At 73.2% G+C, this 55,394-nt stretch carries 52 protein-coding genes; 23 read left to right on the top strand and 29 right to left on the bottom strand.

Features of this window, described 5'->3' with window-relative positions; all coding sequences use genetic code 11:
• The first annotated feature begins 48 nt into the window (after window positions 1-48).
• From Msi02_RS09805 to Msi02_RS09755, 11 genes are all read left to right on the top strand, one after another.
• On the top strand, window positions 49-807 hold the full coding sequence (locus Msi02_RS09805; RefSeq protein WP_204048051.1) for an SDR family NAD(P)-dependent oxidoreductase: 759 nt from the start codon (window positions 49-51) through the stop codon (window positions 805-807).
• 2 nt (window positions 808-809) lie between these two features.
• Window positions 810-2,180, top strand: coding sequence for a lyase family protein (locus Msi02_RS09800; protein WP_204048050.1), 1,371 nt, complete (start codon window positions 810-812; stop codon window positions 2,178-2,180).
• Window positions 2,177-3,124 (top strand): thiamine pyrophosphate-dependent dehydrogenase E1 component subunit alpha, encoded by a 948-nt coding sequence (locus Msi02_RS09795; RefSeq protein ID WP_204048049.1) that lies wholly within the window; start codon window positions 2,177-2,179, stop codon window positions 3,122-3,124. The genes Msi02_RS09800 and Msi02_RS09795 overlap by 4 nt, the downstream gene beginning before the upstream one ends.
• Complete coding sequence (locus Msi02_RS09790) at window positions 3,117-4,100, top strand: alpha-ketoacid dehydrogenase subunit beta (RefSeq protein WP_204048048.1); 984 nt, start codon at window positions 3,117-3,119, stop codon at window positions 4,098-4,100. The genes Msi02_RS09795 and Msi02_RS09790 overlap by 8 nt, the downstream gene beginning before the upstream one ends.
• Before the next feature lie 79 nt (window positions 4,101-4,179).
• On the top strand, window positions 4,180-5,163 hold the full coding sequence (locus Msi02_RS09785) for a sugar ABC transporter substrate-binding protein (RefSeq protein ID WP_204048047.1): 984 nt from the start codon (window positions 4,180-4,182) through the stop codon (window positions 5,161-5,163).
• Window positions 5,157-6,668, top strand: coding sequence for a sugar ABC transporter ATP-binding protein (locus tag Msi02_RS09780; protein WP_204048046.1), 1,512 nt, complete (start codon window positions 5,157-5,159; stop codon window positions 6,666-6,668). The genes Msi02_RS09785 and Msi02_RS09780 overlap by 7 nt, the downstream gene beginning before the upstream one ends.
• Window positions 6,658-7,932 carry an ABC transporter permease gene (locus Msi02_RS09775; protein WP_079319217.1) on the top strand — a complete coding sequence of 425 codons (1,275 nt, stop codon included), beginning with the start codon at window positions 6,658-6,660 and terminating at the stop codon, window positions 7,930-7,932. Before Msi02_RS09780 ends, Msi02_RS09775 begins: the two co-directional genes overlap by 11 nt.
• Window positions 7,929-8,396, top strand: a complete 468-nt coding sequence (locus tag Msi02_RS09770) for a VOC family protein (protein WP_204048045.1) — start codon at window positions 7,929-7,931, stop codon at window positions 8,394-8,396. The genes Msi02_RS09775 and Msi02_RS09770 overlap by 4 nt, the downstream gene beginning before the upstream one ends.
• A 61-nt stretch (window positions 8,397-8,457) precedes the next feature.
• A complete protein-coding gene (locus Msi02_RS09765; RefSeq protein ID WP_204048044.1) occupies window positions 8,458-9,300 on the top strand; it encodes an amidohydrolase family protein in 843 nt (280 codons plus the stop codon).
• A 1-nt stretch (window position 9,301) separates the two neighbouring features.
• Complete coding sequence (locus tag Msi02_RS09760; protein WP_204048043.1) at window positions 9,302-10,387, top strand: Gfo/Idh/MocA family protein; 1,086 nt, start codon at window positions 9,302-9,304, stop codon at window positions 10,385-10,387.
• On the top strand, window positions 10,384-11,403 hold the full coding sequence (locus Msi02_RS09755) for a LacI family DNA-binding transcriptional regulator (protein ID WP_204048042.1): 1,020 nt from the start codon (window positions 10,384-10,386) through the stop codon (window positions 11,401-11,403). The genes Msi02_RS09760 and Msi02_RS09755 overlap by 4 nt, the downstream gene beginning before the upstream one ends.
• On the opposite strand, the gene Msi02_RS09750 is transcribed toward Msi02_RS09755, so the two are convergent.
• Together Msi02_RS09750 and Msi02_RS09745 are read right to left on the bottom strand one after the other, a co-directional pair.
• On the bottom strand, window positions 11,381-12,736 hold the full coding sequence (locus Msi02_RS09750) for a sensor histidine kinase (RefSeq protein ID WP_204048041.1): 1,356 nt from the start codon (window positions 12,734-12,736) through the stop codon (window positions 11,381-11,383). The genes Msi02_RS09755 and Msi02_RS09750 overlap by 23 nt on opposite strands.
• Window positions 12,736-13,410, bottom strand: a complete 675-nt coding sequence (locus Msi02_RS09745; RefSeq protein ID WP_204048040.1) for a response regulator transcription factor — start codon at window positions 13,408-13,410, stop codon at window positions 12,736-12,738. Before Msi02_RS09745 ends, Msi02_RS09750 begins: the two co-directional genes overlap by 1 nt.
• A 134-nt stretch (window positions 13,411-13,544) precedes the next feature.
• Here Msi02_RS09745 and Msi02_RS09740 point away from each other — a divergent pair, with 134 nt between their 5' ends.
• Window positions 13,545-14,057 (top strand): hypothetical protein, encoded by a 513-nt coding sequence (locus Msi02_RS09740; RefSeq protein WP_204048039.1) that lies wholly within the window; start codon window positions 13,545-13,547, stop codon window positions 14,055-14,057.
• Between the two features lie 56 nt (window positions 14,058-14,113).
• Here Msi02_RS09740 and rnhB read toward each other — a convergent pair whose 3' ends face one another.
• From rnhB to Msi02_RS09690, 10 genes are all read right to left on the bottom strand, one after another.
• Entirely contained in the window at window positions 14,114-14,887 is a 774-nt protein-coding gene (gene rnhB, locus Msi02_RS09735; protein ID WP_204048038.1) for a ribonuclease HII, read from the bottom strand.
• 39 nt (window positions 14,888-14,926) lie between these two features.
• Entirely contained in the window at window positions 14,927-15,241 is a 315-nt protein-coding gene (locus tag Msi02_RS09730; protein WP_204048037.1) for a hypothetical protein, read from the bottom strand.
• 73 nt (window positions 15,242-15,314) lie between these two features.
• Complete coding sequence (locus Msi02_RS09725; RefSeq protein ID WP_204048036.1) at window positions 15,315-16,793, bottom strand: cellulose binding domain-containing protein; 1,479 nt, start codon at window positions 16,791-16,793, stop codon at window positions 15,315-15,317.
• Between the two features lie 95 nt (window positions 16,794-16,888).
• The gene (locus Msi02_RS09720; protein ID WP_204048035.1) at window positions 16,889-19,621 is read right to left on the bottom strand and encodes a glycoside hydrolase family 9 protein; all 2,733 of its coding nucleotides are present in this window, start codon (window positions 19,619-19,621) and stop codon (window positions 16,889-16,891) included.
• A 13-nt stretch (window positions 19,622-19,634) separates the two neighbouring features.
• Window positions 19,635-22,109 (bottom strand): glycoside hydrolase family 9 protein, encoded by a 2,475-nt coding sequence (locus Msi02_RS09715; RefSeq protein ID WP_204048034.1) that lies wholly within the window; start codon window positions 22,107-22,109, stop codon window positions 19,635-19,637.
• Between the two features lie 346 nt (window positions 22,110-22,455).
• Complete coding sequence (locus Msi02_RS09710; protein WP_204048033.1) at window positions 22,456-22,944, bottom strand: hypothetical protein; 489 nt, start codon at window positions 22,942-22,944, stop codon at window positions 22,456-22,458.
• Window positions 22,941-23,477, bottom strand: coding sequence for an RNA polymerase sigma factor (locus Msi02_RS09705; RefSeq protein ID WP_204048032.1), 537 nt, complete (start codon window positions 23,475-23,477; stop codon window positions 22,941-22,943). The genes Msi02_RS09710 and Msi02_RS09705 overlap by 4 nt, the downstream gene beginning before the upstream one ends.
• Before the next feature lie 171 nt (window positions 23,478-23,648).
• On the bottom strand, window positions 23,649-24,092 hold the full coding sequence (locus Msi02_RS09700) for a DoxX family protein (protein ID WP_275414110.1): 444 nt from the start codon (window positions 24,090-24,092) through the stop codon (window positions 23,649-23,651).
• A gap of 557 nt (window positions 24,093-24,649) precedes the next feature.
• Complete coding sequence (locus Msi02_RS09695; RefSeq protein ID WP_204048030.1) at window positions 24,650-25,546, bottom strand: LysR family transcriptional regulator; 897 nt, start codon at window positions 25,544-25,546, stop codon at window positions 24,650-24,652.
• A 17-nt stretch (window positions 25,547-25,563) separates the two neighbouring features.
• The gene (locus Msi02_RS09690; protein ID WP_204048029.1) at window positions 25,564-25,998 is read right to left on the bottom strand and encodes an ester cyclase; all 435 of its coding nucleotides are present in this window, start codon (window positions 25,996-25,998) and stop codon (window positions 25,564-25,566) included.
• Between the two features lie 125 nt (window positions 25,999-26,123).
• Between Msi02_RS09690 and Msi02_RS09685 the strand changes: the two genes are divergently transcribed.
• Together Msi02_RS09685 and Msi02_RS09680 are read left to right on the top strand one after the other, a co-directional pair.
• On the top strand, window positions 26,124-27,029 hold the full coding sequence (locus tag Msi02_RS09685; protein WP_204048028.1) for a helix-turn-helix domain-containing protein: 906 nt from the start codon (window positions 26,124-26,126) through the stop codon (window positions 27,027-27,029).
• Between the two features lie 74 nt (window positions 27,030-27,103).
• Window positions 27,104-28,519 carry an MFS transporter gene (locus Msi02_RS09680; RefSeq protein WP_239108261.1) on the top strand — a complete coding sequence of 472 codons (1,416 nt, stop codon included), beginning with the start codon at window positions 27,104-27,106 and terminating at the stop codon, window positions 28,517-28,519.
• An 11-nt stretch (window positions 28,520-28,530) separates the two neighbouring features.
• Here the strand turns inward: Msi02_RS09680 and Msi02_RS09675 are convergent, their stop codons facing one another.
• Window positions 28,531-28,959 (bottom strand): MerR family transcriptional regulator, encoded by a 429-nt coding sequence (locus Msi02_RS09675; protein ID WP_204048027.1) that lies wholly within the window; start codon window positions 28,957-28,959, stop codon window positions 28,531-28,533.
• Between the two features lie 28 nt (window positions 28,960-28,987).
• On the opposite strand from Msi02_RS09675, the gene Msi02_RS09670 reads away from it, so the two are divergent.
• Window positions 28,988-29,728, top strand: a complete 741-nt coding sequence (locus Msi02_RS09670) for a methyltransferase domain-containing protein (RefSeq protein WP_204048026.1) — start codon at window positions 28,988-28,990, stop codon at window positions 29,726-29,728.
• 81 nt (window positions 29,729-29,809) lie between these two features.
• Here Msi02_RS09670 and Msi02_RS09665 read toward each other — a convergent pair whose 3' ends face one another.
• Window positions 29,810-30,634: an SDR family NAD(P)-dependent oxidoreductase gene (locus tag Msi02_RS09665; protein ID WP_079319819.1), complete on the bottom strand. Its 825-nt coding sequence runs from the start codon at window positions 30,632-30,634 to the stop codon at window positions 29,810-29,812.
• Between the two features lie 160 nt (window positions 30,635-30,794).
• Between Msi02_RS09665 and Msi02_RS09660 the strand changes: the two genes are divergently transcribed.
• On the top strand, window positions 30,795-31,136 hold the full coding sequence (locus Msi02_RS09660; RefSeq protein WP_079319808.1) for an MmcQ/YjbR family DNA-binding protein: 342 nt from the start codon (window positions 30,795-30,797) through the stop codon (window positions 31,134-31,136).
• A 6-nt stretch (window positions 31,137-31,142) separates the two neighbouring features.
• Here Msi02_RS09660 and Msi02_RS09655 read toward each other — a convergent pair whose 3' ends face one another.
• Window positions 31,143-31,952: an SDR family NAD(P)-dependent oxidoreductase gene (locus tag Msi02_RS09655; RefSeq protein ID WP_204048025.1), complete on the bottom strand. Its 810-nt coding sequence runs from the start codon at window positions 31,950-31,952 to the stop codon at window positions 31,143-31,145.
• A gap of 85 nt (window positions 31,953-32,037) precedes the next feature.
• Here Msi02_RS09655 and Msi02_RS09650 point away from each other — a divergent pair, with 85 nt between their 5' ends.
• Window positions 32,038-32,889 carry a helix-turn-helix transcriptional regulator gene (locus Msi02_RS09650; RefSeq protein ID WP_204048024.1) on the top strand — a complete coding sequence of 284 codons (852 nt, stop codon included), beginning with the start codon at window positions 32,038-32,040 and terminating at the stop codon, window positions 32,887-32,889.
• A 48-nt stretch (window positions 32,890-32,937) separates the two neighbouring features.
• On the opposite strand, the gene Msi02_RS09645 is transcribed toward Msi02_RS09650, so the two are convergent.
• Window positions 32,938-33,423, bottom strand: coding sequence for a hypothetical protein (locus Msi02_RS09645; RefSeq protein WP_204048023.1), 486 nt, complete (start codon window positions 33,421-33,423; stop codon window positions 32,938-32,940).
• 289 nt (window positions 33,424-33,712) lie between these two features.
• Here Msi02_RS09645 and metE point away from each other — a divergent pair, with 289 nt between their 5' ends.
• A complete protein-coding gene (gene metE, locus Msi02_RS09640; protein WP_204048022.1) occupies window positions 33,713-35,938 on the top strand; it encodes a 5-methyltetrahydropteroyltriglutamate--homocysteine S-methyltransferase in 2,226 nt (741 codons plus the stop codon).
• Here the strand turns inward: metE and Msi02_RS09635 are convergent.
• The 3 genes from Msi02_RS09635 to Msi02_RS09625 are packed head-to-tail and all read right to left on the bottom strand — an operon-like array spanning window position 35,935 to window position 39,592.
• Window positions 35,935-37,587 carry a TolB-like translocation protein gene (locus tag Msi02_RS09635; protein WP_204048021.1) on the bottom strand — a complete coding sequence of 551 codons (1,653 nt, stop codon included), beginning with the start codon at window positions 37,585-37,587 and terminating at the stop codon, window positions 35,935-35,937. The genes metE and Msi02_RS09635 overlap by 4 nt on opposite strands.
• A gap of 56 nt (window positions 37,588-37,643) precedes the next feature.
• Entirely contained in the window at window positions 37,644-38,318 is a 675-nt protein-coding gene (locus Msi02_RS09630; protein WP_204048020.1) for a response regulator, read from the bottom strand.
• Entirely contained in the window at window positions 38,315-39,592 is a 1,278-nt protein-coding gene (locus tag Msi02_RS09625; protein ID WP_204048019.1) for a sensor histidine kinase, read from the bottom strand. Before Msi02_RS09625 ends, Msi02_RS09630 begins: the two co-directional genes overlap by 4 nt.
• 22 nt (window positions 39,593-39,614) lie before the next feature.
• On the opposite strand from Msi02_RS09625, the gene Msi02_RS09620 reads away from it, so the two are divergent.
• Entirely contained in the window at window positions 39,615-40,793 is a 1,179-nt protein-coding gene (locus Msi02_RS09620; RefSeq protein ID WP_239108260.1) for a carboxymuconolactone decarboxylase family protein, read from the top strand.
• Between the two features lie 21 nt (window positions 40,794-40,814).
• Here Msi02_RS09620 and Msi02_RS09615 read toward each other — a convergent pair whose 3' ends face one another.
• The 3 genes from Msi02_RS09615 to Msi02_RS09605 all read right to left on the bottom strand — a co-directional run bounded on the left by Msi02_RS09615 (window position 40,815) and on the right by Msi02_RS09605 (window position 43,577).
• Window positions 40,815-41,597, bottom strand: a complete 783-nt coding sequence (locus Msi02_RS09615) for a PhzF family phenazine biosynthesis protein (RefSeq protein ID WP_204048018.1) — start codon at window positions 41,595-41,597, stop codon at window positions 40,815-40,817.
• A gap of 11 nt (window positions 41,598-41,608) precedes the next feature.
• A complete protein-coding gene (locus Msi02_RS09610; protein WP_204048017.1) occupies window positions 41,609-42,727 on the bottom strand; it encodes an acetate/propionate family kinase in 1,119 nt (372 codons plus the stop codon).
• Window positions 42,728-42,812: 85 nt separating this feature from the next.
• Window positions 42,813-43,577: a class I SAM-dependent methyltransferase gene (locus Msi02_RS09605; protein ID WP_204048016.1), complete on the bottom strand. Its 765-nt coding sequence runs from the start codon at window positions 43,575-43,577 to the stop codon at window positions 42,813-42,815.
• Window positions 43,578-43,675: 98 nt separating this feature from the next.
• On the opposite strand from Msi02_RS09605, the gene Msi02_RS09600 reads away from it, so the two are divergent.
• Complete coding sequence (locus Msi02_RS09600) at window positions 43,676-44,218, top strand: CGNR zinc finger domain-containing protein (RefSeq protein WP_308441792.1); 543 nt, start codon at window positions 43,676-43,678, stop codon at window positions 44,216-44,218.
• Window positions 44,219-44,327: 109 nt separating this feature from the next.
• On the top strand, window positions 44,328-45,077 hold the full coding sequence (locus tag Msi02_RS09595; RefSeq protein ID WP_204048014.1) for an SDR family NAD(P)-dependent oxidoreductase: 750 nt from the start codon (window positions 44,328-44,330) through the stop codon (window positions 45,075-45,077).
• A 140-nt stretch (window positions 45,078-45,217) separates the two neighbouring features.
• Here the strand turns inward: Msi02_RS09595 and Msi02_RS09590 are convergent, their stop codons facing one another.
• A complete protein-coding gene (locus Msi02_RS09590) occupies window positions 45,218-45,952 on the bottom strand; it encodes a PP2C family protein-serine/threonine phosphatase (protein WP_204048013.1) in 735 nt (244 codons plus the stop codon).
• A 58-nt stretch (window positions 45,953-46,010) separates the two neighbouring features.
• Between Msi02_RS09590 and Msi02_RS09585 the strand changes: the two genes are divergently transcribed.
• Both Msi02_RS09585 and Msi02_RS09580 read left to right on the top strand, forming a co-directional pair.
• Window positions 46,011-48,101, top strand: a complete 2,091-nt coding sequence (locus Msi02_RS09585; protein WP_204048012.1) for an HsdM family class I SAM-dependent methyltransferase — start codon at window positions 46,011-46,013, stop codon at window positions 48,099-48,101.
• Window positions 48,102-48,211: 110 nt separating this feature from the next.
• Complete coding sequence (locus tag Msi02_RS09580) at window positions 48,212-49,114, top strand: serine/threonine-protein kinase (protein WP_079319816.1); 903 nt, start codon at window positions 48,212-48,214, stop codon at window positions 49,112-49,114.
• 18 nt (window positions 49,115-49,132) lie between these two features.
• Here Msi02_RS09580 and Msi02_RS09575 read toward each other — a convergent pair whose 3' ends face one another.
• The 6 genes from Msi02_RS09575 to Msi02_RS09550 all read right to left on the bottom strand — a co-directional run.
• On the bottom strand, window positions 49,133-50,176 hold the full coding sequence (locus Msi02_RS09575; RefSeq protein ID WP_204048011.1) for a DUF2293 domain-containing protein: 1,044 nt from the start codon (window positions 50,174-50,176) through the stop codon (window positions 49,133-49,135).
• A 15-nt stretch (window positions 50,177-50,191) separates the two neighbouring features.
• The gene (rodA, locus tag Msi02_RS09570; protein ID WP_204048010.1) at window positions 50,192-51,361 is read right to left on the bottom strand and encodes a rod shape-determining protein RodA; all 1,170 of its coding nucleotides are present in this window, start codon (window positions 51,359-51,361) and stop codon (window positions 50,192-50,194) included.
• Window positions 51,358-53,370 carry a penicillin-binding protein 2 gene (mrdA, locus tag Msi02_RS09565; protein ID WP_204048009.1) on the bottom strand — a complete coding sequence of 671 codons (2,013 nt, stop codon included), beginning with the start codon at window positions 53,368-53,370 and terminating at the stop codon, window positions 51,358-51,360. The genes rodA and mrdA overlap by 4 nt, the downstream gene beginning before the upstream one ends.
• Window positions 53,363-53,899: a rod shape-determining protein MreD gene (gene mreD / locus Msi02_RS09560; RefSeq protein WP_204048008.1), complete on the bottom strand. Its 537-nt coding sequence runs from the start codon at window positions 53,897-53,899 to the stop codon at window positions 53,363-53,365. The genes mrdA and mreD overlap by 8 nt, the downstream gene beginning before the upstream one ends.
• A complete protein-coding gene (gene mreC / locus Msi02_RS09555; RefSeq protein ID WP_204048007.1) occupies window positions 53,899-54,747 on the bottom strand; it encodes a rod shape-determining protein MreC in 849 nt (282 codons plus the stop codon). The genes mreD and mreC overlap by 1 nt, the downstream gene beginning before the upstream one ends.
• The coding region (locus Msi02_RS09550) for a rod shape-determining protein (RefSeq protein WP_204048006.1) at window positions 54,744-55,394 on the bottom strand (651 nt) is incomplete at its 5' end. The genes mreC and Msi02_RS09550, both read right to left, overlap by 4 nt.

Below are 55,394 nucleotides of genomic sequence, written 5' to 3'. Positions count from 1 at the left end.
GGCCACCGGGACGCGACCGGGACACAGAACCAAGGGAGACCATCGGGGATGGCAGTCACTATCGACCTGAGCGGGCGCACGGCGCTCGTGACCGGGGGAGCGGGAGGGCTCGGCGTCGCGTGCGCCAGGGCGCTCGCGGACGCCGGCGCGAGCGTGGTGCTGTCCGACCTGGAGGGGCCGCGGCTGGCCGAGGCCGCGGCCGCCGTCGGGGCGGAGGCCCGCGCGGCCGACATCACCGACCCCGGCCAGGCCAGGGCGCTGGTGGACGGCCTCGACCGCGTCGACGTCCTGGTGAACTGCGCCGGCATCATGCGGACGACCCCGCTGCTCGAGGTCGAGGCGGACGAGTGGCGCAGGATCGTCGACGTGAACCTGAACGGCACGTTCTGGCTCACCCAGGCGGCCGGGCGGCGCATGGTGGAGCAGGGGAGCGGGTCGATCGTCACCCTGGCCTCGGTCGCCGCCCGGTCGGGACGGCCGAACGCGGCGCACTACTCGGCCACCAAGACGGCCCTGCTGTCGCTGACGAAGTCGGCGGCGCTCGCGCTCGCCCCGGTGCGCGTCAACGCGGTCTGCCCCGGGGTCATCCTCACCCGCATGTGGGACGAGATCATGGCCGACCGCGACGAGCACTTCGGCCCCGACGCCGGCGCCCGGTATCTCCAGGAGGTGAGCGACCGGTCGCCGCTGCGGCGGCCCGGCCGGCCCGAGGAGATCGCCGCGGCGGTGCTGTTCCTGGCCAGCGACCTCGCCTCGTTCGTCACCGGCCAGGCGCTCAACGTCGACGGCGGACTGGAGATGGACTGACCATGCAGACCTTCAAGCTCCTGCCGGAGCTGTTCGGCGACGCCGGGATGGCGACGATCTTCTCGGCCGAGCGGACCGTGCTCGCCTGGCTGCGGGTCGAGGCCGCCCTGGCGCAGGCGCAGGCCGACGCCGGTGTGATCACCGCCGCCGACGCCGACGCCATCACCGGCGCCTGCGTGCTGGACAACGTCGACGTCGAGCGCCTGTGGCGGGAGGCGGTGAACGTCGGCTACCCGATCCTGCCGCTGGTCCGCATGATCGCCGCGGCGCTGCCCGAGGGGCCGAACGGCCGCGTCCACTACGGCGCGACCACCCAGGACATCATGGACAGCGGCGTGGCTCTGCAGATGGGCGAGGCCCTGGACCGGCTCGCCGCGCTGCTCGGCGCGTTCGGGGACACTCTCGCCCGGCTGGTCGAGGAGCACGCGGCGACCGTGATCGCCGCCCGCACCCACGCCCAGCAGGCCGTGCCCACGACGTTCGGGGCGAAGCTCGCGGTGCTGCTGGCGGAGCTCACCCGTCAGCGCGATCGGGTCAGGGCGGCCGCGCGCCGGGTCCGCGTCGTCTCGCTCTTCGGCGCCGGAGGCACCTCCGCCGCCATGGGCGAGCAGGCGGCCCAGGTCAGGAAGGGCATGGCCGTACGGCTCGGCCTCGCGGCCGCCGCCGTGCCCTGGCACGTGGCCCGTGACGGCATCGCCGAGTTCGGCGTCACCTGCGCGAGCGTCGCGGCCACCGCCGCCCGGTTCGCCCGCGAGGTGGTGGACCTGTCCCGCACCGAGGTCGGCGAGGTGCGCGAGGCGGGCGGGCACCACCGCGGCGCTTCGTCGACGATGCCGCAGAAGGCCAACCCGATCGGCTGCGAGGCCGTCATCGGCATGTCGGGCACGGCCGGAGCGCTCAGCTCGGCCCTGTTCCGGGCGATGGAGGCCGGCCACGAGCGGGCCGCGGGCGAGTGGCAGATCGAGTGGTACGCCGTCCCGCTGCTGGCCGAGCTGGCCGCCGGTGCGCTCGCCACGGCCGCCGAGGTGGCCGAGGGGCTGCGCGTCTTCCCCGACGCCATGCGGGCCAACCTCGACGCGGAGGGCGGGCTCATCATGGCGGAGGCGTACATGATGCGCCTGGCCCCGGCGCTCGGCCGGGAGCGGGCGCACGACCTCGTCTACCAGGCGGCGCAGGAGGCGCGGGCCCGGCGCGGCGCGCTGGTCGACACGCTGCGCGAGGTGGCGGGTCCCGACGACCTGGCCACGCTCGGCGCGCTGCCGCTGCCCCCCGAGTCGTACGTCGGCGACGCCGAGGCGGTCTGCGTGGCCGCGCTCGCGGGATGGCGCGGCGAGGCAACCATGGACCACGACAACGAGGAGTCCGGCGAATGAGCGAGCGACGGCTTGCGGATCTGCTGGCGATGTGGCGCGTGCGCGCCTTCGAGGAGAAGGTGCGGGAGCTGCGCCTCGCGGGTCCGATCGTCGGGTCCGTCCACCTGTGCATCGGGCAGGAGGCGATCCCGGTCGGCGCCTGCGACGTGCTGGAGCCCGAGGACGCGCTGTTCGCGACCTACCGGGGACACGGCTGGGCCCTCGCCAGGGGCGTCCCCGCCGAGCGGATGTTCGCCGAGTTGCTCGGCCGGGAGACCGGCGTCAACGGCGGCAGGGGAGGATCGGCCTACTTCACCGCCGCGGAGTACGGCTTCCACGGGGAGAACTCGATCGTCGGCGCGGGCGCCCCGATCGCCTGCGGCGCGGCGCTGGCCGGCCGCTACGACGGCTCCAACCGGGCCGCGGTCACCGTGTTCGGCGACGGCGCGATGAACCAGGGCGCGGTGCACGAGGCGATGAACTTCGCCGCCGCCTTCTCCCTGCCCGTGGTCTTCGTCTGCGAGAACAACCGCTACTCCGAGCTGACCCCGATCGCCGACATGGTCCGCACGAGCAGGCTCGCCGACCGCGCGGCGGCGTACGGCATGCCGGGCTACCGCATCGACGGCAACGACGTGGAGGCCGTCCGCTTCCACGTGCGCGACGCGCTGGAGGTCGCCAAGGAGAACGGCGGCCCGACGCTGCTGGAGTGCATGACCGAGCGCATCGTCGGTCACTACATCGGTGACGCGGAGAACTATCGCAAGCCGGGCGAGATGGACCGGATCAGGGCGCGGGAGCCGATCGCCCGGCTGCGCGCGGGCCTGCTCGCCGACGGGGTGCCGGCCGACGAGGTCGACGCGGTCGAGGCCCGCGCGAGAGCCGAGATGGAGACCGCCGCCGCGGCGGCGCTGGCCGCGCCGTTCGCCGACCCCGCGACCGCGAGGGAGCACCTCTATGCCTGAGACCCGCAAGCTCAACTACGGCGAGGCCGTCAACGCCGCGCTGCACCGCCTCATGGCGGAGCTGCCCGAGACCCTCGTGTACGGCGAGGACGTCGGCCTCCCCGGAGGCGTGTTCGGCGTCACCCGCGGGCTGCGCAAGCAGTTCGGCGACCGGGCCTTCGACACGCCGATCAGCGAGTCGGCCATCCTGGGCAGCGCCGTGGGCGCGGCGATGATGGGCCGCCGCCCGATCGTCGAGATCATGTGGGCCGACTTCTCGCTGGTGGCGCTCGACCAGATCGTGAACCAGGCGGCCAACGTCCGCTACGTCTCCGGCGGCCGGCTGACGGCGCCGATGACGATCCGCACCCAGCAGGGCAACGCCCCGGGCGCGTGCGCCCAGCACTCGCAGTGCCTGGAGGCGCTGTTCCTGCACGTCCCCGGGCTGCGGGTGTGCATGCCGTCCACGCCGCAGGACGCCTACGACCTGCTCGTGACCGCGGTGCACTGCGACGACCCGGTCCTCGTCATCGAGAACAGGACCCTCTACTTCGGCGCCAAGGAGGAGGTGACGGTCGGCGGCCCGGTCCAGCCCATGGGCGGGGCGCGGGTGCGCCGTCACGGCTCCGACGTCACGGTGGTCGCCTGGGGCGCGATGACCGCGCGGGTGCTCGACGCGGCCGAGGCGCTGGCCGCCGACGGCATCGAGGTGGAGGTGCTGGAGACGCCCTGGCTCAACCCGTTCGACACCGAGGCCGTGCTCGCGAGCGCCGGCCGTACGGGCAGGCTCGCGGTGGTCCACGAGGCCAACGTGACCGGCGGGTTCGGGGCCGAGGTCGTGGCGCGGGTCGCCGGGGCGGGCGTCCCGCTGCTGGCGCCGCCCATCCGGGTGGGGGCGCCCGATGTCCGGATGCCGGCCGCGCCGATCCTGGCGCAGGCGCTGCTGCCGGACGCCGATCGCATCGCGGGGGAGGTGCGAGCGCTCGTCAAGGGCTGAGCGGCCTTGAGCGAGCACGTCATGAAATGTCACTACCTGATTTGAGCAAACGATTGACTTCCCCTGAGCAGGAGAAACAATGAAGAAGGCACTCCTCGTCGTGGCCGCCCTGGCGGTCGGCGCGACGGCCTGCGGCGGCTCCGGCGGCGACGGCGCCACCCAGGCCGCCTCGGAGAAGAAGGAATACACGATCGGCGTCTCCAACCTCGGCCTGAGCTTCCCGTTCCCCTCCGCCATCAGCAAGGGCATCAAGGACGAGGCCGCCAAGCTCGGCGTGAAGATCACCGAGCTGGACGCCCAGGGCAAGGCCGACAAGCAGAGCAACGACGTGCAGGACCTCATCGCGCAGCAGCCGGACGGCGTGCTGCTGCTGCCCGTGGACTCCGGCGTCGCCCAGGGCCTCGCCGACAAGCTCAAGGCGTCGAACATTCCGACCGTGGCCGTCGCGTCCCAGGTCGGCGATCCCAAGACCCGTCAGCTCAAGGACGTCTACCCCGGCCTGGTCGCGCTCGTCACGCAGGACGAGCCCGCAGCCGGGGGCAAGGCCGGCGAGATCGCGGCGCAGATCCTCCCCGAGGGCGGCAAGATGGCCGTGGTCGAGGGCGCGGCGGGCTTCGCCGAGGTCGTGCTGCGTTACCAGGACTTCCCGAAGGCCGCCGAGGCGAAGGGCGCGAAGTTCGAGGTCGTGGCCCGCCAGCCCGGCGACTGGGTGCAGGACAAGGCCCAGTCGGCCTGCCAGAACATGCTCGCCTCCAACCCCGACGTCAAGCTCTTCTACGCCGAGTCCGACGACATGGCGGTCGGCTGCGCCAAGGCCGTGAAGTCGGCCAACTCCACGGCGAAGATCGTGGGCATCGGCGGCAGCAAGCTCGGCGTCGACGCCGTCACCTCCGGCGACATCGCCGGCACCGTCTGCTTCAAGCCCGAGGATCTCGGCAAGCTCGCCCTCGACACGCTGTACAAGCACCTGACCGGCGAGCAGAAGCAGGACGCCGCCTTCGTGACGTACGACACCCCGGCCATCACGAAGGACAACGTCGCCGACTGCACGCCGCAATGGTAGACACCCCGCTGCTGTCCCTCGAGGGCGTCGGCAAGTCGTTCCCCAACGGCACCGTCGCCCTCCGGGGGGCGCGGCTCACGGTCCTCCCCGGCAGCGTGCACGGCCTGGTCGGGGCCAACGGCGCGGGCAAGTCCACGATGATCAAGATCATCGCCGGGGCGCACGCGCCGACGTCGGGCACGGTGCGCTGGAAGGGCGAGGAGGTCGTCTGGCGCGACCCCGGCGCGGCCAGGAAGGCGGGCGTCGCCACGATCATGCAGCACGTCCCGCTCGCGCCCACGCTGACCGTGCTGGAGAACGTCTTCCTCGGCGCCCCCGGGCCCTGGCGGTTGCCGCGCGCCCGCCGCCGGGAGTTCGACCGGCTGCTGAGGCGGGTGCACTACGAGATCGACCCGGACGCCGAGGTGGCCGATCTGGCCATCGGCGAGCGGCAGATGGTCGCCATCCTGCAGGCGCTCGCCATCGGCGCGAACCTCGTCGTCATGGACGAGCCCACCGCCTCGCTGGCCGAGGGCGAGCGCCAGGTGGTGTTCGACGTGGTGCGCAGGCTCTCGGCGCAGGGCACCGCCTTCCTCTACGTGTCGCACTTCCTCGACGAGGTGCTGTCGCTCACCGACCGGGTGACCGTGCTGCGGGACGGCACGGTGGTGGAGGAGGGCCCGACCGCCGCCTACGACGAGGACCGGCTGGTGCAGGCCATCGTCGGGCGGGACCTGCTCGCGGCCGAGCGCCGCGCCCCTGCTCCCGTCGCCGCCGACGCCCCGGTGGCCCTCGCCGTACGGAACCTCAGCTCGCCGGCCGGGGTGCGCGACGTGTCGTTCGAGGTGCGCCGCGGCGAGGTCGTCGGCATCGCGGGCCTGCTCGGCTCCGGCCGGTCGGAGATCCTGCACGCGGTCTATGGCGCGGACTCCCGCGCCCGCGGCGAGGTGCTGGTGGACGGCCGTCCCGTGCGGCGCGGCCCCCGGGCGGCGGTCGCCGCCGGGATGGCCCTCGTCCCCGAGGACCGCAACGCGCAGGGGATCGTGGGCGCGTTCCCCATCTGGAAGAACATCTCCCTGCCCGACCTCGCGTCGCTGTCGTCGGCGCGGGCGCTGCCCCGGGAGGCGGCCGAGGCCGAGCGCGCCGAGCGGGCCATCCGCGACCTCGGCATCGTCTGCCCCGGCCCCGAGGCGCTGGTCACCGAGCTGTCCGGTGGCAACGCGCAGAAGGTCGTGTTCGGCAAGTGGCTGTACGGCGGGGCCCGCGTGTTCATGCTCGACGAGCCCACGGCCGGGGTCGACGTCGGGGCGAAGGCCGACATCCTCGACCTGGTCCGCAGGTTCGCCGCCGAGGGCGGCGCCGTGCTCGTGGTGAGCAGCGAGTTCGAGGAGATCCTCGCGGTGGCGACGCGCGTGCTCGTCGTCCGCGAAGGCCGGATCGTCGCGGAGCGACCGGCGCACGAGACATCCGAGGAGGAGTTGCTGATGCTGGCCAACGGATTCGGGGGTGCGCACGATGCCGCCTGAGAGCGCGCGGTCCGGCGCCCGGCACAAGGTGGCGGGCGGGAAGACGTTCGGTGCCCGTGCCGCCGCCGCGCTGCGCCCCGGCAACGCGGGCGTCGTCTACGCCCTCGTGCTGATCGTGGCCGTGCTGACGCTGCTGTCGAGCCAGATGGGGCGGCCGAGCTACCTGTCGCCGACCAACGTCATCAACATCCTGGACCAGTCGTCGCTGGTCGCGATCCTCGCCGTGTTCACCACCGTGGTGCTGATCAGCGGCAACTTCGACCTGTCCATCGCGTCGGTGTCCGCCTTCGGCGCGGCGATGGCGCTCAGCCTGGTCGGCTCGCTCGGCCTGCCGCTGGCGATGGCCGTCGCACTGGCCGCCGGGCTCGTCTGCGGCGCGGTGAACGGCCTGATCGTGCAACTGGTCGGCATCAACGCGTTCATCGTGACGCTGGGCACGATGACGGCCGTACGCGGCCTGGTGCTGATCCTGACCGACGGCCGTACGATCACGGCGAAGGACCCGGAGGCGCAGCGGGCGCTGATCGCGCTGCAGTCGGGCTACTGGACGGTCCCGCACATCCTGGCGATCCTCGGGGTGGCGGCGCTTGTCGTCGGCGCCGCGGTGGCGCTGCTCGCCCGCAGGACCGGCGGGAGCCCGCTCAAGGGCGCGGTGATCGCGGCGGCCGGGCTGGTCGTGGCCGTGCTCGACCCCGTGCTCGGCTTCGAGCTGCGGCTCAGCAAGCCCACCTACTACCTGATCGTCATCGCCGGCGTCACCTGGGCCGTGCTGCGCTACACGGTGATCGGCCGCCGTCTGTACGCCGTGGGCAGCAACGCGGAGGCGGCCCGGCTTTCCGGCATCAACGTCAACCGCTACCGGATCGGCGCGTTCGTGCTGAACGGGCTCGGCTCTGGCTTCGTCGGCGTGCTGTTCGCGGCGAAGCTGCTGGCCATCAACCCCACGGGCCTGCAGGGCACCGAGCTGACCGTGCTCGCCGCGGCCATCCTCGGCGGCACCTCGCTGTTCGGCGGGTTCGGCAGCGTGCTGAAGTCCGTCGTCGGCGCGCTCATCCTGTTCACGCTCGACAACGGCTTCAACGTGCTCAACCTGGGCGCCAACTACCAGGGCGTGATCGTCGGCACGGTCGTCATCGTCGCCGCGGCCATCTACACGATCGCCGGCCGCCAGCGGCAGGTCCGCAGGGTGCGCGACTCGGGAGCCGCACCGCAATCGCCCGAGGAGTCCGGCGTGGAGCCGGAGAGACAGGAGTCGCTGCGATGAGAGGCGTGTGGCACTTCTCGTTCACGGTCGCCGACCTCGACAGGTCCGTCGCCTTCTACCGCGACCTGCTCGGGTTCGCCCTCGTGCACCGGCAGGACCAGGACAACGACTACACCCGCAGGCTCGTGGGCTACCCCGACGCGGTGCTGCGCATCGCGCAGCTCGCCGTGCCGGGCCAGCCCCGGGGCGTGTCCACCCACGACCTGGAGCTGGTGGAGTACGTACGGCCGCGGGGGGAGGCGCGCGACCCGGCCCGGCACCTGCCCGGCGCGGCGCACCTCGCGCTCACAGTCGAGGACGCGCTCTCCGAGCACGCGCGGCTGTCGGCGGCCGGGGTACGGTTCGTCTCACCGCCCAACGCCATCACGGCGGGGATCAACGCGGGCGGCTACGCCTGCTACTTCCTCGACCCCGACGACATCACGCTGGAGCTGGTCCAGCCGCCGTCCGTGAAGCTCCGTTGACAGGCCGCTGACCCGCGTCTAGCTTGTGCAGGCTCAACCGATTGATCATGAGGAGGGGCGGATGCCCGTCATCGATGCGCATCAGCATTTCTGGAACCTGGAGACCGGTTCCTACCCCTGGCTGACGCCCGAGGCCGGGCCCATCTACCGCACCTTCGAGCCGGAGGAGCTGATCCCGCAGCTCGCCGAGGCCGGGGTCGATCACACGGTGCTCGTCCAGGCGATGGACTCCTACGCCGACACCGACGCGATGCTCGCACAGGCCGACGCGTACGACTTCGTGGCGGCGGTGGTCGGCTGGGTGCCGCTGGAGCGGCCGGACGAGGCGGCGCAGGCGCTGGAGCGCTACCGGAGGCACCCGAAGTTCGCCGGGGTCCGCCACCTCATCCACGACGACCCCGACCCCGACTGGCTGCTGCGCGACGCGGTGATCGAGGGCCTGGGGGTGCTCGCCGAGGCGGGCCTGCCGTTCGACGTGGTCGCGGTGCTGCCCCGCCACCTGGAGCACGTGCCGGTGCTGGCCGAGCGGATCCCCGGGCTGCGGATGGTGATCGACCACCTGGCCAAGCCGCCCATCAAGGAGAAGGGCTGGGAGCCGTGGGCGGGCCTGATCGCCCGCGCCGCCGAATATCCGCAGGCGTACGCCAAGGTGTCGGGCCTCAACACCGCCGCCGACCCGGAGAGCTGGACGGCCGCCGACCTGCGGCCGTACGTGGACCACGCGATGGAGCTGTTCGGCCCCGAGCGGCTGATGTTCGGCGGCGACTGGCCCGTCTCGATCCTCGCCGGCGACTACGCCACCGTGTGGCGCGAGACCAACGTGCTGCTCGCCGGCCTGTCCGAGGCCGACCGCGCGGCCGTGCTCGGCGGCACGGCAGCCCGCTTCTACCGAATCGAGGTGTGACGTGCTGGACGTCTTCGCGCCGATCGCGGCCGCCGCCGACCTGGCGATACCCGAGGCGCACCGGCTGCCGATCGCGGTCGTGGGCGCCGGGGCGATCGTCGACGTGGCCCACCTGCCGGCGTACCGGAAGGCCGGGCTGGAGATCGCCGGGATCTTCGACCTGAACGCGGAGCGGGCCCGCGAGGTCGCCGCGCGGCACGGCGTGCCTCGCGTGTACGGCTCGCTTGCGGAACTGCTCGCCGACGAGCGGGTGGCCGTGGTGGACGTCGCGGTGGCGCCGAACGCGCAGCCCGGCATCGCGAGGGCCGCGCTGGAGGCCGGCAAGCACCTGCTGTGCCAGAAGCCGTTCGCGCCCGACCTCGCGACCGGGCGGGAGATCGTCGCCCTGGCCGCCGAGCGCGGGCTGAAGGTGGCGGTCAACCAGCAGTTGCGCTTCGACGAGGGCATCGCCGCCGCCCGCGCCATGGTCCGGGAGGGCTGGATCGGCGAGCCGACGGCCATGACGTTCACCGTGAACATCTTCACCGACTGGAGCGCCTGGGACTGGCTCGTCTCCACCGACCGGCTGGAGATCGTCTACCACTCCATCCACTACCTGGACGCCATCCGCTCGATCCTCGGCGACCCCGAGACGGTGTTCTGCACCGGCAGCCGTACGGCGGGGCAGGTCGCCAAGGGCGAGACCCGCACGATGAGCGTGCTGGTCTACCCGGGCGACGTGCGGGCGCTGGTCCACGCCCACCACGAGAACCGCACCGGCGACTACGAGGCGGCGTTCCGCGTCGACGGCACCGAGGGCGCGATCAGGGGCACCCTCGGGCTGCTGTACGACTACCCGCACGGCCGCCCGGACACGCTGGAGGTCAGCAGCCGCGTGCTGCCCACCGACGGCTGGCTGCCCTACCCGGTGACCACCCGGTGGCTGCCGGACGCGGTCGCGGGGCCGATGGGGTCGCTGCTGGCGGCGATCGCCGAGGGCGGAGAGCCGGAGACCGCGGCGGCCGACAATCTGGGCACACTCCGTCTCATGGAGGCGCTGTACCAGTCCATGGAGTCCGGCGAGAGCCGGCGTCCGGGGGCGTTGTGAAGCGCGCCCGGGTGACCCTCGCCGACGTCGCCGCGCTGGCGAAGGTCGACCGTGCCGTGGTCTCGCGGGTCGTCAACAACGACCCCGCGCTCAGCATCCGGCCGGAGACGCGCGAGCGGGTGCTGGCCGCGGTGGCGCAGCTCGGCTATCGCCCCAACGCCGCGGCCCGCAGCCTGCGCACGGCCCGCGCGCACATGTTCGGGCTGTTCCTGCCCGACTTCGCCAACCCCGTGTACGCGGAGATCATCAAGGGCGCCGAGGCGGCGGCGGCCGGTCTCGGCTGCGTGCTGGTGACGGGCAGCTCCACCGGGGCGGGGCTCGGCGGCTACATGGACCTGCTCGGCCAGGGCCGCATCGACGGCCTGCTGCTGGCCGGAGCGGAGGGCGAGTCGGAGCTGCTCGCGCAGCTCGACCGGATGGCCGTGCCGTGGCTCATGCTCAACCGCAGGAGCCCGGCCGTCAAGCGCTACGTCATCCTCGACGACGAGCGGGCCGCCCGGCTCGCGGTCGAGCACCTCGTGGGGCTCGGGCACCGCAGGATCGCCCATCTGGCCGGTCCCGAGGGCGCCGACACCGCGCTGCGCAGGTCGGCGGGGTGGCGCGCGGCCATGCGCGACGCGGGCCTGCCCGAAGGCCCGATCGTCGCGGCCGGCTACACCCCGGCCGGCGGTGCAGCGGCGATGGCCGCGCTGCTCGCCGCCCCCGAGCCGCCGACCGCCGTCTTCGTCGCCAACGTCGCCTCCGCGATCGGCGCGATGGAGTCCGTACGGGAGGCGGGGCTGGACATCCCCCGCGACGTCTCGATGGTGGCGGTGCACGACCTCGACCTGGCGAGCTACCTCGCGCCCCCGCTCACCACGGTCCGCATGCCGCTCGCCGAGCTGGGCCGTCGCGGCGTCGAACTGCTCGGCAGCCTCAAGCCGGACGACAGCGTGGCCGAGGTGCTCGACGGCCCCATAGAGCTGATCGCCCGCCGCTCCACCGCCCCGCCGGTCAGCGGGGGTCCGGGCGGCTGACCGGGAGCCGTACGGTGAAGCACGCGCCGCCGCCGGGGGAGTCGCCGATCGCGACGGTGCCGCCGTGCCGGGAGGCGATCTCCCTGACGATGGCAAGGCCCAGGCCCGAGCCGCCGGCGTCCCTCGTCCGCGCGCCGTCCAGCCGGGTGAACCGGTCGAAGACGGCCTCCTGGTCCTCCGGAGGGATGCCCGGCCCGTCGTCGCGCACCTCCAGCAGCGCGCCCGTCTTCTCCGCCAGGACCCGCACCTCGACGGCCGACGAGGCGTGCCGTACGGCGTTGTCGACGAGGTTGGTGACCAGGCGGGCGAGGTGGTGGCGGGAGCCGTGCACCACGACGTCGGGATCGGCCGTCACCCGCACCGTCACGCCCGTCTCCGGGCGCGGGCGCAGCGCCTCCTCGGCCGCCACCTGGCCGAGGTCCACCTCGTCGGCCCGGGGCGGCTCCCCGGCGTCGAGCGCGGCCAGCAGGAGCAGGTCGGCGGCGAGCGCCTGCAGCCGTCCGACGTCTGCCAGCGCCTCGCGGGCCGGCTCGTGCCCGGAGGCGAGCTCCAGCCGCGTACGCACGGTCGCGATCGGGCTGCGCAACTCGTGGGCCGCGTCGGCGACGAACCGCTTGTGCTGCCGCACCGCGTTCTCCAGCCGGTCGAGCGTGGCGTTGACCGTACGGGCGAGGGCGGCGATCTCGTCCCCGCTGCCCGGCACGGGCACCCGGCGGTGCAGGTCGCGGGCCGTGATGTCGGCCAGCTCGGCCCGGATCGCGGACACCGGCGCCAGGGCCCGGCCCACGGAGAACCAGGTCATCGCGGCCACCACCAGCAGCAGGGCCGGAATGCCGAAGACCAGCAGCCTCCCCAGCGTCGTGAGCGCCTCCCTGGCCGGTTCGAGGGAGGTCCGTGCGACGACGGTCAGCGGGCCCTCGCCGGTTGCGACCGTGGTGCGTGCCGTCAGGTAGCCGTCGCCCGCCCAGTCGGCGCCCGGCGCCTCGGCCGGGACCCCGACCCGCACGTCCGGGTCGGAGACGGAGGTTCCCTTCTCCCCGGCCGCGCCGCTCAGGCTGCGCTCCGGGGGCTCGCTCTCCCGCGTGCCCGATTTCATGTGCGCGCCCGGGCTCCCGTACGGCGCGGCGGCCGGTGAGGCGGGGACGGCCAGGATCGCGGCGACCTGCGCGGCCCGCCGGTGGGCCTGCTCGGCCGTGCTCTGCTCCAGGCTGGCCCGCAGGACCGCCGTCAGCACGGCCGCCGCGCCGCCCAGGGCGACGGCGACGATGGCGGTGGCGGCGACCGTCGCGCGCAGTCGCACCGACCAGCGCGCGGGCGGGCGCGGGCGGGGCATCACCGATGCCCGTCGAGCCGGTAGCCCGCCCCGCGCACCGTGACCAGCGACGAGCGGCCGAAGGGCGCGTCGATCTTGCGGCGCAGGGCGCTGATGTAGACCTCCACGATGCTCGGGTCGCCGTCGTAGGCGAAGTCCCACGCCTGCGCGAGCAGGTCGGCCTTGGACACCACCTCGCCCGCCCGCCGTGCGAGGGCGTGCAGCACGGCGAACTCCTTCGGGGTGAGGGACACCTCCGTTCCCGCCCGGCGGCAGCGCATCCCGGCGGGGTCGATGGTGAGGTCGCCGACCGTCAGCGAGACCGGGCGCTCCCGGCCGCCCCGCCGTACGAGGGCGCGGAGCCGGGCCAGCAGGACCACGTAGGAGAAGGGCTTGGACAGGAAGTCGTCGGCCCCGGTGTCCAGGGCCTCGGCCTCGTCGTACTCGCCGTCCTTGGCGGTCAGCATCATGATCGGCGTCCAATTGCCTGCCTCGCGCAGGCGGCGGCACACCGCGTACCCGTTCAGCCGCGGCAGCATGACGTCGAGCACGATCGCGTCGTAGGAGTTCTCTGTGGCCATCCACAGGCCCTCGGTCCCGTCGCAGGCGATGTCCACGGCGAACCCCTCGTCCGCCAGGCCGCTCTTCACGAGCTCGGCGAGCCGCCGCTCGTCCTCCACCAGCAGCACACGCATGCCCCACACCATCGCAGGCGGCACCTGAAGCCACGCTAAAGATCCTTCAGGCGGCTTCAGCGTGGCTTCAGGTGCCCGTCGGCACCGTCGTCTCCGTACGGTCCCGCGCGGGGCCGTAGGAGAAGGAGACCTAGATGATCAGCAAGCGCATGCGGGCGGGGCTGGTGGCGATCGGGCTGGGGGCTGCCCTCGCCGCCACGCTCACCGCCGCCGCGAACGCCGACGGGGCCTCCGGCGGGAGGACCGGGGTTCCGGTGACGTCCTCCTGCTCGCAGACCCTGAAGGTGGTGGAGAGGGACGGCAAGCTCCTGCTCGACGACGGCACGGGACTGCGGGAACTGAAGCCCGGCGACCGGGTGCGCGCCGTCCCGGCCATCCCCGCCAATCCCGGTGCGGACCTGGGAGCGCCCGGCACCGCCGCGAAGGGCACGACCGAGAGCGCGCCCGATGCCCCGGAGAAGGGCACCACCGAGAGCGGCACGACCGAGAGGACGGCCCCCGAGAAGGTGCCCCCGAAGGTGACGGGTGAGAGCGGCATCGCAGAGAGGGTGGTGCCCAGGAAGGCGACGACGGAGAAGGGCGCGGCCGGGCACCGCACGCGGACCACCGTCGCGGTGACCTGCGCCGTCCCGCCGCAGGCCGACTGACCGCCACCATCTGAGCGCCCCGCCCGGCCAGTGTACGGACGCCCGGCGGGGGTGCGTCAGAGGAGGGTCATCTGGCCGGAGCCGGCCAGGGGGTCGCGGTGCTTGCGCAGGTGCCGCCACTGGGGCAGGTCGTCCAGGTAGGACCACGACAGCCGGTGGTGCGGGGTCGGCCCGGCCTCCGCCAGCGCCTGCTGGTGCACGGGGGAGGGATAGCCCGCGTTGGCGGCGAAGCCGTATGCCGGGTGCTCCTCGCCGATCTCCGCCATCAGGCGATCGCGGTGCACCTTGGCCAGCACCGACGCGGCGGCCACCGACACCGACCGCTGGTCGGCCTTGACCTCGCATCGCACCCGCCACGGCCGGCCGAGGAAGTCGTGCGCGCCGTCGAGGAGCACCACGTCGGGCCGCAGCGGCAGGGCCTCCAGCGCCCGGCACGCGGCCCGGCGCAGCGCCTCGGTCATGCCGACCTCGTCGATCTCCTCAGGGGCCGAAGCGCCGTACGCGTGGCAGGTGAGCCAGTCCGGAAGGACCTCGGCGAACGCCTCCCGCTGGGCCGGGCCGAGCAGCTTGGAGTCGGTCAGCCGGACGGTGCGCTGCCCGCGTCCCGGCAGTTCGGGCGGCGGGCCGAAGGCGGTGACGGCGGCGCAGACCACCACCGGGCCCGCCCACGCGCCGCGGCCGACCTCGTCCACCCCCGCGACGTGGACCGCCCCGGCCGCACGCAACTCGTCCTCGATCTCGTATCCGGCGACCCGGCGCGGCGGTGCGGCGGGCGCGGGTGCAGTGCCGGGTTCGGCACCGGGCTCAAACCCGGGCAGGGCGTCGGTCATCCCCGTATCATCCCAGGCGCCCACAAGCCGATCCGGAAATCAGTCCGAATCACTGATCTCGTAGATGTCGATCTGCCACGGCAGGTGCGCGCGCACCGGCTCCCATCGCTTCAGGTCGGCGGCGAGGACCGGGAAGCCGAGATACCGGGCCACGGCGACCGTGTGCGCCGCCGCCATGTCCTGCCGCTCCGTCAGATGCACCGAGACCGCCGACAGGCGGAGCACGTCCTCGGTGGAGGCGACCGGCTCCAGCCGGACGTGCCCCAGCCTGTGGATCATCCCGTGGACGGCCTCGGTCTGGGCTTCGCTCAGGATGTGCTGCGCCGCCGCGAGTGCGATGACGGGCACGCTCATGCGGACGGCGTATGACAGATCGGTGCTCCACGATTGGTGGTGCGGTGATGCGGACGGCACCGGTCGCGGCTCGTCACGTCGTCGTGCAGGCGCCTCCGTTGAGGGTGAAGGCGGCCGGTTCGGGGTTGCTGCCGGTGTAGGCGCCGTTGAAGCCGAGATACACCGACTGGCCCGGCTTGATCGTCTTGTTCCATTCGTAGTTCCCGGCGGTGACAGCGGTGCCGGACTGGGCCCAGACGGCCGACCATCCGTTGGTGACCCGCTGGGAGGCGAGCGGGAAGCCGAAGCCGAGCCGCCACCCGTCGATGGCGGCGGTGCCGGTGTTGGTGATCGTGACGGTGGCGGTGAATCCGCCGTCCCAGGTGGTGGTCGCGTACGTCACCCTGCACCCGGAACCGGACGACGGGGACGCCGACGGGCTGGGGGACGGCGACAGGCCGAGGGACGGCGACGGGCTGGGCGAGGACGTTCCGCCGGGCTGCGCGATCGCCGTGTATGGCGCCGAGGGGTTGCTCAGGTTGCCGGCCGCGTCGCGGGCGACGACCTGGAAGGTGTACGGCTTGCCTCCTTCGAGGCCGGAGACGATGTCGCGGGGGGTGGCGTTCTCGCCCTCGTACGCGTAGCCGTTCTCGGTCCGGCGGAACAGGTCGTAGCGGGGCGGGACCCCGCTGTCGTCGCCGACGGTGTTCCAGGCGAGGAAGACTCCGCCGGGGATGGACATCCCGCTGACGGTGGCCAGCCCTGTCGGCGTGCCGGGAGGCGTGGTGTCCGTCCCGGGGCTCGGGCTGGCGGCGGGCGGCTCGACCATGGCCCGGGCGCGGACCAGGTCGGAGGGCGCGCTGAGGTTGCCCGAGCGGTCCCGGGCCACCACGTAGAACAGGTAGTCGCGCCCCGCGGTGAGGCCGGTGACGACCGCGGTGACCTGGTCGGCCCGCATGTCGATCGTGGCCTGCTGCGCGCGCAGGAAGGCGCCGCCGGTCCACACGTGGACCTCGTAGGTGGAGATCCCGACGTCGTCCGTGGACGGCGTCCAGGCCAGGCCGACCGCGCCGTTGACGTAGACGCTCTGCGTGACCAGGCCCTCGGGACGGGTCGGCGGGGTCCGGTCGATCGGCGACGGGCTGGGCGGGGGACTGGACGGCGGCATGCCGCTGAGGTAGTTCGCCGTGGCCGTCAGTTCGTTCGACGGCGGGCCCGCGTTCCCCGCCGCGTCCCTGGCGATCACTCGGAACGTGTACGACTGCCCGAGAGTGAGGCCGCTGACGATGGAACCGGGACCGGTCGTGGTGCGGACGGTGGTGAAGGCGCCGCTCTGCTTCACCTGGATGTCGTAGCCGGTGACGCCGACGTCGTCGGTCGCGGCGCCCCAGCACAGCGACACGCCGATGCCGAGGCCCGATCCGGGGGCCGCGGGCAGGGGACAGTCCCGCAGCGTCCCCGGCGCACTGGGCGGCGTGGTGTCCTCGGCCGCCGCGTAGGCCGGCGGGAGGGCCGCGGCGGCGAGGGCGAGCCCGGCGCCTGCGAGGCCGGCCCCCAGGAGACCGGCTCGCACGGCCGCGGCTTTACGGAGACCCTGGACGGACATAAGAGTCACCTCTCTGCGGGCGGTCCGGCGCACCCGGGTGCGCCGGACCGCGAGATGGGGGATCACGAGCAGGCGGTGCCGTTGAGGGTGAAGGCGGTGGGTTTGGGGTTGGCGCCGGTGTAGGTGCCGTTGAAGCCGATCTGGATGGACTGTCCGGGGGTGATGGTCTTGTTCCAGTCGAGGTTGGCGGCGGTGACGTTCGCACCGGTCTGGGTCCAGGTGGCCGACCAGCCGGGTGGGGTGATCTTCTGGGTGCCGGGGAAGGCGAAGGCCAGTGTCCAGCCGTTGACCGCCGTGGCGCCGGTGTTGGCGATCGTGACGGTCGCGGTGAACCCGCCGCCCCAGTCACTGGTTCCGTACGTCACCTTGCACCCGCCACCTGCCGACGGTGAAGGCGATGGAGACGGGGACGGAGACGGGCTCGGTGAGGCCGATGGGCTGGGCGACGGGCTGGGCAGGCCGGATTGGGCGGTCGCGGTGAGCGTCGCCGAGGGCTGGCTGGTGTTGCCGGCCGCGTCCCTGGCCACGACGTAGAACGTGTAGCTGGTCCCGGCCACCAGCTTGTCCGCGACGTACAGCGTGGACGTGGTCGATCCGATCTTGGTGAAGCCGGCGCCCTGCTTCATGTAGACGTCGTAGCCGGTGACCCCGGTGTCGTCGGTCGAGGCCGTCCAGCACATCGGGACCGCGTTGACGAAGTCGGCCCCGCAGACCCGCAGCCCGGTGGGCACGCTCGGCGGTGTGGTGTCCCCCGAAGCCGACGGCGACGGCGAGGGAGACGGAGAAGAGGACGGCGAGGGCGAAGGCGACGGTGAGGGGGACGGGCTGGGCGTGCCGCCGGGCGGCGTGCCCCACACCAGCGTGTTCCCGTCGTACACCGGCACGTGCGACGCCGCCGAGGCCGACCAGTCGTTGGCCGGGTCCCAGGTCGCGCCGTTCGGCACCGAGATCCGCAGTTGCGTGCCGCGCCGGTAGAGCTGGGCGTCGCCCGGGTAGATGGGCTTGCCCGTGCAGTCCACCTCGGCGTAGTAGGTGCGGTCCTGCGCGAGAGTCGGCCCGTTCACGGCGCAGCCGTTGCTGTCTCCGCCGGTCACCTTCACCTGGGAGATCGAGGTGGAGCCGTCGAGCGTGAAGTAGTAACGCGCCTTGCCCGACTGGAGGACGCGCGGCGGCCAGTTGGACGTGTTGGTGATGGTGACGGTCAGCGAGGTGCCGTCCACACCGGTGTAGACGTTGCCGGTCTCGGCGTAGATCTCCTCGTACTTCTCCTCCGGCGCGGGGAAGCCCGCCACCGGTGTCCCGCCGTACTCCTTGGCGAACCGCGCGAGCACGTTGGTGATGCCGGAGTTGTAGTCGATCGCCACCTCGTTGCGGACGTAGTCCGTTCGGCTGTCGGTGTAGGCGTCGGTCTGGTCCGGGCCGCCGGCAAGAGCGCCGTACAGGACGTGCAGGTTCGGTCCTGTGGTGTCGCTCATGTAGCCGAGGTACTGGCCGCTGGCCGCCCGGTGGTGGACGTGCGTCGGCGGGTTGGTCCCGAAGCCCACCATGTAACTGGAGTGGCGTGGATTGTCCCCGAGGGCGTAGTCGACCTGTCGTTTGGCGAAGTCGTGGTAGCGCGCGTAGAGCGGGTCACCGGGGCCGAGGTGGTCGGCGTAGACGAGGGCCACCCAGGCGGTGTTCAGCGCCATGCGCAGCGACGCCCAGTTGAAGATGTAGGCCAGGCCGCCGGGGGTGACCGGTCCCTTCTTGCCCTTGTATCCGGTGGTCCAGTAGTCGAGGTAGCGCTGGACGTCGTCCTTGTACTTCTGCTCGCCGGTCAGCTCGGCCATCAGCGCGTAGACGCCGTACTCCTTGTCGTTCCAGCCGAGGCCGAAGCTGTAGGCGGGGACGGTGGTTCCGCCCGCGCCCTGGCCCACGTCGGGCTCGCTGCCCATCTTCGGGTAGAACTCGCGAGCCTTGTCCAGGTAGCTCCCGGTGCCGGTGGCCCGGTAGAGCCACACGGCCGCCCAGGCCAGCTCGTCCCAGTACATCTTGGTCGCGCCCGGGTGGTCGGAGCCGCCCTCCCAGGTCGAGTTGTAGTAGCCGGAGATGCCCGGCACGCAACTCGTGTACGCCGTGTCCTGGCCGTTCGTGCCCTTGGTCGTGTCGGCGAACGTGAACAGCTGCCTGGCGTGCGTCAGCAGCGTGTCGGCGTACGCCGGGTCGGTCGTCCGGAAGGCCATCGAGGAGGCCGCCATGGCCGCCGCCGTCTCGGCGACGACGTCGGTGCCCTTGCACGTCGGGGTGATCTTGTAGACCGGCCGCGACATGCCCTTGATGTCGATCACCTCGGGCGGGCCCCAGTACGCATGGTCCACGCTGCCGTCGCCCACCTGGACGTACAACGTCTCAGGATCGGGGTGCGCGGCGATGAGGTAGTCGGTGGCCCACTTGAGGTTGTTCAGCATGGGCGTGAGCTGGGTCCCGTAGCCGGTGCGGTTCTCGACCAGCCCCCAGGCCAGCATCGTGGTGGTGAACGCCATCGGGAAGCCGAACTTGACGTGGTCGCCCGCGTCGTACCAGCCGCCGGACAGGTCCACCCCGGCGGCCTTCCCGTCGTTCAGCGTGCGGTCGCCGCGCCACTCCACCCGGCTCCAGGCGGGCTTCCTGCCCGACTGCTGCGCCTCGTAGAAGTAGATCGACTTCTGCAGGGCCTCTGTGTAGTTGTACGTGCTCGCCGCCTGTGCGGGAGCCGGGCCCGGGACGAGCAGGGCGGCCAGTACGGCGGCCACCCCGCCCAGGGACAGGAGTCTCATGGATGGCCTCGTCTCAGGAGCAGGTGGTGCCGTTGAGGGTGAAGGCGGTGGGTTTGGGGTTGGCGCCGGTGTAGGTGCCGTTGAAGCCGATCTGGACAGACTGTCCGGGGGTGATGGTCTTGTTCCAGTCGAGGTTGGCGGCGGTGACGTTCGCACCGGTCTGGGTCCAGGTGGCCGACCAGCCGGGTGGGGTGATCTTCTGGGTGCCGGGGAAGGCGAAGGCCAGTGTCCAGCCGTTGACCGCCGTGGCGCCGGTGTTGGCGATCGTGACGGTCGCGGTGAACCCGCCGCCCCAGTCGCTCGTGCCATAGGTCACCTTGCACCCACCACCGGCGGAGGGAGACGGCGACGGTGAGGGGGACGGGCTCGGCGAGACCGACGGGCTGGGGGAGGGGCTCGCCGAAGGCGACGCGGACGGCGAGGGCGACGCCGACGGAGACGCGGACGGCGACGGCGAGGGCGACGCCGACGGGGAGGCGCTGGGGCTGGGCGACGGCTCGGCGCCGGGCGGCGTGCCCCAGATGAGGCGGCCGTCGTTGCCGTACAGGGTCATGTGGTCCGCGCCCTTGGCCGACCAGTCGTTGGACGGGTCCCACGTCGCTCCGTCGGCCACGCCGATGCGGAGCTGCACCTCGCGGCGGTACTCCGACTGGCCGCCGGGGAAGATGAGCGTCCCGGTGCAGTCGACCTCGGCGTAGTACGTGCGCCCCTCCAGCAGGTGCGGCCCGGTGGGCTGCTTGCACTGTGTGTAGGACGTGCTCACCGTGACCTGGCTCGCCGTCGTCGAGCCGTCCAGGGTGAAGTAGTAGCGGAACTTCGCCTTGTCCAGCACGGTCGCCGGCCAGGCCGACTTGTTGATGACGAAGGTCTTGGCCGCCGTCTCCCGCGTCGTGTGGGTGATCGTCGGCTCCAGATAGAACTCCGGGCCGTCGGGCGTCTCGCGCGGCAGCGTGGCCAGGGGCGAGCCGCCGTACTTGCCGTAGAGGACGGCGAGCGAGCTGGTGATGCCGGAGTTGTAGTCGAGGGAGACCTCGTTCTTGACGTAGTCGCCGCGGCTGTCGGCGTAGGCGTCGGCGCCGTCCGGGCCGCCGACCAGCGCGCCGTACAGGACGTGCCTGCTCACGGCGGGCTCGCCGTCGGGGCCGGCGTTGGTCCAGGAGCCGTGCGCGCCGCGGTGGTGCGGGTTGCGCGGCGGGTTGGTCCCGAAGCCGATCATGTAGCTGGAGTGCCTGGGGTTGTCGCCGAGCGCGTAGTCGATCTGCCGCTTGCCGAAGTCGTGGTAGCGCGCGTAGAGCGGGTCGCCCGAGCCGAGGAAGTCGGCGTACCTTAACGCGACGAAGGCCGTGTTGGCGGCCATGCGCAACGAGGCCCAGTAGAAGATGTACGCCAGGCCGCCGGGCGTGATCGTGCCCTTCTTGCCCTTGTATCCGACGGTCCAGTAGTCGAGGTAGCGCTGGACGTCGTCCTTGTACTTCTGCTCGCCGGTCAGCTCGGCCATCTGCTCGTAGACGGCGTATTGCTTGTCGTTCCAGCCGAAGCCGAAGTTGAAGACCGGCACCTGCTGCCCGTTGCTGCCCGGGTCCTCCTGGCTGCCCATCTTCGGGTAGAACTCGCGCGCCCGGTCGAGGTAGCTCGCGGTGCCGGTGGCCCGGTAGAGCCAGACGGAGGCCCAGGCCAGCTCGTCCCAGTACATCTTCGTGGCGCCCTCGACCTGGCCGCCCTCACCCGTGGAGTTGTAGAACCCCTGCGCGGCGCTGACGCAGTTCACGTACGCCGTGTCGCGGCCGTTCGTCCCCTTGGTCGTGTCGGCGAACGTGAACAACTGCTTGGCGTGGGTGAGCAGCGTGTCGGCGTACGCCGGGTCGGTCGGCCGGAAGACGATCGACGAGGCGGCCATCGCGGCGGCGGTCTCGGCGGCGACGTCGGTGCCCGGGCACGACGCGGTGATCTTGTAGACCGGCCGCTTGTGGCCCTTGGCCTCGACGGTCTCCGGCGCGCCCCAGTAGGAGTGGTCCTCACCGCCGTCGCCGACCTGGACGTACAGGACGTTCGGCTCGGGGTGGGCGTGGATGAAGTAGTCGCCCGCCTGCCGGAGCGTGTTCAGCAGGTATGGCAACTGGCCCGAGCGCTCGTAGGACGCCCGGTAGTCCGCGCCGCCCCAGGCCAGCGTGGTGGTCATGGCCGCCATCGGGAAGCCGAACTTCACGTGGTCGCCCGCGTCGTAGAAGCCGCCGGACAGGTCCACCCCGGCGGACTTCCCGTCGTTGACGGTCGAGTCGGCCCGCCAGGTCACCCGGTTGGTGGACGGCAGGTGCCCCGACTCCTGCGCCTCGTAGAACAGGAACGACTTCTGCAGCGCCTCACCGTAGTTGACCGTGCCATTTTCACCGGCGGCCGAGACGGGGGTGGAAGTCGAGGTGACGGCCAGCAGGGCGCCGGCCAGTACGGTCGCCGTGCTCGCGCTCAGCAGCCGTCGCGGTAGTCGCATCACGTGCCCCTCGGAAAGGACGACGGGCCGGCCCCGCCGCGCGGGGCCGCCCCGGAAACGGGCGGGACGATCTCGGGAGGGCTCCCGCCCGGATCGTGCGTACGCGAGGTGGCGCGATCCAAGCACGCTCCGGTCACGGAGCGGTACGGCCAGGTCAGGACGGCCGAGGGCACGCCGCGGAGCTGAAACTTTCAGTTCAGCGCGACGTTCAGAGCGCCGGCATGAGCACACCCGCCAGGAGAACTCCGGCGACGACCAGGGTCACCACGAGCAGCGCCGTCCTGCCGGACCGGCGGCGGACGAGCTTCGAATTGTGCGCCATCGGAAGGTCCTTCGTCTCGTCGAGTCAGTTCCCGGACATGGGCGGACGCGTCAGTTCACGTGCACGGCGCAGCAGCGCCCTCCGGCGGGCATGGGCGAGCACGGCCAGCACCAGTGTGGCCGGCACGAACAGCCCTCCGACCGCCAGCACCGGGCCGAGGCCGGTGCCGCGCTGGACCGCCAGCGCGGCCAGGGCGGCGGTGGTGGCGAGTGATGCGGCCAGGGCGATCCACGCGGCGACCACCCGGTCGGTGGCGAACAGCGGCACCCGGCACATGAGCAGCCATCCGCCGTAGCCCGCCCAGGCCAGGCAGACCACGGTGAGAAGGGCGAACATCACCTGCGTGCGGCCGGGCAGCGGGCCGGGCTCGCCTCCCCACAGGGCGGTCAGGAACGCCGTGCCGGACAGCCCGGACAACAGCGACGTCACCGCCCGGACGCGCCTGGCACGGGACAGCGCCGGTTCGAGCCGCTCGATCATCTCCCGCGCCGACAGCCGCGGTTCCTCGGTCATGGCCGGTATCCCTTCTCCTCCAGATGCGAGCGCAACAGGCGACGTGCGCGGTTGAGCCGGGACTTGACCGTCCCGGCGGGGATCTCGCAGATCTGCGCGCAGTCCTCCACCGAGAGGTCCTGCAGGTAGAACAGGACGAGGATCTCCCGCTCGGGCATGGGCAGGCCCGACAGGAGGCTCACCAGCTCGGCGCGGTCCACCGCGGCGTCCACGGGATCGTCGACGGTCACGTCACCGGCCGCCAGGCTTTCGTGCGCGTGCTCGTGTTCCCTGGCGTACTGACCGCGCAGACGGTCGGTGACCGATCGGCGCGCGATGGTGAACAGCCAGGGCGCGAACCGGGCGGGTTCCCGCAACCGGGGCAGGCCGCGGATCACGGCCAGCCAGATCTCCTGGGACACGTCGTCGGCCCGCTCGGCGTCGAGCATGCGCCGCACGTACGTCCACACGGGCACCCGCCAGCGGGCCACCAGCTCGGCCAGCGCCGCGCGATCACCCAGTTGGGCGCGCACCACCAGTAGCTCGTCGGTCATCTCGTCCTCCCGTCACCCTGCACAGTCGGACGAGGGGCCGATCGGGTTCACACCGGCACGCGTGGGACCTGCCTCCGGCGATGAGGCAGGTCCTGGCCGCGAGGCGGCACACGCGCGGGTCGTGCCGGACCCGGCGCTCGAGTTCGCCCGACGGGCGGCGGCGCGGTGTGGCTACGCCTGTGCCGGCGCGGGCGCGTACGTCTCGACCTCGTGGTGCCGCAGCCGGTGGATCAGCGTGTCCAGCGCCCAGGCGCCGGGGCCGAAGACCGCGATGAGGAAGAACGACCAGCAGAACATCGCCGCCGCCTCACCGCCGTTCCGGATCGGGAACAGGCCCTGCGGCGCGTGCACCGTGAAGTACGCGTACGCCATCGAGCCGGAGCACAACAGCGCGCTGACCCGGGTGAGCAGCCCGGCGAGGACGAGCGTCCCGAAGACGAGCTGGATGGCCGCCGCCCACCATCCCGGCCACGTGCCGAACGCCACGGCATGACCGGTGCCGCGGTTGCCGCCCAGCACACCGAAGATCGTCGCCGCGCCGTGGCAGACGAACAGCAGCCCCGTCACCATGCGGAAAAGCGAGAGGACTGGTCCCCTGATCTGGTCCGATTTCAAGTGATCACCTTCTTGTCGTGCCTGCCGGACGGGCCGCGCCGCGTACGCGCGAACGCGATCCCGGCCGGCCGATGGGAACGCGCCGGAAAACCGGATCCGGCGGAAGAGAAACGGGAAACTCAGGCCGTCGCCTATTCGCAGTCATGGCAAAGTAAATCGGCCGTCATTTCCGGCGTTCCGTGGCTCACATTGTCGGCGAATTGGACGTGCGGCGGCGTGAAGCCGCGCGGATGTATGGGCAAAAGACCCAGAACCGCTGGTAAAAGTCCGAAATGAGCAGCATCATCGCTGGTGGATTCGGCGGTTCGCCCGTGGACCACGGTGGCCGCGCCTCACTTATTCGGCGGCGAATACGCAGGGCGGCGTAGTCCCAAGAATGCTGATATGAGTGCCACTAGTCAAGGGTTCAAGTAATCCTCTGTCAGGGAATGGCGACACCGCGTCGGGAAATCCGTGACGGCAGCCCGGCCACCTGCCCATTCTCGGGGACGCGGACGGTCCCGCTCCGGAAGACGGCGTGAAACTTTCTCATCGGACCACCGCCGGGAACCCGCGGGTCACCTCGTCCAGAGGCACTCCTGCGCCGTCCGCACGAGTGCCATCAACCCGGCCGACAGCCGTTCGCCCCGCCACGCGAGCGCGTACGTCAGGCGAAGGTCGCCCGCGTCCAGGGGGACGAAGGCGACGTCGTCCCTGCGGACGGACGTGACGACCAGGGAGGGGGTGGGCAGCAGGCCGACGCCGGCCGCGACCAGGTCGAGCGCGGCGGCGAAGTCGTCGATCTCGTCGGCCACCACGTGCTGCCGGTGCGGCCCGACGCGGGCGGCGAGCCGTGCCCACATCCCGCCTGGCGGGCGTTCGCGCGGCAGCAGAATGCGGTGCCGCGCGAGCCGTTCGGGCTGCAGGCGGGGCAGGCCGGCGAGCGGGTCCCCGGCCGGTACGGCCAGATGCCCGACGGGCACGTGGAAACGGGCGGCGGTGGTCAGCTCCCGCGGGAAGGGGGCGGCGAGGATGGCCGCGGTCACCTCGCCTGCCGCGAGGGCCGCGACGGCGGCGGCCCGGCCGGCCGGGCGCAGTTCCACCTCGGCCGGGGGATCGCGGCGTGCCATCCTGCGCGCGATCCGCGCGGCGAGGCCGCCGGCCGGCGGGGGATAGGCGAGGCGGACACCGATGCCCTCCGGCGCCGCGAGCCGCTCCGCCTCCGCCGAGAAGGCGGCCGCCGACTCCAGCAACGCCTCGGCGTACGGCAGCAGCGCCTTGCCGGCGGGCGACAGGCGGACCTCCCGGCTGGTCCGCTCGAACAGGCGGACCCCGAGCGCGCGCTCGAGACGGCCGACGGCCTGGCTCGCGGCGGGCTGGGAGACGCCCAGTTCCGCGGCGGCGCGGGAGAAGCTGAGGTGCCGGGCGACGAGGGCGAAGCAGCCGATGTCGCGCAGCGGCGGGCCGGAGTCCACGCTCCAGTATGGGGACCTCAGGCGGTCCTGCGCAGACGCAGGTCGCAGCCCGTCTGGCGGTAGAGCGCCAGTTGGTCGTAGTAGACCCGCCCGCTCGCGAACACGCCGTCCTCCATCGTGTAGGCGCCCGCGGCCGGCAGGACCACGCGGCGGCCGCTGCCCGGGATCTCCGTGCCGCCCGGCAGCAGCAGCGCCCCGGTGTGGGTGCCGCTGAACGTCCACTCCGCGATGATGGTGTCGTCCAGGACGGTCCATGCGGTGATCTCGTTGTGCATGTCGGGGAACGCCGTGAAGAGCTGCCGGAAATACCAGCCGATCTGCTCGTGGCCCTCGGTCACTCCCGCGGGCGTCACGAACACGGCCCTCGGGCTGAAGCATTGGATCAACCGCTCGACGTTCTGGACGTTGATGGCGCCCGTGAGCGCCTCTAACAGCCCGCCGATCTCAGCCATGCGCCTCCCGTCCCCGTCCTGGAACTCCTACCCGCGGCGACGGGTCACGACGCCGCCGTGGCGTGGCGTTGTTTTGCGAACAGGCCCTTGAGTCTCCAGCCGGTGGAGAGACCAGACTCGGGGTCATGGACGACGAGGGGCTGTTCACCATCGGGTGGCTCTCCCGCCGCACCGGGATGCCGGTGCGCACGATCCGGTACTGGTCGGACGTCGGCGCGCTGCCGCCGGCGGAGCGGAGCGAGGGAGGCTACCGGCTCTACGACGCCGGCGCCGTGGCCCGGCTGGAGCTCATCAGGACGCTGCGGGAGCTCGGTCTCGGCCTGGACGACGTACGGCGGGTGCTGGAGCGGAAGGTCACCCTGGCCGACGTCGCCGCCGTCCATGTGGACGCACTGGACGCGCAGATCCGCACCCTGCGGCTCCGGCGCGCGGTGCTCAGCACCGTCGCGAGGCGGCGGTCCGGCACGGAGGAGACGAAACTGTTGAACGATCTGGCACGGCTGTCCGCCGAGGAACGGCGGCGCATCATCGAGAACTTCGTGGACGAGGTCTTCGGCGGACTGGACGCCGATCCGGAGCTCAGGAACCGGATGCGGCACACCGAGATCGGCCTGCCCGACGACCCCACGCCCGAGCAGGTGGACGCCTGGGTGGAGCTCGCCGAACTCGTGCGCGACCCGGACTTCCGGCGGCGGATGCGCGACATGGTGGAGCACAACGCGCAAAACCGTGCGGGGCAGGAGCCGGGAGCCTTCATGTGGTTCGCGAAGAAGGTCGCCTGGCAGGTCGGCCAGGCGCGGGAGAACGGCGTGCGCCCCGACTCTCCCGAGGCCGCCGAGGTCGTCCGCCGCCTGCTCGGCGACATGGACGCCGACGGCCGGGCGGCTGTCAGGCGGCGCCTGGAGGCCGGCCTGTTCGCCGAGGCCGAGCGCTACCGGCATCTCATGGCCGTGATCAACGGCCGGGAGCCGAAGCCGTCCCATGCCGACGACTTCGCCTGGCTCCTCGCCGCCCTGCGGGCCCATCCCTGAGCACGGCCGACACCATCCGGGAGGCTCCGCCACGCTTCGGCGTTGACCGGACTGATCGTGGGCAGCGATGGCGTATGTCGTCGACGAGAACTCCTCGGATCACCTCCGGCCCCGACGGGGCCGCGGCGCACCGGAGACGCCGGACGATCCTCGTCGTGATGTGCGCCGGCATGTTCCTCGTGCAACTCGACGTGACCATCGTCAACGTCGCCCTACCGCACATCGGCGCGGACCTCCGGACCGGCCTGCCCGGCATGCAGTGGGTCGTCGACTCCTACACCGTCGTCCTCGCGGCGTGCCTGCTCGCCGCCGGCGTCGTGGGAGACCGGCTGGGACACCGCACCGTCGCCGTCGCCGGGCTCGCCCTCTTCGGGGCCGCCTCCCTGCTGTGCGGCCTCGCCCCCGGCATCGGCACGCTGGTCGCGGCCCGCGCCCTGCAGGGCTTCGCCGCCGCGCTGCTGCTGCCCAGCACCCTGGCGGTGGTCAACACGACCTTCCCGGAACGCGCGGAACAGGCCCGCGCCCTCGGCATCTGGGCGGGGGTGTCCGCCCTGGCGCTGCCCTGCGGCCCGGTGCTCGGCGGGCTGCTCGTCACCCTCGCCGGCTGGCGCTCGGTCTTCCTCGTCAACCTGCCCGTCGTCGTGGTCGCCATCGTGCTCACCCTCCGCCGCGTCGGCAGGGACGAGCCCGCACCCGACCGGCGGCTGGACGTCCCGGGGGTGCTCGCCGCGGCCGTCGCCCTGCTCGCCCTCACCTACTGCGCCATCGCGTACGGCCACTCGGGCGTCTCCGCCCAGACGGCGGCGGCCGCTGTGGTCGCCGTGCTCGGCACGGCCGCCCTGGCGTGGTGGGAACGGCGGGCTCCCGAGCCCCTCTTCCCGCCGTCCGTACTCGGCGGTTCCCGCTTCGTCGGCGCCAACGCCGTCGCCGCCATGATGAACTTCGTCGGGATCGGCTTCGTCTTCGTCGTCACCCTGTATCTCCAGGGTGTCCGCCACCACGACGCCCTGTCCGCCGGTGTCATGCTGCTACCGCTGTTCGCCCCCCTCGCACTGTGCGCGCCGATCACCGGGCGGCTCGCCGCCCGCTACGGACCCCGGCTCCCGATGCTGGGCGGGCTGCTGCTCGGCACGGCCGGCGCCGCCTGCCTGTCGCTGGTCACCCCCACCGGCCCCTACGCGGCACTCCTCCCCGCGCTCCTCGGCCTGGGCTTCGGCATGGGCCTGCTCACCGCGTCCGTGGTCGCGGCGGCGCTGCGCGCCGGGCCTCCCTCACGCCCCGGCCTGTCGTCGGGCGTCAACAACACCGCACGGCAGGCGGCCGGCGCGCTCGGCGTCGCCGTCCTCGGCGCCATCGTGCAGGATCCCGCCGACGCCGAGAGGTTCACCTCGGGTCTGCGATGGGCCGGCGGCCTGTCGGCCCTGCTGTGGATCGCCGCGATCGTCATCACCCTTCGTACGGTGCCGGGCCCGCAGGAGCGGGCCGGATGACCGTCCCCCCGTCATCGGGCGTCGGTGGGCGGCGCGGGAGCCGGCAGGCCGACCCGTTCGCGTACGGCCTGCCGGAAGTGCGCGCAGCCGGTGACGTCGTCGTGGTCGCAGCCCAGCGCGCACTCGATCACCTCCAGCGCCGCCCGGGCCCGTTCGATGCGGCGCCGGAGCTCGGCCTGCCGGCGGCGGAGGATCTCACGCCGCTCTGGCGCCGCGCGGGTGGCGATCATCTCCCGGATGTCGTCCAGGCCGAGACCCGCCTCCTTCGCCCGCAGGATCACGGCCACCCGGAAGATGTCGTCGGGGCCGTAACGGCGCCGGCCGCCCGCGACCCGGGCGGGCGTCAGCAGTCCCACCGACTCCCAGTGCCGCAGGACGTGCGTCGCGAGGCCGAACCGGGCGGCCGCCTCGCCGATGCCGATGGTCGGGCTTGACTTCATGCCGACATTAAGTCGGACGCTGTCCTCCATGTCGAACCCAACCCTCATCGCCCTTCTCGACCGCGTGGACAGGCATCCGGGCCAGGAGGCGCTGCGTGCGCGCTCCTACGAACTTCTCCGCCTGGCCGCCGGGAGCCGTGTGGTGGACGTCGGCTGCGGCGCCGGACTGGCCGTCGCGGAGATGGCCGCCCTGGGCGCGGAACCGATCGGCCTGGACGTGGACGGCCAGATGATCGGGCTCGCCCGGTCCCGGCACCCGGGCCTGGAGTTCCGCCAGGCGGACGCCTGCGACCTGCCGTTCGGGGACGGCGAGCTGGATGGTTATCGGGCCGACAAGGTCTACCACGGCCTGGCCGATCCGGCGCGGGCGGTGGCAGAGGCACGGCGGGTGCTCGCCCCGGGCGGGCGGATCGTGCTGGTGGGGCAGGACTGGGACACGTTCGTGATCGACTCGGACGACGCCGCTCTCACCCGGGTCATGGTGCGGGCGAGGGCGGACGCCGTCCCCAGCCCGCACGTGGCCCGCCGTCACCGCAACCTCCTGCTCGACGAGGGCTTCGCGGACGTCACCGCCGAGGTCCGTACGGGTGTCTTCACGGATGGTTCGCTCCTGCCGGTGGTCACCGGTGTGGCCGAGGGCGCGTACGCGGCGGGGGCGGTCACCCGGCGGCAGGCCGACGACTGGATCGCCGAGCAGACCGGGCGCGCGCGGCGGGGGAGGCTGTTCCTCGCCGTCCCCATGTTCCTGGCCGCCGCCCGGCGCCCGTGAGCGTACGGCCGGCCGAGGAGTTCATGGCGCAGCGCTGCAGGCCGCCCCGCCGACGGCCTGTCGTCCGGCGTGGCGGCGGGCTCAGGACATGGCGATGATCTGCCCGGTGACGTGACGGGCCTGATGCGAGGCCAGGAAGACGATCACTTCGGCGACCTCCTCCGGCGTGCCGACGTGCCGCAGGGGGCTTGTCGTGCGGACGGCCTCCTCGACCACGGGGGTGATCCAGCCGGTGTCGGTGGCGGGCGGACGGACCATGTTCGCCGTGATTCCGTAGCGGCCGAGTTCGGCCGCGGCGGACATGGTGTAGTTCTCCTGAGCCGCCTTGGCCGCGCCGTAGGAGACCTCTTCGGGGAACCCCTCCGGGCCGCCGGAGGTGAGCCCGATGATCCGCCCCCATGTGGCGCCGCGCCGTACGTGGCGGCGGGCGAATTCCGCGATCAGCAGGGCCGGTGCGCGCACGTCCACCGCGAACTGCCGATCGTGCGAATCGGCGTCGACGGGGCGCAGCGCCCGTCCGAAGCGGTCGCGGGCGTCGGGCAGAAAGGTGTCGGCCACCCAGCCGCTGGCATTGTTGACCAGGATCTCCACCGGGCCGAAGGCCGCCTCCGCCCTGTCGAACAGGCCCCCGATGGCGGTGGCGTCGGCGAGCTCGGCCTCGATCTGCTCGGCTCGGCCGCCCTCTCGCCTGATGCGGGTCACGACCTCCTCGGCGTCCCGTGCCCGCAGCCTGCCGTACGCCTCGGGGAAGGCCGGATCGCCGGCGTGCTCGGCGGGATCGAGCCGCTTGTACGTGAGGAGGACCGCCGCCCCGCACGCGGCCAGCGCGACCGCGATGGCCGCGCCGATGCCCTGGTTCGCCCCGGTGACCAGCGCCACCCGGTCCGTGAGTCGAGGATCGATCATCGCCATGAGTCTGGCACCCGCCGCGCGGCCTCCGCGAGGGATTTCCCACTGGCCGTCGGGGGCGCCGATCCCGTCTGCGCGACGGGACCGGCGCCGGAATGTCGGTGGCCGCGGCTAACGTTCGACCGTGACGATGTTCGATCTTTGAGGAAGGCCTCTGATGGTCACGGTCGACGATGTGCGGCGGGTCGCGCGGGCACTGCCCCGCACCGAGGAAGCGCTCGTGCGCGACCACGTGAAGTTCCGGGTCAGGGGCATCGTGTACGCCTCCGTCTCTCCGGACGAGACCCTGATGGGCTTCGCGTTCCCCAAGGAGGAGCGGGCGGCCCTCGTGGCATCCGAGCCGGAGAAGTTCCTCATGCCCCTTCCTTCGGACGAGCGCTACCAGTGGGTCCGGGTCAGGATGGCGGCCATCGACGAGACCGAGATGCGGGAGCTCGTCATCGACGCCTGGCGCATGGTCGTGCCCAAACGAGTAGCGGCCGCGTACCTCGCGAGCTGACGCGGCTCAGACGCGGGCGCCGCCGTCGACGCGCAGGACGGCGCCGGTCACGAAGGAGGAGCGGTCGCTCAGCAGCCAGTCGGCGGCCTCGGCGATCTCGGCCGGGTCGGCCCCGCGGCGCAGCGGTGTCAGCGCCGTGAGCCGCTCCTGGAGACCGGGGGACTCCGCTTCCCAGGCGCGGATCATCTCGGTGAGCGTGTTGCCGGGAGCGATGGCGTTGACGCGGATGCCTTCGGGGCCGTAGGTGACGGCGGCCGACTCGGTGAGGCTGTTGACCGCCCGTTTCATCGCGCCGTAGGCCGGCAGCTCCGGGTTGCCTCCCCAACTGCCGACGGACGAGTTGTTGACGATGGCGCCCGTGCCCGCGGTGGCCCGGATCGCCTCCACCTCGGCGACCATGGCCAGCCAGACGCCCTTGAGGTTCACGGCGTAGATGCGGTCGAAGTCGGCCTCCGGCATCCGGTCCATCGGGCCGGGCTGCTGGCCAATCGCCCCGTTGTTGAAGGCGACGTCGAGCCGGCCGTACAGGTCCACGGCGCGGTTCACGGCGGCGCGCACGCTCGCCGCGTCGGCCAGGTCGCACACCACGTAGTCCGCGGTGCCGCCCGCCGCCCGGATCTCCTCGGTCACCGCCTTCAGCTGGGCCTCCGTCCGGGCCGCGAGCAGCACTCGGGCGCCCTCCCGGGCGAACAGCCGCGCGGCGGCGGCTCCGATACCGCGTCCGGCGCCGCTGACGAAGGCGACCTTGCCGGCCAGCAGGCCCGCGGCGGCGGGCGTGGTCTGGGTGGGTGTGTCGGTGGTCGGTGTGTTGTCCATGGCAGTGAGCCTGCGCCGCTGGACGCGGCTCATCCAGGCATCGGCTGTACCTGGATAGGCTCCACGCGCTGGGCAGACTGGAGGTGTGAACCGACGAGAACTGGCCGATTTCCTGCGCAGCAGGCGCGAGCGGATCAGCCCTGCCGACGTGGGACTGCCCGCCGGGCCCAGGCGCCGTACTCCGGGGCTGCGGCGTGAGGAGGCGGCGCAGTTGGCGTTCATCTCGACCGAGTACTACACGCGGCTGGAGCAGGCCCGAGGTCCGCGCCCCTCGCGGGAGGTGCTGGCCGGGCTTGCCCGGGCCCTGCGCCTGACGGACGCCGAGCGCGCCCACCTCCACCACCTCGCCGGCGCGCCGCCCGCCCCGCCGCCGGGGCCCCCGCGCGAGGTGCGGCAGAGCATCCTCGACCTGCTGGAGAGGTTGCCGCAGGCCGCCGCGTTCGTGACGTCCGCGACGCTCGAGGTGCTCGCCTGGAACGAGCTGGCGGCCGCCCTCATGGAGGACTTCTCTGCCCTGCCGCGGCGCGACCGCAACCTGGTGCGCCGCGCGTTCCTCGGCCCGCGGCACGGGGGACGGCGGTTGTACGGGGTCTCCGACGCCGACGACTTCGCCCGCCACGCGGCCCGGCGCCTGCGTGCCGCTGCCGCCCGTTACCCCGACTCGCCCGAGGTGACCGGGCTGGTGGACGAACTCCTCGCGAAGAGCCCGGAGTTCGCGCGGCTGTGGGCTGCCCACGAGGTGGCGGCCGGGCCCACACTGTGCAAGACCTTCCAGCACCCGCTGGTCGGCCCGATCACCGTGAACTGCGACGCCCTTGACATCATCGACCGCGATCAGCAGGTGGTGATCTACACCGCCGTCCCCGGTTCGCCGTCAGAAGAGGCGCTACGGCTGCTGGCGGTCATCGGCACACAGCGCATGGACGCCCCCCGCTGAGCCACAGCAAAGCGACTGCGGCAGCCATTGCCGGCTCTCGATTCTCGATCATTGCTCGCCGGATCTCGGTGGACGCTTTCTCGCGAAGACGCTGGAGACGATATCCGCATCAGACTCTTCGACGGCGAGTTCCACCACACCCAGCTCCGGATGCTCGCATTCGAGGACGGCGCGTAACCGAATGGGGTGGCTCCACTTCCAGCGCTCGAATGCGGTGACAGGGCGATCTCCCTTCATGATCATGCCGGTGAGATCCGTCGTCGCCTTGCGCCGGCCGTCCAGCCTGCCGGTATACGTGAGACGGCCGGCTTCGAGATCCAAAATGCCGTGATGCCATGCTCCCCAGGTTGTGGCCTGGCGTAGGCGCACGGCACCCATCATCCTGATCCGCCCGCTGGGGAGACCCAGGCGCCGTGCGGCGTTGAATCTTTCGCGACGTTGCCGCGCCCTGCGTGCCCCGATGTAGGCCGAGAACATCATGAGGAATGGAAGGGCCAATTTGGCGACGAGTGTGATCGAGTGCCACAGCTGCATGAATCCCCAAGCAAATAAAGATCGTCGGTAGTCGAAAGCGGTGACAGCGGCAGTCTGTCCTCCTCTCCCGGGAGGTGCCAGTGCCGCGGCGGTACGGCTTCCTTGTCCAGCCTGCCGACCGGACAGGAATCGTCACCCACGCCCTCGATCACGTTCGCGCCGGCTTATGGATGCCGGCGGTTATCAGGACGACGGCGAAGTGATCCATAAGCGTGGGCAATGGATCCGGTGCGGCACAGCCGCGTACGGAGAGGATGCGAGCGTTCTGTTCGACGCATGAGGAGTGGTGATGACGTCGTCTTTTCCCGCATCGACCGCGCTGGGGTATCCGAGGATCGGGCCGGATCGGGAGTTGAAGCGGGCGCTGGAGTCGTACTGGGAGGGGCGTTCCAGCCGGGCGGGCCTGGAGGAGACCGCGCGGCGGGTGCGGGAGGACACCTGGCGGCGGCTCGCCGCGCTCGGCCTGGAAGGGCTGCCGTCGAACACGTTCTCCTACTACGACCAGGTGCTCGACACGGCGGTGCTGCTGGGCGCGGTGCCCGCGCGTTACCGGCACGACGACGACCTGACGACATACTTCGCGATGGCCCGCGGCGCCGAGGGGATCGCCCCGCTGCGCATGACCAAGTGGTTCGACACCAACTACCACTACATCGTGCCCGAGATCGGCCCGGACACGGTCTTCTCGCTCGACGCCGCCAAGCCGCTGGCGGAGGTACGCGAGGCCCGCGCGCTGGGGCTGGAGACCCGGCCGGTGGTGGTCGGGCCGGTGACGTTCCTGCTGCTGTCGCAGGCCGCCCCCGGCAGCCCGGACGGCTTCGCCCCGCTCGACCGGCTGGACGACGCGGTCGAGGTGTACGCGCGCCTGCTGGCCGAGCTGGCCGCGGAGGGCGTCGGCTGGGTGCAGCTGGACGAGCCAGCGCTGGTCGCCGACCGCACCGCCGCCGAGCTGGCCGCGGTCGAGGCGGCGTACGGACGGCTGGGACGGCTGGAGAACCGGCCCGCGCTGCTGGTCGCCTCCTATTTCGGGGATCTCGGCGACGCGCTGCCCGTCCTGGCCGGAACGCCGGTCGAGGCCGTCGGCCTGGACCTCGTCCGGGGCACGGCCCACGGTGTGGAGGCCCTGGCCGGCAAGACGGTCGTCGCCGGAGTGGTGTCGGGCCGGGACGTGTGGCGCACCGACCGGGACCGCGCGCTGGCCATGCTGCTCGCCGTACGGGAGCGCGCCGGGCGGGTCGTGGTGAGCACGTCGTGCTCGCTCCTCCACGTGCCGTACGACGTGGAACGGGAGACCGGCCTCGATCCGGCGCTGCGGGAGCGGCTGGCGTTCGCCGAGCAGAAGGTCGCCGAGGTGGCCGACCTCGCGGCTCTGCTCGCCGCCACACCTGGCCGTCACCTGCCCGGACACTCCGCTCCGGAGGACCGACCGCACCCCTCCCGGGTCCGGGCTGCGGAGGGCCGCGCGCCCTACGCCGTGCGGGCCGCGGCGCAGGCCGAGCACCTGAAGCTGCCGCTTCTTCCGGTCACCACGATCGGCTCCTTCCCCCAGACGGGCGAGCTGCGCCGGGCGCGGGCGGCCCTGGCGGCAGGGGAGATCGGCGAGGCGGCGTACGAGAGCATGGTCCGCGCGGAGATCGAGCAGGTGATCGCGCTGCAGGAGCGGCTGGGGCTGGACGTCCTCGTGCACGGCGAGCCCGAGCGCAACGACATGGTGCAGTATTTCGCCGAGCACCTCGACGGCTTCGCCGTCACCCGGCACGGCTGGGTCCAGTCGTACGGCTCGCGCTGCACCCGGCCGCCCATCCTCCACGGCGACGTGCGGCGGGCTGAGCCGATCACCGTCCGCTGGGCGGAGTACGCCCAGTCGCTGACGAGCAAGCCGGTCAAGGGCATGCTCACCGGCCCGGTGACGATCGTGGCGTGGTCGTTCGTCCGCGACGACCTGCCGCTGCGCGAGGTGGTGTTCCAGGTCGCCGACGCCGTACGGGAGGAGGTGGGCGACCTGGAGGAGGCGGGCATCCGCGTCATCCAGGTCGACGAGCCCGCGCTGCGCGAGCTGGTGCCGCTGCGGCGCGCCGAGCAGGCCGCCTACCTGGAGTGGGCCGTCGAGGCCTACCGATGGGCCACTTCGGGCGCGAGCGAGCACACGCAGATCCACACGCATCTGTGCTATTCGGACGCCGACGAGATCCTCGCCGCGATCGACGCTCTCGACGCCGACGTGACGAGCATCGAGTCGGCGCGCTCGCGGGGGCGCGTGCTCGGCGCGGTCGGCGCCTTCCCCAGGGGATTGGGGCCGGGCGTGTACGACATCCACTCGCCGCGCGTGCCGGGCGCCGACGAGGTGGAGCACCTGCTCACGGAGGCGTTGCGGACGGTGCCCGCCGAGCGGTTGTGGGTCAACCCCGACTGCGGGCTGAAGACCCGCTCGTACGAGCAGGTCGAGGCGGCGCTCGCCAACGTGGTCGAGGCGGCGGCCCGCGTGCGCGAGCGGCTGTTCCGCGACGTCCGCTAGCGGCCGGCGCTGGCCAGGACGACGCCCCGATAGAGGACGAGCGGGGCGCCGCCGTCGAGGCGGGCCACGACGATCTCGTCGTCGGGGCCGGGACCGGCGCGCAGGCTGTCTCCGGGGCGCAAGGAGACGATGAGGTGCCGCCCGTCGGCGGTGGGCAGCACCCCGGCGACGGTCTGGTCCTCCCGGGCCCCGGTGGTGATCCGGACGGCGGCACCCGGTTCGCTCACCACCGTGAGCGAGCCGCCACCGGTGCCGCCGTCGCCGCCGCCACCGCCCCCACCGTCGCGGGTGTCGCCGGAGAACAGGATCCGGCGCCCGGGAAGGGCCGTGACCGGGGACGCACCGGCCGGCCCGGCCGCGGCGACCCCCTCGGACGTGAGGGCGGCCACGACGCCGTCCGGCGCGAAACGGATGCCCGTAACGCCCGGGGCGTCCGTTCCGGAACCGGCCGGCTGCCCTCCCGATGGGACGGCGGGGAGCGGAGCGGCCTGCCGGGCGCGCGGTATGGTGACGGCCCGGCGCGCCCGGGCCTGCCGGAGGTCGACCTCCCACACCTCGGCAGGCTTCGGGTCACCGATGTCCGCGTCCCGGGCGAGCACCGCGACGAGCGCGTGATCGCCCGCGACGACGATCTTCACGCCGCCGTCGCTCGCGGGGAAGCCTTTCACCGGAGCGAGCGTGCCCGTCCGCAGGTCGGCCACGACCAGGCGCGGGCGGGCACGGCCCGCCGTCGCGAGGGCACGGCGGCCGTCCGGGGCGAAGCCGACCGCGCCGACATCCTCTGCCAGCCGCCGGACCTCGCCGTGGAAGCCGGCGACGGCCAGTGCCGGCGGACGGTCGCCCTGCCGCAGGACCGTCGCGTACCCGTCGCCGGTGAAGACGCCGGGGGCGCCGCGGTCCGACCGGCCCACAGTCGCCGGGGTGCCGCCGCGGGTGTCGGTGATGACGAGCGCGTCGTCCCGCAGCGACGCCAGGTAGCGCCCGTCGGGGGAGACGGCCACCGGAAACGCCGGTACGGAGGTCCTCGGGGTCGCGGTGCCGTCGCGCAGGTCGACGCCGCCTGCGCTGGTCGGTCCCGGGGCGTACCAGTACACGCCCCCGTTGGGGGCGCGCTCGCACTGCGCCTCGGGCCCTGGCTGCTCGGTCCGGCCGTCCGTACGGACGAGGACGCACCGCCCGGTGGTCGCGGACACGGTGGGGCCGACGGGGAAGGTCCCGGTGACGAAGACATGACCGGGGAGCGTGGCGTCGACCACGTCGCCGGAGACCAGGACGGCGTCCCGGGGATCCCCGGCCAGGCCGCGTACCGCGATGGGCGCGGCCGGGTCGCGTACCGCGATGGGCGCGGCCGGGTCGCGTACCGCGATGGGAGCGGCCGGGTCACCCAGTGCGACCTCCACGTGCCGGCGGACCCATGTGCCCCTCGTCAGCGCGTCGCCGAACCGGCCCACCCGGATCAGGCCGAGCAGGTCGTCCCGCGTCTTGTCGGGCACGCGGGCGAGGAAGACGGCCGCACCGGGTCCTTGGACGTCGGCGGGCAGCGGGTTGACGCGTGCGGCCAGGTTTTCCGGCCCCGGCGACCCGCCGGGGGAGCAGGCCGCGAGCGTGAGCAGGGCGAGCACCACGGCCGCGGGCGTACGCAGACCCATGAACGCGATCTTAGATACCCCCGCCGCCCGCGTCCCCAAGACCCGGGGAGAACGGCTCAGCCCGGCTTGGCGGAACTTCGGGGGACCACCAGGCCGGACTCGTAGGCGAAGACGACGAGCTGGGCGCGGTCCCGCGCGCCGAGCTTGGTCATCGCCCTGCTGACGTGGGTCTTGGCGGTGAACGGGCTGATCACCATGTGCGCGGCGATCTCCTCGTTGGTGAGGCCGCGCGCGACCAGGGAGACGACCTCCCGCTCGCGGTTGGTGAGCTCCTCCAGGGCCGTCGTCGGCACGGCGTCCGGAGGGCGGGAGACGTACTCGCTGATGAGCGTCCGGGTGACCGCCGGGGACAGCAGGGCGTCGCCGCGCGCCGCGACCCTGATCGCCTGGAGAAGCTCCACCGGCTCGGTGTCCTTGAGCAGGAAGCCGCTCGCGCCCGCCCGCAGCGCGTCGAACACGTAGCGGTCGAGCCCGTAGTTGGTCAGGATCACCACCCGGGTGGCGGCCAGGCGGGGATCGGCGGCGATGCGGCGGGTCGTCTCGATGCCGTCCATCACCGGCATCTGGACGTCCACGAGCGCGACGTCGGGGACGTGCCGCTCGGCCAGGGCCAGGCCCTCACTGCCGTCGCCCGCCTCGCCGACCACCTCCACGCCGTCCTCGGCGTCGAGCAGCGCCCTGAACCCGGCCCGGATGAGCGCCTGGTCGTCCACCAGCAGCACCCTGATCACGCCGCTCCCTCCCCGACCGGCACGGGCAGCTCGGCCTGGATGGTGAAGCCGCCGTCCGGCCCGGGACCGGTCTGGAGCCGCCCGCCGAGCGCGGACACCCGCTCCCGCATGCCGGTCAGTCCCACGCCCGCGCGAACCGCTTCGGGCCGGACCGCCGTGGCCGTCTCGGAGGCCACGCCGGCGCCCTGCCGTGGTGTGACGCCCTGCCGTGGTGTGACGCCGTGCCGTGGTGTGCCGCCGGGCAGGCCCCCGCCGTCGTCCTCGACGCGTACGACGAGGGTGTCGGCCAGGTAGCGGACGTGCACGGACGCCGAGGCGTTGCCCGCGTGCCGCGCCACGTTGGTGAGCGCCTCCTGCACGATCCGGTAGGCGGCCAGGTCGACCTCCGGCGGCAGGGCGCGGGGCGTGCCGGTGACCGCCAGCGTGGCCGGCACACCCGCCGACCGCGCCCGCTCGACCAGCTCGCCGATCCGGTCGGCCCGGGCGATGCCGGGCGCGTCGTCGGGGCCGGGTTCGCGCAGCTCCCGCATGGCGTCCGCACTCGCGTCCTGGATCGCCAGCAGCGCCGCCGGCACGTCCTCGCCCCGCTTGCGCGCCAGGTGGACGGCCACACCGGCCTGCACCTTGATGATCGAGATGCTGTGGGTGAGCGAGTCGTGCAGCTCCCTGGCGATGCGCAGCCGCTCCTCGCCGGCCCGGCGGCGCGCGACCTCCTCGCGGGTGCGCTCCGCCTCGACGGCACGCTGCTCGGCCTGGCGCAGGTACGCCCGGCGCTGCCGGGAGACGACCCCCGCCACGTTGGCGGCGACGAACCAGCCGACCAGCAGGCCGACCCGTTCCACCACCTCGCGCGGGGTCCGCGTGCCGAGATCCGACAGGTCCGACAGCAGGACGCCGCCGAGGTAGGCCGCGCTCACCGACGCCGCCCACACACGCCGGCCCCCGGCGGCCGCCGAATACACCGTGACCATGACGGGAAAGGCGGGCGCGATCTCGGGCTGCACCCGCAGGGCGTAGGCCAGCATGCACGCCGCGGAGACGACGAGCGCCGTCACCGGCGCCGACCTGCGCGCGACCAGGGCGGCGGCCCCGCCCACCAGGAGCAGGTAACCCACCACCCCCACCTGCGCGGGGCCGTTCGGCGAGCCGGGAATGAGGGTGCCGCCCGCGAGCAGCACCGCCACGACGGCCGCGATCGCGGCGTCCACGATCACCGGTGAGCCGGGGGACGCCGGTGGGCTGGTGGACGCCTGCCGTCCGTGATCGCCGTCCATGTCCGAAGCGTAACCGCGCCCGATGGACACCGCCTCCTCCCGGCGGACCGATCCCGCGCTACTCCCACCGGAGTACGCCGGGCCGCCACTCGCCGTGCCGGGACCGGCCCGGAACGCCTTCCGCCGTACGACGACGGGGCCGGTCGCGCCCGGCAGGATCGGGCCGCATGACAGCACGACCGACGAGGAGACAGAGATGCCGACGCCGTACCGCTACGTGACCCCGGTGCCCACGGAGGCGGCGGCGGGGCTGACCGCCGAGGTCTACGCCCAGATCGCCCGTGATTTCGGCATGGCCCGCATGCCGCTGTTCCTGACGCTGTCCCCCGCTCCGGAGGTCCTCGCTCCCACGTGGGCGATGCTGCGCGAGTCGCTGCTCGCCGGTCGGGCCCCGAGGGCGGCGAAGGAGGTCGTCGCCGCCGGGGTCTCCCTCGCCAACAAGTGCCCGTTCTGCGTCGACGCGCACACCGTGCTCCTGCACGCGACCGGCGAGCACGACCTGGCCGAGACCGTCGCGCGCGGGCGGACGCCGTCCGATCCGGAGCACGCCCGGCTGTTCGCCTGGGCCACCGGCACGGCCACGGCCGGGCAGGCGCCGCCGTGCCCGCCCGGTCACGCGGCCGAGCACATCGGCACGGCCCTCGCCTTCCACTTCATCAACCGGATGGTGTCGTCGCTGCTGACCGACAACCTCCTGCCCGCCGGCCTGCAGCGGTCCCGGCTCGTACGCGGCCTGGGCGGCCGGGCCCTCGCCAGGACGGTACGCCGCAGGCTGCCGCGGGGCGAGGCGCTGCCGCTGCTGCGTGGGCTGCCGTCGGGACCGGCCCCGGCGTGGGCGGAGGGAACCCCGGCCGGGACCGCGTTCGCCGCGCTGCGTGCCGCGGCGGGAGAGGGGGCCGCCCTGCTGGGCGACACGGCCAGGGAGGCGGTCGTGGAGGCCGTCGCGGCCTGGGACGGCGAGCACCCTCCGCTGTCCGGCTGGCCGTCCGGTCCGCTGGCGGACGTCGCGCCGGGACAGCGCCCGGCCGCCCGGCTCGCCCTGCTGGCCGCCCTCGCGCCCTATCGGGTGACCGACGCCGACGTGGCCGCCTGGCGGGAGGCCGGGGGCGGCCGGTACGACGCCGACCTCGTGCGGCTGCTCGCGTTCGGGGCGATCACCGCGGTCCGGCGGATCGAGGCCGCGCTCGCCGTGCCGGCCTGACGCGACCATGGGGGGAGGAGGTCAGACCTCCAGTTCACCGGACCAGATGGTCACGGCGTGCCCGGCGAGTTCGACGCGGTCGCCGCGCAGGGTCGTGCGGACGGTCCCCCCGCGCTGCGACACCTGCTCCCCGACGAGCGCGTCCCGGCCGAGCTTGCCCGACCAGTGGGGCGCGAGCACGCAGTGGGCCGAACCGGTGACGGGGTCCTCCGGCACGCCCACCCGGGGGCCGAAGAATCGGGAGACGTAGTCGGCGCGGGTGCCCTCGCCGGACGCCGTCACGATGACGCCCCGGGCCTCGACCTCGGCCAGCCGCGCCATGTCGGGGTCGGCGGCCCGCACCTCCTCGGCCGAGCCGACCTCGACCAGCAGGTCGAACTCGCTGCGGCCGGTCCACACCGGCGTGACGCCGAGAGCCTCGGCGAGGCCGTCCGGCGGCGGGCACGGCGACGCCTGTTTCGCCGGGAAGTCCATCGCGATCAGCCCGTCGTCCGCCTGCTCGGTCGCGAGCACGCCGCTCTTCGTGGAGAACTCCAGCCGCCCGGACTCTCCGAGGGAGTAGAGGACGTGCGCGGTGGCCAAGGTGGCGTGCCCGCACAGCGCGACCTCGACCGCGGGGGTGAACCAGCGCAGCGAGCGCGGACCCTCGTCCCGCCGCAGCACGAAGGCCGTCTCCGAATGGCGCATCTCGGCGGCCACCGCCTGCATCCACTCGTCCGGCACGGTCTCGTCGAGGAGGCAGACCGCGGCGGGATTGCCCCGGAACGGCCGGTCGGTGAAGGAGTCCACGGTGAAGATGCGCATGTCCGCGGATTCTACGGCCGCCCGCCTTCACCAGCGGAATCGCCGATCGCGGCGAGGGTCTCCCGGGCGACCTGGAGCTCCTCGCGGGGCCGTACGACGAGGACCGGCAGGCGGGCGCCAGGCGGGCTGACGACGCGATCCCGGTCCACGTCGGTCACGGCGGGCGGCTCGACGCCGAGCAGCGACAGCCTGCCGCACACCGCCTCGCGCACCTCGGGCTGGTCCCAGCCGATCTCACCGGTGAACACGAGCGCGTCGAGCCGGTCGAGGGCGGCGGTCGAGGCGGCGATCTCCCGGCTCACCCGGTAGCCGAAAACGTCGAGAGCCAGCGTTGCCGCCTCCTCCTTCGAGGCGACCAGGTCGCGGGTGTCGCCGGACAGGCCGCCGGAGAGCCCGAGCAGGCCGGACTCGTGCTCCAGCCCGTCGCGCAGTTCCTCCAGCGTGAGGCGCGAGCCGGACAGCAACCACAGGAGCATGCCGGGATCGACGCTGCCCGAGCGCTTGCTCATGGGCACGCCCTCCAACGGGGTGAACCCCATCGAGGTGTCCACGCTCCGGCCGTTCCGTACGGCGCAGACCGAGCATCCGCCGCCGAGATGCGTGAGGACCAGGTCGACCTCCCCGGCCGGGCGTCCGAGCAGTTCGGCCGCCCGGCGGGTCGCCCACGCGTACGACAGCCCGTGGAAGCCGTAGCGGCGCAGGCCCCACCGGCGCCGCCACTCGGCCGGCAGGGCGTAGGTCGCGGCGGCGGCCGGGAGTCCGGCGTGGAAGGCGGTGTCGGGACACAGCACGTGCGGCACGGACGGCAGCACCCGCCGGGCCGCCTCGACCAGCGCGAGCGCGGGCGGCACGTGTAGCGGCGCGAGATCGGCGTATCCGCGCACGGCCTCCACCACGCCGTCGTCGGCGACCGTCGGCGCGCGGACGGCCTCGCCGCCGTGGACGAGCCGGTGACCGACGGCGGTCACCTCGGCGTCCGCCCCGGACAGGAAGTCCGACAGCGTACGCTCCGCCGCGGCGGGGTCGGGGCTGTGCTCGCTGTGCTCGGTTCGCAGCACGCGGCCGTTCCGCACCAGATGCAGTTGCAGGCTGCTGGAGCCCGCGTTGACGGTGAGCACGGTCGGTGTCATGGCGTCCGTCTTTCCGGCGGCCCGGCGGGCAAACCCCGGCGGGCCGCCGGACAGAGTGGTCGGGGAGATCGGCGGGCCGGGTCGATTACGGACGTACGGCGCAGAGCAGGCGGTTGTCGCCGCGCTGCCACAGCGTCCCGATCTCGGCGAAGCCCGCCGCGCGGAGGGCCTCGACGTGGGTGGACAGGTGGAGCGACTCCGAGCCGTGGTGCGCCGCTGTGGCTGGCCGGGGCGCCGCGACACCGGCGAGGTCGGGGTCGGCGGCGATCGCGTCCCACCACTGACGCCAGTCCTCGGGACGGCCGCCGGCGAAGCGCCGCCGCTCCTCGCTCTCGTGCACGGCCCGCTCCAGCCGCGCCAGCGCCGGAGAGGTGTCCTCCGAGCTGAAGTGGTCGCCGTTGAGGAACAGCCCGCCCGGCCGCAGCACGGTCGCGAGTTCGGCGTACACGGCCCGCAGATCGGGCTCGGCCAGCCAGTGCAGCGCGGTCGTGCTCACCGCCGCGTCCGCCGGGCGGTCGAGGCCGAGCGCCTGGCTCCACCCCGGCTCCCGCAGGTCCAGGTCGGCGAAGCGCAGGCCGTCGCGGTCGCCGTACGCCGCACGGGCCAGCGACAGCAACAGGGGATCGGCGTCGACCGCGACGACCGTGGCCCGGGGAATACGGCTCAGCAGGCGGGCCGACAGCGAGCCGGGGCCGCAGCCGAGGTCGATCACCAGGGGGTCCGGGCGGCCCACGCCCGCCTCGACGGCGTCGATCAGCGCGGTGAAGCGCTCCTCCCGATCGGGGAGGTAGCCCTCCTGCTGGCGGTCCCAACGGTCGATCCACCGGGTGGCGACGTCCAGAGTGAGCATGCCGTCTCCTTGTAACTGACGTGTATTCTTTCGGCAGTTACAACGTAGAACGCAAGGGTGTAACTGGTCAAGTGAACTTTAACAGTCACACTGATGTCGTGGTGGCGGTCGCTGTCGGCCTGGTGAACGCGCTGACCGAGGGCGAGGCACGGGGCCGGCCGTACGAGCCGCCGACGGGTGAGGCGCGGGCCGCCGCGGTCGCCGACGTCCTCACGACCGGCGACAGGCGGGCGCCCGCGGTCACCGAGGCGGAGGCGGGCGCCCTCGCCGAGGTCGCGGGGCGGCTGCGCGGCGTGTTCGAGGCGGTGACGCGGGGCGACGTGGACGCGGCGGCGCTCACCGTGAACGGACTGCTGGCGGAGACCGACGCGCGCCCGCACCTCGACCGGCACGACGGGGAGCCCTGGCACATACACTTCCACGGCGCGGGCGGCACCCTGGCCGGCAACTACGCGGCCAGTTGCGCGACCGGCCTCGCCGTGGTGCTCGGCAGCGAGTTGCACGACCGGCTCGGCGTGTGCACCGCGCCGCACTGCGACCGCGTGTACGTGGACACCTCCCGCAACGGCACCCGCCGCTTCTGCTCCACGGCCTGCCAGAACCGGGTCAAGACGGCCGCCTTCCGGGCGCGCGGCGCCTGACCGCTCCTCCGCGCGGGTTTTCCCGCGCCTTTCCCGAGCCCTGACGGTCCGAACGCCAGGTCCGATCGCCGCCGGACCTCCCGGCCCCGTTGTCGCCATGCTCGACACCATGAACGAGATCAACGACATGAACGGCAAGGCGGCCCTGGTCACCGGGGGCGGCCGGGGGATCGGTGCGGCCGTCGTCCTGAAGCTGGCCGAGCGCGGCGCCGATGTGGCGCTCACCTACGAACGCGACCAGGACAGCGCGGCAGCCGTGGCCGAGAAGGTGAAGGGGATGGGCCGGCGGGCGCTGGTCATCCGGGCCGACAACGGCGACGCGGAGGCGGTCGTCGCGGCCGTGGACGAGGCCGCCGCCGAGTTCGGCCGGCTCGACGTCCTCGTGAACAACGCGGCGGTCTTCCACGTCGCGCCGATCGAGGACCTGGGGCCGGAGGAGGTCGACCGTACGCTCGCGGTCAACGTGCGCGGGCCGTTCCTGGCCGCGCGGGCGGCGGCGGGCCACATGACCGAGGGCGGCCGGATCATCACCGTCGGGAGCAACGTCGCCGAGCGGACCGTCTTCCCCGGGTTCACCCTGTATGCCATGAGCAAGACGGCCATGACCGGAATGACCAAGGGGCTCGCCCGCGACCTCGGGCCGCGCGGCATCACGGTCAACATCGTCAACCCCGGCCCGACCGACACCGCCTCGAACCCGGCGGACAGCCCCATGGCGGACACGGTCCGGGGGCTGACGGTCCTCGGCCGCTACGCGGCGCCGGACGACATCGCCGAGACCATCGCCCACCTGGCGGGCGATGGCGGGCGCTACGTCACCGGCGCGACGATCAACGTCGACGGCGGCTGGGCCGTCTGACGTCCGTCCGGGCACATCACTCGGACGAGGAGCGGAGATCTCGCGGCCGGCTCGCCCGGCTGGAACGGCCGCGAGATCTCATGCGCGGCTCCGGGCGCCGGTGGAGGACGGGGCCGGAGCCCGTCCATGACGGTCAGGTGTCAGGCGTCGGCGGCTTCGACGTCGGCGACCACGCACGAGATGTTGTCGGGTCCGCCGCCCTCGTTGGCCAGCTCGATGAGCCGGCGGACCGTCTCCTGCGGATCGGCCACCGTGGTGAGCACGTGGTGCAGCGCCTCAGGTTCCAGCACGGAGGTCAGCCCGTCGGAGCACAGCAGGTAGCGGTCGCCCGGGAACGCCTCGCGCAGCGACAGGTCCGGCTCGGCCAGGCCGCTCGTCTCCAGCGCCCGCAGCAGCAGGGAGCGGCGCGGATGGCGGGCGGCCTGGTCGGGGCTCATCCGCCCGTCGTCCACCAGCGACTGCACCAGCGTGTGGTCGCGCGTGATCTGGTAGAGCGCACCGTCACGCAGCATGTACGCCCGCGAGTCGCCCACGTGGGCCAGGGCGAACTTCCCGTGGCCGTCCCACAGCATCGCGGTGACCGTGGTGCCCATCCGTTCGAGCGCCGGGTCCTGCGCGGCGAGGTCGCCCAGGCGCTGCCCCGCCTCCCGTACGGCGTCCGCGAGGGCGGCCACGGGGTCGGCGGGAGCCGGGCCGTCCTCCAGTCCGGCCAGTGTGGAGATGACGGCCGCGCTGGCGACCTCGCCGTGTCCGTGCCCGCCCATCCCGTCGGCGATGGCGAGCAGACGCTCGCCGGCGTGCACCGAATCCTCGTTGTTGGCACGCGAGCGCCCGACGTCCGACCCAGCGGCGTACCGAATACGGTTGTGCGTCATGGTTTTGAGTAAACCATTGGTTGAGTGACTTCACAAGCACAGTGCTAGGCTCGTGTTCATGAGCCACGACGCCCAGGCGGACAACACGGCGGACACGACGGCGGGTCCTGTCGCCGCCAGCCCGCTCGAGGCCGCCGTCGAAGCAGCGGTCGAAGCGACCGTGAACGCGGGCGACATCGCCCGGCTCGCCGACGTCGGCAGGGCCGCGGTCAGCAACTGGCGGCGCCGCTACGAGGACTTCCCCCAGCCGGTCGGAGGTACCGCCTCCAGCCCGCTTTTCTCGCTGCCCGAAGTGGAGGCGTGGCTGCGCAGGAACGGCAAGTCGTTCGAGGTGTCCCAGGGCGACCGCGTCTGGCAGCGGCTGCGCGCGTCGGCCGACGACCTGCGCCTGGGCGAGGTGCTGGGGGAGGTCGGGGCGTTCCTGCTCTACACGCTCCGCGACCCGGACGGCTGGAAGCGGCTGTCCGCCGCCCCCGACCTCGCCGTACGGCTCCCGCGCGCGGTGGCCGAGGCGACCGCCGACCTGCCCCCGCGCACGGGGGAGGCGACGCCGGTCGAGCCCGGCCTGCTCCTGCTGGTCGCCGGGATGGCCGAGCGGAACGGCGCGGCCGGCGCGTTCGAGTTCCTGTGCGAGCGGTACGCCGAGGCGCACAGCCGCAGGCTGGCACTGACCCGGCCCGACGTGGCCGCCCTGATGACCCGGCTGGCCTGCCCGGGGGCGCGCACGGTGCTCGACCCCGCGTGCGGCATGGGCACGCTCCTGCTGGACGCCGCCGGGGCCGGTGCGGCGGGGGACGAGGCGCGGCTGCTCGGCCAGGACGCCAACGAGACGGTCGCGCTGCTCGCCGCGCTGCGGCTGCTGCTGCGCGGGCGGGACGCCCGGGTCGTCCCCGGGGACGCGCTGCGGCACGACGCGTTCCCGCCGGACCGGCCGATGGACGGGCTCGGGGACAGGCTCGGGGACGCGCTCGTGGACGCGGTGGTGTGCGACCCGCCGTTCAACGAGCGGGCCTGGGGCCACGAGGACCTCATCGGCGATGCCCGCTGGCAGTACGGCATGCCCCCGCGCGGCGAGCCGGAGCTGGCCTGGGTGCAGCACTGCCTCGCCCACGTGCGGCCCGGCGGGCTCGTGGCCATCCTGATGCCGGGCGCCGCCGCGAGCCGCCGCCCGGGACGTCGCATCCGGGCGAACCTGCTGCGGACGGGCGCGCTGCGGGCGGTCTTCACGCTGGCGCCCGGAGGCCCCGACCTGTGGCTGCTGCGCCGTCCCGAGCCGGGGGAGCGGCAGCCCGGCGCGATCCTCGTGGCCGACGCGGGAGATGACCCGGCCGGCGTCGAAACGGTCTGGCGGGCCCACCTCGCGAAGACCGAGCTCCCGCGCGGTGGCCGCACGGTCCGGATCATCGACATCCTCGACGACGAGGTGGACGTGAGCCCGGCGCGGCACCTGTCACCCCGGAACGACACGCGGGGCTTCCCGGACGCCAGGGAGCGCTTCCGGGACGCGCTCGCGGCGCTGGCCGGCGACGTGCCCGACCTGGAGGTGCTCACCGGCGGCGCGGCGGGCTGGGACGCGTCGTGGGCGACCGTGGCGGAGATGGCCAGGTCCGGGCTGGTCACCATCCGGCATTCGACGCTGCGGGCGCTGCCCGCCGACGTCCCCGGCGGCGACATCCCCGGCGGTGCGGTGGCCGAGGGCGGGGTGCCCGTGCTGACGGCCGACGACGTCGCGGCCGGGACGGCGCCGTCGCGGCGGATCCCGCGCGCCCCCGGCCTGGTCGCCGTACGGCCGGGAGACGTCGTGGCGTCGGCCGTCACCGCTCGGGTGGTGACGGGGGAGGGCTCGGTCCTGGGCCCTCACCTCAGCCTCTTCCGCGTCGCTCCGGGCAAGGTGGATCCCGAGTTCCTGGCCGGGTTCCTGCGCTACGCGGCGGGCGGCGGCCGGCCGCATCTGGGCAGCAGCCGCGTGGAGGCCCGCCGGGCCCGCGTCCCCCAGCTTCCCCTGGCCGTCCAGCGCACGTACGGCACGGCCTTCCGGCGGCTGCTCGCGCTGGAGGACGGCCTGCGGGAGGCGGCCGCCGCGGGGGAGGCGCTCGCCCGCCTCGGCGTCGAGGGCCTGATCGACGGACGCCTGCGCCCTCGTGGGTGACGCGGTCCGGAGCCTGCCGGCTGAGAGAGTCCTGTCCACCCGGCCGCTGAGCCCGAGCATCGCGGACGAATCCGGTAGCTTTTTCCCCGATAGGCCGACGGGAGGGGCGCATGGTCATCGGCGACCGGTATGAGCTGGACGACCTCCCCCTGGGGCAGGGCGGCATGGGCGCCGTGTACGGCGGGCACGACCGGCGGCTCGACCGCAAGGTGGCGGTGAAGTTCCTGCGGCTGCCCGACGGCCCGGACGAGGAGTTGCAGCGCCGGTTCATCCGCGAGGCGCGGATCCTCGCGAAGCTCGACCATCCGGGCGCGCCCGTCCTGTACGACTTCGGCACCTACGAGCAGCGGCTCTTCCAGGTCATGCAGTTCATCGAGGGCGTGACGGTCGCCGACCTGCTGAGCGAGCACGGCCCGCTGCCGGTGCCGTGGGCCGCGGCCATCGCCGCCCAGGCGTGCGCCGTGCTGACCGCCGCCCACGAGCTGTCGATCTGCCACCGGGACCTCAAGCCGACCAACCTCATGCTCTGCCCGGACGGCAGCGTGAAGCTCCTCGACTTCGGGCTCGCCATGCTGCGGGAGGCGGACGTCGCGGGTAGGACGGCGCAGTTCACCCGGATCGGCCAGATCCTCGGCACCCCGGCGTACATGTCTCCGGAGCAGATCCAGCGGGGCGTCGCCGGGCCGAAGAGCGACCTGTACTCCCTCGGCTGCGTGCTGCACGAGATGCTGACCGGCAACCAGCTGTTCACCGGGCCCACCGAGTACGCCGTGTTCGACAAGCAGGTGAAGGAACGGCCGCCCCGGGTGCCGGGGGTCCCCGCCGAGCTGGACCGCCTGATCGCCGAACTGCTGGAGAAGGAGCCGGACAACCGGCCGTCCGACGCGCACACGCTGTTCGAGCGGCTGCAGCCGTTCGCGGTCGACCTGCCCCCGCTGCCCGGCTTCCTCAACCCGTCGTCGGTCCCCAGCCCCGGGCGTATGTACGCCCAGATGGTCGGCCGCGTCCGCTGAAGGGTCCGCCGGAAGCGCTCACCCGCGCCAGGCCGTCAGGACCTCCTCGACCCGGGGGCGGATCCGCTCGCGGGCCGTCATCCGCGGTGTCCCGGCCATCAGCAACTCGTCGTAGTCGGTGTCCAGATGCCGCACGCTCGCGATCACGGCGAGCGTGATGGCGTTCTCGTCCAGCACGCGGGCGGCGGCGGTGCGGCCCACCCGCCCGCTGCCGCGTACGGCGGCGTGCGCGGCGATGGCCTCGGCCCGCTCGGCCGGGCAGCGGGGGAACAGGCGGCGGATCTCCGCCGCCATCCTCGCCTGGAACTCGGCGTCCTCGCCGGCGCGGCGCTCGCGGTCGCGCTCGCGGCGGCGCAGCCGCGCCTCCTCGTCGGCCAGGCACTGCTCCTCGGCCCGCGTCAGCGCCTCCTCCTCGACCAGCACGCCGAGCCGCTCGTACCGCTTGCGCCGCCGGTTGAAGCGGACCACCACCGCCGACAGGCCGCTCTCCTTCTTGGCGCGGCGGCTCAGCGCCGCGTTCCCCGCCGGAAGGAAGCACAGATGGTCCATGTCGGCGCAGGTCAGACAGTGCGGCCGGTCGCCCTCCATGATCAGGTAAGGTCCGGTGTCCCCACACCCGGCGCAGGTCCACGCGTCCAGCGGCGCCACGGCCACGAGGTCGGGGGCCTTGCTCTGCCGTTCGGCGATCTGCCGCCGCCGCGCCTCGCTCAGGTCGGGCGACAGCCAGTGGACGCGGAAGGCGCGCTCCAGGTCCTCGTCGCCCGCCGCGGTGAAGCGCAGCGGTCGCCGGTCACGGGTGCCCGCCGTGTACGCCGCCTCGCTCTCCACCAGGTCGCGGGACACGGCCCACGCGCGCAGATGCGACAGGGCCTCGGCCATCCGGGCGGCGTCCACGGCGGCCAGCCGTTCCAGGCTGTCGGCGCGGCCCTGCCGCCAGGTCTCCACGTGGCGGTCGTGCAGCCACCGCAGGCCGGTGAGGACGTCGATCGGGGTCACGTACTTGCGGGTGGCCAGGGCGATCTCCGCCGCCTGGGCCACCCGTCCGCCGAGCTTGCTGCGCATTCCTCCAAGAGTGCCCTATGCCGGCGTGCGCGTACGCCGGTTCACGGCGGCCAGCAGCCCCACGGCCGCCAGGCTGGAGATCGTGGCCGACCCGCCGTACGACACGAACGGCAGCGGCAGCCCCGCGACCGGCAGCAGGCCCATGGTCATCCCCACGTTCACGAACGTCTGGAACGCCAGCCAGCACACCACCCCGCCGGCCACGACCGTGCCGAACGGCGAGGGGCTCTTGGCCGCGATCCACAGGCCGCGCCACAGCAGGGCGAGCATCAGCAGGATCACGCAGGCGGCGCCGAGGAAGCCGAGCTCCTCGCCCGCGACCGTGAAGATGAAGTCGGTGTGCTGCTCGGGCACGAAATGGCCCGCCGTCTGCTCGCCGTGGAACAGGCCCTTGCCGAGCAGCCCTCCGGAGCCGATCGCGATCCTGGCCTGGGTGGCGTTGTAGCCCACGCCCATCGGGTCGGCGTCCGGGTCGGCCAGCACCATCAGGCGCTGGAGCTGGTAGGGCCGGATGAGGTCGAGCCGCCACACCAGGAGCAGCCCGGCGGCCCCGGCGGCGGCGAACGCCGCGAACCATCTCTTGGGCGCGCCGGACACCGCGATCATCCCGGTGGTCAGCACCAGGAAGACGAGCGCGGTGCCGTGGTCGGGCTGCAGCGCGATCAGGCCGACAGGCAGCGCGGCGAGGCCGAGGGCGAGCAGCACGGCCCCGGCGCCCGGCCTGCGCTCGCCGTCCCGCCGCTCGCCGAGCGCCGTCGCGAGCGCGAGCACCGTGGCGGCCTTGGCGAACTCGGACGGCTGGAACTGCAGCCCGTCGCCGAGCACGATCCACGCGTGCGAGCCGTTGATCGTACGGCCCAGCGGGGTCAGCACGGCGACCAGCCCGACTAGCCCGAGCAGGTACAGCACCGGGACGTAGGCCCGCAGCACCCGCAGGTCGATCCGCGAGACGGCCCACATGAGCGCGAAGCCGATGCCCACGCTGAGCGCCTGCCGCTGCGGCAGCGTCGAGCCCGGCTCGTTGCGGGTGGCCGACCACACGAGCAGCAGCCCGATCGCCGACAACGCGGCCGCGGGCAGCACCAGGCCCCAGGCGGGGAAGAAGGCGAGGCGCGCGGCCCACGCCCTGCGCCTGGTCGCGCGGCTCGCCGGCAGCCGTACGGACAGGGGACCGAGCGTCGTCATCGCTTCCTCTTGTCCTTCTTCTTGTCGTGCTTCTTGTCGTGAGCGAGGGCGGCGATGCCCTCCCAGATCTCCCGGGCGGCGGGGGCCGCCGTGGTCCCGCCCGTGCCGCCCTGCGAGACGACGACCACCACGACGTACTTCGGCTTCTTCACCGGGCCGAAGGAGGCGAACCACGAGGTGTCCTGCCTGCCGTACGCCTCGGCGGTGCCGGTCTTCCCGGCGACCGGCAGGCGCTTGAACGCGTAGCCCTCGAACGCGCCCGCGGCCGTGCCGGAGCGCGGCACGCCGGCGAGCGAGTCGCGGATGAATCGCAGCGTCTTGCGCGAGGCGTCGATCCTGCCCACGACGGGCGGGGTGATCGTGCGGACCACGGTGCCGTCGGGGCGCACGACCTGCTTGCCGATCCTGGGGCTGAAGACCGTGCCGCCGTTGGCGAGCGCCGCGTATCCGCGGGCGAGCTGCAGCGGCGTCACCAGCACGTCACCCTGGCCGATGGAGAAGTTGGCCGCGTCGCCGGCCCACCAGACCCCGCCGGAGCGGCAGTTGTCCGCGGCGAGCGCCTTGAGGTAGGCCGCCCGCTTGCGGTCGGACAGCTCCGGATAGCCGGTCTTGGCACGCCGGCAGGAGTCCGCCTTGGTCCGCTCCCAGTTGGCCTTCTTCCAGGCGCGGTCGGGCACCCTTCCCGGCGCCTCGTGCGGCAGGTCGACGCCGGTGGCGGCGCCGAACCCGAACTCCCTGGCCATCGCCTGCATCGGGTCCTTGGGACGTTTGACCGGCTTGAGCCCGCCGTCGCGCCGCCACATCTTCTCGGCGAACCGGTAGAAGATCGTGTCGCACGACACCACCAGGGCCCGGCGCATGTCCATCCGGCCCAGTTCGGCGCTCTCGAAGTTGTGGAACACCCGGCCGCCGATTTTGTAGCCGCCCGGGCAGTCGTAGGAGGACCGCAGCGAGTAGCCCGCCTTCGCCGCCGCGGCCGTCGAGGTCACCTTCCACGTCGAGCCCGGCGGCCACTGCCCCTGCACGGCGGCGCTGACCAGCGGCAGGTCCTCGTAGTCGTGCTGGGAGATGCCCCCGGTCCACACGCCCGGGTCGTAGGTGGGATAGTCGGCGATCGCCGTCACCCGCCCGGTCTTCGCCTCCAGCACCACCGCCGCGCCGCTGTCGGCGGGCTCGCCCCGCTTGCGCGCGGCGGCCACGGCCCGGGTCAGCGCTCGCTCGGCCACCTCCTGGATGCGCGCGTCGATGCTGGTCACCAGCGTGTCCCCGGCCACGGCGGCCTCCTCGCGGATCAGGCCGGTGACCTTGCCCGTGCTGTCCACCGCCACCTGCCTGATCCCGGTGCGCCCGGCCAGCTCGCGGTCGTACTGCGCTTCGAGGCCGTCGCGGCCGATCAGCTCGGGGCCGCCCTCGGGGTCGTCGGGGGAGGGCGGCTGCAGGTAGCCGAGCACGTGCGCCGCGGCCGAGCCGAGCGGGTAGGTCCTGACCGGCCGCAACGCCGTGCTGACGCCGGGGAACTCGTCCTGCCGCTCCGCGATCCACAGCGCCGTGCGCACGCTCACGTCGTCCGCGACGACGATCGGCTGGTACGGCGAGCCGGGCCAGCACGGCCGGGGCACGTCCCGGGCGCACAGCCGCGCCCGGTCGGCGATCTCCTGATAGGGCCGGCCCAGGGCCCGGGCGAGCCGGGTCAGCACGTCCGTCCCCCCGTCGGGCTGGTGGATGAGAGCCATGTAGTCCACCGACACCTGGGGTTTGGTCTCGTTGGCCACCAGCGGCCGGCCGTGTGCGTCGACGATCTGCCCCCGCACCGGCGGCAGGACGACCGAGCGCACCCGCGACTCCGTGGCCGCCCTGACGTACGACGGGCCGGTGACGATCTGCAGGTACCACAAACGGCCGAGCAGGGTCAGCATGAGCGCGGTCACCACGACGAACACGAGCGTGAGACGGCCCTGGGGCCGGTGACGACCCCGGTCCGAAGGGCGCTGCCGGGCGGTCCTACGCAAGCCGCCTCCCCCGGCCGTACGGATCGCGCGGTCTGTCCCGCGACCTCGGCACCCGCCCGAACGAACGACGGCGGGGCAGCAGGGCGAGCGCCGCCACCACGAGCGCGGCCAGGCCGACGGTCCAGGCGACGGCGCCGGGCGCGAGGGCCGTGCCCCACGGCGTGCCGTCGAGCAGGGCCGCGAGCACGCCCCCGGCGAGCGTGGCGCCCAGGGCCACGGCGGCGGCGACGGCGGCGCGCCGCCCGGCCGTGCCGTCCGCGGTGACCCGCGCGCACACCCACCCGGCCAGGCACAGGACCAGGGCGAGCCGCCCTATGGTGTGGTCGGCGGGCGGCGCGATGTCGGCGGCCAGGCCCGCGGCGAACCCCAGGAACGCCCCCGCTCCGGGCCGCAGATGCGGCGCGAGCGCGATGACGCCGACCAGCACGACGTCGGGCCCGCCGCCGGGCAGCGACAGGCCGTTCACCACGGCGACCTGGAGCACCGGTGCGACGAGGACGACGAGAACGGACAGCACGACCGCCTTCATCAGGCCCCCTTCGCCTTCTTCGAGCCGCCCTCGTCTCTGTCCGCGCCTTTGTCTCCGTCCCCGGCCTTCGTCGTGCCCTTACCGGCGGACGCGTCCACCGCCGCGCCGTCCGGCTGCGGTCCCAGCACCACGGTGACGAGGTCGAGCGCGGTGAACCGGGCGAAGGGACGCACGAGCGCCGTCCTGGTCAGCGCGTCCGGCGCGGGCTCGACCGTGACCACCGTGCCGATCGGCACGTCCGGCACGTACGGCCGCATGTCGCGCGAGCCCAGCGTCACCACCCGGTCGCCGGGCTTCACCTCGGCCGAGGGGTTGAGCAGGCTCAGCCGCAGCAGCCCGCGCTCGGGGACGCCGGTCACCAGGCCGACCTCCCGCGAGCCCTCGAGCCGCGCGCCGATCGACGCGCCGGAGGCCGTGGCGAGCTGCACCGTGGCCGTGCCGGGCCCGGACCGCAGGACCCGGCCGACCAGCCCGTTCCCGTCGAACACGGTCATGTCGCGGGCGACGCCGGCGTCGGCGCCGGTGTCGACGGTGACCGTGCCGTCCCGGCCGAAGCCGATGACGTGGGCCGGCACGACCCGGTAGCCGTCCGCCTGAGCGGGGGAGGGCGTCGTCCCGCGGGCGGCCAGCAGGTCGGCGCGCAGCCGGGCGTTCTCGCGTTCGAGTTCCTCCAGGCGGCGCTCGCCAGACGCCCAGCGGACGCCGGCGGACGCCGCGTCCTCCAGCCCGCCGTACACGGCCGACCCGAACGCACGCAGCGGCGCGAGCGGGGTGACGGTGTCGGCGACGATCAGGGCGGCGGAGACGAGCGCCAGCAGCGCGGGCGCCCGGCGACCGGCGGCCCTCATCGACGCGTTTCGGGGAGGAACACGTCCTGCATGTCGTCGAAGCGCTCGACGCACCGGCCCGCGCCGAGCACCACCGACTGGAGCGGCTGGTCGACGAGGTGGATCGGCATGCCGACGGCCTTCTCCAGCCGTTCGGCCAGCCCGTCGAGCAGCGCGCCGCCGCCGGTCAGCACGATGCCGTTGTCGATCAGATCGCCCGCCAGCTCGGCCGGGCACTGGTCCAGCGTGCTCTGCACGGCGTCGACGATCGTCTGGACCTGGTCCTCGATCGCCTCCCTGACCTGCGCCCGGTTGATCGTCGCGGTCTTCGGCAGGCCGGTCACCAGGTCGCGGCCCCGGATCGGCAGCGGTGTGGTGTCGTCGCCGCCCGGCCGTGCGCTGCCCAGCTTGATCTTGATGTGCTCGGCCGTGCGCTCGCCGAGCATCAGGGAGTGTTCCTTCTTGACGTAGTTGACGATCGCTTCGTCGAGCTCGTCGCCGCCGACCCGCACGGACTTCGACACGACCACCCCGCCGAGCGAGACGATCGCGACCTCCGTCGTGCCGCCGCCGATGTCCACGACCATGTTGCCGGTCGTGTCGCCAACGTTGAGTCCCGCGCCGATCGCCGCGGCCATCGGCTCCTCGATGATGTGGACGCGGCGGGC

Source organism: Microbispora siamensis, from assembly GCF_016863095.1.
Classification (GTDB): Bacteria; Actinomycetota; Actinomycetes; order Streptosporangiales; family Streptosporangiaceae; genus Microbispora; species Microbispora siamensis.
This window is presented reverse-complemented; position numbering and strand designations above follow the sequence as displayed.

What these genes read in the sequence shown, in the direction of transcription:
- rnhB (WP_204048038.1), bottom strand. Translation starts at nt 14,887, where the DNA reads ATGACCGACGCCCTGCCCGGGTTTGAGCCCGGTGCCGAACCCGGCACT.
- Msi02_RS09740 (WP_204048039.1), top strand. Translation starts at nt 13,545, where the DNA reads ATGATCAGCAAGCGCATGCGGGCGGGGCTGGTGGCGATCGGGCTGGGG.
- metE (WP_204048022.1), top strand. Translation starts at nt 33,713, where the DNA reads ATGACGTCGTCTTTTCCCGCATCGACCGCGCTGGGGTATCCGAGGATC.
- Msi02_RS09785 (WP_204048047.1), top strand. Translation starts at nt 4,180, where the DNA reads ATGAAGAAGGCACTCCTCGTCGTGGCCGCCCTGGCGGTCGGCGCGACG.
- Msi02_RS09610 (WP_204048017.1), bottom strand. Translation starts at nt 42,727, where the DNA reads ATGACACCGACCGTGCTCACCGTCAACGCGGGCTCCAGCAGCCTGCAA.
- Msi02_RS09595 (WP_204048014.1), top strand. Translation starts at nt 44,328, where the DNA reads ATGAACGAGATCAACGACATGAACGGCAAGGCGGCCCTGGTCACCGGG.
- Msi02_RS09790 (WP_204048048.1), top strand. Translation starts at nt 3,117, where the DNA reads ATGCCTGAGACCCGCAAGCTCAACTACGGCGAGGCCGTCAACGCCGCG.
- Msi02_RS09685 (WP_204048028.1), top strand. Translation starts at nt 26,124, where the DNA reads ATGGACGACGAGGGGCTGTTCACCATCGGGTGGCTCTCCCGCCGCACC.
- mreD (WP_204048008.1), bottom strand. Translation starts at nt 53,899, where the DNA reads ATGAAGGCGGTCGTGCTGTCCGTTCTCGTCGTCCTCGTCGCACCGGTG.
- Msi02_RS09605 (WP_204048016.1), bottom strand. Translation starts at nt 43,577, where the DNA reads ATGCTCACTCTGGACGTCGCCACCCGGTGGATCGACCGTTGGGACCGC.
- Msi02_RS09680 (WP_239108261.1), top strand. Translation starts at nt 27,104, where the DNA reads ATGTCGTCGACGAGAACTCCTCGGATCACCTCCGGCCCCGACGGGGCC.
- Msi02_RS09765 (WP_204048044.1), top strand. Translation starts at nt 8,458, where the DNA reads ATGCCCGTCATCGATGCGCATCAGCATTTCTGGAACCTGGAGACCGGT.
- Msi02_RS09720 (WP_204048035.1), bottom strand. Translation starts at nt 19,621, where the DNA reads ATGAGACTCCTGTCCCTGGGCGGGGTGGCCGCCGTACTGGCCGCCCTG.
- Msi02_RS09625 (WP_204048019.1), bottom strand. Translation starts at nt 39,592, where the DNA reads ATGGACGGCGATCACGGACGGCAGGCGTCCACCAGCCCACCGGCGTCC.
- Msi02_RS09715 (WP_204048034.1), bottom strand. Translation starts at nt 22,109, where the DNA reads ATGCGACTACCGCGACGGCTGCTGAGCGCGAGCACGGCGACCGTACTG.
- Msi02_RS09690 (WP_204048029.1), bottom strand. Translation starts at nt 25,998, where the DNA reads ATGGCTGAGATCGGCGGGCTGTTAGAGGCGCTCACGGGCGCCATCAAC.
- Msi02_RS09805 (WP_204048051.1), top strand. Translation starts at nt 49, where the DNA reads ATGGCAGTCACTATCGACCTGAGCGGGCGCACGGCGCTCGTGACCGGG.
- Msi02_RS09775 (WP_079319217.1), top strand. Translation starts at nt 6,658, where the DNA reads ATGCCGCCTGAGAGCGCGCGGTCCGGCGCCCGGCACAAGGTGGCGGGC.
- Msi02_RS09670 (WP_204048026.1), top strand. Translation starts at nt 28,988, where the DNA reads ATGTCGAACCCAACCCTCATCGCCCTTCTCGACCGCGTGGACAGGCAT.
- Msi02_RS09620 (WP_239108260.1), top strand. Translation starts at nt 39,615, where the DNA reads ATGGACACCGCCTCCTCCCGGCGGACCGATCCCGCGCTACTCCCACCG.
- Msi02_RS09585 (WP_204048012.1), top strand. Translation starts at nt 46,011, where the DNA reads ATGAGCCACGACGCCCAGGCGGACAACACGGCGGACACGACGGCGGGT.
- Msi02_RS09795 (WP_204048049.1), top strand. Translation starts at nt 2,177, where the DNA reads ATGAGCGAGCGACGGCTTGCGGATCTGCTGGCGATGTGGCGCGTGCGC.
- Msi02_RS09770 (WP_204048045.1), top strand. Translation starts at nt 7,929, where the DNA reads ATGAGAGGCGTGTGGCACTTCTCGTTCACGGTCGCCGACCTCGACAGG.
- Msi02_RS09645 (WP_204048023.1), bottom strand. Translation starts at nt 33,423, where the DNA reads ATGCAGCTGTGGCACTCGATCACACTCGTCGCCAAATTGGCCCTTCCA.
- Msi02_RS09615 (WP_204048018.1), bottom strand. Translation starts at nt 41,597, where the DNA reads ATGCGCATCTTCACCGTGGACTCCTTCACCGACCGGCCGTTCCGGGGC.
- mreC (WP_204048007.1), bottom strand. Translation starts at nt 54,747, where the DNA reads ATGAGGGCCGCCGGTCGCCGGGCGCCCGCGCTGCTGGCGCTCGTCTCC.
- Msi02_RS09780 (WP_204048046.1), top strand. Translation starts at nt 5,157, where the DNA reads ATGGTAGACACCCCGCTGCTGTCCCTCGAGGGCGTCGGCAAGTCGTTC.
- Msi02_RS09655 (WP_204048025.1), bottom strand. Translation starts at nt 31,952, where the DNA reads ATGGACAACACACCGACCACCGACACACCCACCCAGACCACGCCCGCC.
- Msi02_RS09590 (WP_204048013.1), bottom strand. Translation starts at nt 45,952, where the DNA reads ATGACGCACAACCGTATTCGGTACGCCGCTGGGTCGGACGTCGGGCGC.
- Msi02_RS09705 (WP_204048032.1), bottom strand. Translation starts at nt 23,477, where the DNA reads ATGACCGACGAGCTACTGGTGGTGCGCGCCCAACTGGGTGATCGCGCG.
- Msi02_RS09750 (WP_204048041.1), bottom strand. Translation starts at nt 12,736, where the DNA reads ATGCCCCGCCCGCGCCCGCCCGCGCGCTGGTCGGTGCGACTGCGCGCG.
- rodA (WP_204048010.1), bottom strand. Translation starts at nt 51,361, where the DNA reads ATGACGACGCTCGGTCCCCTGTCCGTACGGCTGCCGGCGAGCCGCGCG.
- Msi02_RS09800 (WP_204048050.1), top strand. Translation starts at nt 810, where the DNA reads ATGCAGACCTTCAAGCTCCTGCCGGAGCTGTTCGGCGACGCCGGGATG.
- Msi02_RS09745 (WP_204048040.1), bottom strand. Translation starts at nt 13,410, where the DNA reads ATGCGTGTGCTGCTGGTGGAGGACGAGCGGCGGCTCGCCGAGCTCGTG.
- Msi02_RS09660 (WP_079319808.1), top strand. Translation starts at nt 30,795, where the DNA reads ATGGTCACGGTCGACGATGTGCGGCGGGTCGCGCGGGCACTGCCCCGC.
- Msi02_RS09580 (WP_079319816.1), top strand. Translation starts at nt 48,212, where the DNA reads ATGGTCATCGGCGACCGGTATGAGCTGGACGACCTCCCCCTGGGGCAG.
- Msi02_RS09730 (WP_204048037.1), bottom strand. Translation starts at nt 15,241, where the DNA reads ATGAGCGTGCCCGTCATCGCACTCGCGGCGGCGCAGCACATCCTGAGC.
- Msi02_RS09665 (WP_079319819.1), bottom strand. Translation starts at nt 30,634, where the DNA reads ATGATCGATCCTCGACTCACGGACCGGGTGGCGCTGGTCACCGGGGCG.
- Msi02_RS09635 (WP_204048021.1), bottom strand. Translation starts at nt 37,587, where the DNA reads ATGGGTCTGCGTACGCCCGCGGCCGTGGTGCTCGCCCTGCTCACGCTC.
- Msi02_RS09710 (WP_204048033.1), bottom strand. Translation starts at nt 22,944, where the DNA reads ATGACCGAGGAACCGCGGCTGTCGGCGCGGGAGATGATCGAGCGGCTC.
- Msi02_RS09575 (WP_204048011.1), bottom strand. Translation starts at nt 50,176, where the DNA reads ATGCGCAGCAAGCTCGGCGGACGGGTGGCCCAGGCGGCGGAGATCGCC.
- Msi02_RS09675 (WP_204048027.1), bottom strand. Translation starts at nt 28,959, where the DNA reads ATGAAGTCAAGCCCGACCATCGGCATCGGCGAGGCGGCCGCCCGGTTC.